Source organism: Kitasatospora sp. NPDC089509 (assembly GCF_044749365.1).
In the GTDB taxonomy this organism is placed as follows: domain Bacteria; phylum Actinomycetota; class Actinomycetes; order Streptomycetales; family Streptomycetaceae; genus Kitasatospora.
Genome location: NZ_JBIVHS010000039.1, coordinates 1 through 55248, shown reverse-complemented (window position 1 = coordinate 55248; position 55248 = coordinate 1). Strand labels below are relative to the sequence as shown.

52 protein-coding genes and 1 pseudogene (1 of these 53 only partly in view) are annotated in these 55248 nt (G+C 73.2%); 27 read left to right on the top strand and 26 right to left on the bottom strand.

Features of this window, described 5'->3' with window-relative positions; all coding sequences use genetic code 11:
• Positions 1 to 193, bottom strand: partial view of an ABC transporter permease gene (locus ACIP4P_RS42575; RefSeq protein ID WP_400929106.1) — the 5' end (the start) only. It extends 812 nt beyond the left edge of the window; the window shows 193 of its 1005 coding nt (coding positions 1–193); it begins with the start codon at positions 191 to 193; its stop codon lies off the left edge, out of view.
• Entirely contained in the window at positions 190 to 1758 is a 1569-nt protein-coding gene (locus ACIP4P_RS42570) for an ABC transporter substrate-binding protein (protein WP_400929104.1), read from the bottom strand. Before ACIP4P_RS42570 ends, ACIP4P_RS42575 begins: the two co-directional genes overlap by 4 nt.
• A 239-nt stretch (positions 1759 to 1997) precedes the next feature.
• Between ACIP4P_RS42570 and ACIP4P_RS42565 the strand changes: the two genes are divergently transcribed.
• The 3 genes from ACIP4P_RS42565 (at position 1998) to ACIP4P_RS42555 (ending at position 5300) form a co-directional block, all read left to right on the top strand.
• Positions 1998 to 2609, top strand: a complete 612-nt coding sequence (locus tag ACIP4P_RS42565; RefSeq protein ID WP_350518566.1) for a TetR family transcriptional regulator — start codon at positions 1998 to 2000, stop codon at positions 2607 to 2609.
• A gap of 157 nt (positions 2610 to 2766) precedes the next feature.
• Complete coding sequence (locus ACIP4P_RS42560) at positions 2767 to 3507, top strand: tyrosine-protein phosphatase (protein ID WP_400929100.1); 741 nt, start codon at positions 2767 to 2769, stop codon at positions 3505 to 3507.
• Positions 3504 to 5300 (top strand): glycoside hydrolase family 3 protein, encoded by a 1797-nt coding sequence (locus ACIP4P_RS42555; RefSeq protein ID WP_400929097.1) that lies wholly within the window; start codon positions 3504 to 3506, stop codon positions 5298 to 5300. The genes ACIP4P_RS42560 and ACIP4P_RS42555 overlap by 4 nt, the downstream gene beginning before the upstream one ends.
• A gap of 57 nt (positions 5301 to 5357) precedes the next feature.
• On the opposite strand, the gene ACIP4P_RS42550 is transcribed toward ACIP4P_RS42555, so the two are convergent.
• From ACIP4P_RS42550 to ACIP4P_RS42540, 3 genes are read right to left on the bottom strand one after another with little or no spacing between them, the layout of a single operon-like run.
• On the bottom strand, positions 5358 to 6176 hold the full coding sequence (locus tag ACIP4P_RS42550) for a heme ABC transporter ATP-binding protein (protein WP_400929094.1): 819 nt from the start codon (positions 6174 to 6176) through the stop codon (positions 5358 to 5360).
• Positions 6173 to 7246 carry a FecCD family ABC transporter permease gene (locus tag ACIP4P_RS42545; protein WP_400929091.1) on the bottom strand — a complete coding sequence of 358 codons (1074 nt, stop codon included), beginning with the start codon at positions 7244 to 7246 and terminating at the stop codon, positions 6173 to 6175. The genes ACIP4P_RS42550 and ACIP4P_RS42545 overlap by 4 nt, the downstream gene beginning before the upstream one ends.
• The gene (locus ACIP4P_RS42540; RefSeq protein WP_400929088.1) at positions 7243 to 8268 is read right to left on the bottom strand and encodes a hemin ABC transporter substrate-binding protein; all 1026 of its coding nucleotides are present in this window, start codon (positions 8266 to 8268) and stop codon (positions 7243 to 7245) included. Before ACIP4P_RS42540 ends, ACIP4P_RS42545 begins: the two co-directional genes overlap by 4 nt.
• A 171-nt stretch (positions 8269 to 8439) precedes the next feature.
• On the opposite strand from ACIP4P_RS42540, the gene ACIP4P_RS42535 reads away from it, so the two are divergent.
• Together ACIP4P_RS42535 and ACIP4P_RS42530 are read left to right on the top strand one after the other, a co-directional pair.
• Entirely contained in the window at positions 8440 to 9969 is a 1530-nt protein-coding gene (locus ACIP4P_RS42535) for an HtaA domain-containing protein (RefSeq protein WP_400929085.1), read from the top strand.
• Between the two features lie 75 nt (positions 9970 to 10044).
• Positions 10045 to 11637, top strand: coding sequence for an HtaA domain-containing protein (locus ACIP4P_RS42530; protein ID WP_400929082.1), 1593 nt, complete (start codon positions 10045 to 10047; stop codon positions 11635 to 11637).
• A gap of 93 nt (positions 11638 to 11730) precedes the next feature.
• On the opposite strand, the gene ACIP4P_RS42525 is transcribed toward ACIP4P_RS42530, so the two are convergent.
• The gene (locus ACIP4P_RS42525) at positions 11731 to 12693 is read right to left on the bottom strand and encodes a phosphatidylinositol-specific phospholipase C (protein ID WP_400929079.1); all 963 of its coding nucleotides are present in this window, start codon (positions 12691 to 12693) and stop codon (positions 11731 to 11733) included.
• Between the two features lie 251 nt (positions 12694 to 12944).
• Here ACIP4P_RS42525 and ACIP4P_RS42520 point away from each other — a divergent pair, with 251 nt between their 5' ends.
• On the top strand, positions 12945 to 13997 hold the full coding sequence (locus ACIP4P_RS42520; protein ID WP_400929077.1) for a hypothetical protein: 1053 nt from the start codon (positions 12945 to 12947) through the stop codon (positions 13995 to 13997).
• Positions 13998 to 14193: 196 nt separating this feature from the next.
• Complete coding sequence (locus tag ACIP4P_RS42515) at positions 14194 to 14601, top strand: hypothetical protein (RefSeq protein WP_400929074.1); 408 nt, start codon at positions 14194 to 14196, stop codon at positions 14599 to 14601.
• Positions 14602 to 14654: 53 nt separating this feature from the next.
• On the opposite strand, the gene ACIP4P_RS42510 is transcribed toward ACIP4P_RS42515, so the two are convergent.
• From ACIP4P_RS42510 to ACIP4P_RS42500, 3 genes are all read right to left on the bottom strand, one after another.
• Complete coding sequence (locus ACIP4P_RS42510; protein ID WP_400929071.1) at positions 14655 to 15104, bottom strand: SRPBCC family protein; 450 nt, start codon at positions 15102 to 15104, stop codon at positions 14655 to 14657.
• A 151-nt stretch (positions 15105 to 15255) separates the two neighbouring features.
• Entirely contained in the window at positions 15256 to 15924 is a 669-nt protein-coding gene (locus ACIP4P_RS42505; RefSeq protein ID WP_400929068.1) for a heme oxygenase (biliverdin-producing), read from the bottom strand.
• Between the two features lie 187 nt (positions 15925 to 16111).
• Positions 16112 to 16963 (bottom strand): alpha/beta fold hydrolase, encoded by an 852-nt coding sequence (locus tag ACIP4P_RS42500; RefSeq protein WP_400929065.1) that lies wholly within the window; start codon positions 16961 to 16963, stop codon positions 16112 to 16114.
• A 136-nt stretch (positions 16964 to 17099) separates the two neighbouring features.
• Here ACIP4P_RS42500 and ACIP4P_RS42495 point away from each other — a divergent pair, with 136 nt between their 5' ends.
• A complete protein-coding gene (locus ACIP4P_RS42495) occupies positions 17100 to 17726 on the top strand; it encodes a CGNR zinc finger domain-containing protein (RefSeq protein ID WP_400929062.1) in 627 nt (208 codons plus the stop codon).
• 94 nt (positions 17727 to 17820) lie between these two features.
• Here ACIP4P_RS42495 and ACIP4P_RS42490 read toward each other — a convergent pair whose 3' ends face one another.
• Positions 17821 to 18861 (bottom strand): Lrp/AsnC family transcriptional regulator, encoded by a 1041-nt coding sequence (locus ACIP4P_RS42490; RefSeq protein ID WP_400929059.1) that lies wholly within the window; start codon positions 18859 to 18861, stop codon positions 17821 to 17823.
• 170 nt (positions 18862 to 19031) lie between these two features.
• Here ACIP4P_RS42490 and ACIP4P_RS42485 point away from each other — a divergent pair, with 170 nt between their 5' ends.
• From ACIP4P_RS42485 to ACIP4P_RS42475, 3 genes are all read left to right on the top strand, one after another.
• Positions 19032 to 20522: an FAD-dependent monooxygenase gene (locus ACIP4P_RS42485; protein ID WP_400929056.1), complete on the top strand. Its 1491-nt coding sequence runs from the start codon at positions 19032 to 19034 to the stop codon at positions 20520 to 20522.
• 177 nt (positions 20523 to 20699) lie between these two features.
• Positions 20700 to 21344: a DedA family protein gene (locus ACIP4P_RS42480; protein ID WP_400929053.1), complete on the top strand. Its 645-nt coding sequence runs from the start codon at positions 20700 to 20702 to the stop codon at positions 21342 to 21344.
• Between the two features lie 76 nt (positions 21345 to 21420).
• On the top strand, positions 21421 to 22347 hold the full coding sequence (locus ACIP4P_RS42475; protein ID WP_400929051.1) for a LysR substrate-binding domain-containing protein: 927 nt from the start codon (positions 21421 to 21423) through the stop codon (positions 22345 to 22347).
• On the opposite strand, the gene ACIP4P_RS42470 is transcribed toward ACIP4P_RS42475, so the two are convergent.
• The gene (locus ACIP4P_RS42470) at positions 22322 to 23158 is read right to left on the bottom strand and encodes a M24 family metallopeptidase (protein WP_350514950.1); all 837 of its coding nucleotides are present in this window, start codon (positions 23156 to 23158) and stop codon (positions 22322 to 22324) included. The two genes, ACIP4P_RS42475 and ACIP4P_RS42470, sit on opposite strands and share 26 nt — an antisense overlap.
• Positions 23159 to 23423: 265 nt before the next feature.
• Between ACIP4P_RS42470 and ACIP4P_RS42465 the strand changes: the two genes are divergently transcribed.
• The 3 genes from ACIP4P_RS42465 to ACIP4P_RS42455 all read left to right on the top strand — a co-directional run bounded on the left by ACIP4P_RS42465 (position 23424) and on the right by ACIP4P_RS42455 (position 26492).
• Complete coding sequence (locus ACIP4P_RS42465; RefSeq protein ID WP_400929047.1) at positions 23424 to 24653, top strand: hypothetical protein; 1230 nt, start codon at positions 23424 to 23426, stop codon at positions 24651 to 24653.
• Positions 24637 to 25407, top strand: a complete 771-nt coding sequence (locus tag ACIP4P_RS42460; RefSeq protein WP_400929045.1) for a hypothetical protein — start codon at positions 24637 to 24639, stop codon at positions 25405 to 25407. Before ACIP4P_RS42465 ends, ACIP4P_RS42460 begins: the two co-directional genes overlap by 17 nt.
• Positions 25408 to 25505: 98 nt before the next feature.
• Complete coding sequence (locus ACIP4P_RS42455) at positions 25506 to 26492, top strand: alpha/beta hydrolase (protein ID WP_400929162.1); 987 nt, start codon at positions 25506 to 25508, stop codon at positions 26490 to 26492.
• Positions 26493 to 26532: 40 nt separating this feature from the next.
• On the opposite strand, the gene gndA is transcribed toward ACIP4P_RS42455, so the two are convergent.
• The 6 genes from gndA to ACIP4P_RS42425 form a co-directional block, all read right to left on the bottom strand.
• Complete coding sequence (gene gndA / locus ACIP4P_RS42450) at positions 26533 to 27984, bottom strand: NADP-dependent phosphogluconate dehydrogenase (RefSeq protein WP_400929042.1); 1452 nt, start codon at positions 27982 to 27984, stop codon at positions 26533 to 26535.
• Positions 27985 to 28205: 221 nt separating this feature from the next.
• Positions 28206 to 28979, bottom strand: coding sequence for a maleylpyruvate isomerase N-terminal domain-containing protein (locus ACIP4P_RS42445; protein ID WP_400929039.1), 774 nt, complete (start codon positions 28977 to 28979; stop codon positions 28206 to 28208).
• A 57-nt stretch (positions 28980 to 29036) separates the two neighbouring features.
• Entirely contained in the window at positions 29037 to 29714 is a 678-nt protein-coding gene (locus ACIP4P_RS42440) for an alpha-ketoglutarate-dependent dioxygenase AlkB family protein (RefSeq protein WP_400929036.1), read from the bottom strand.
• Entirely contained in the window at positions 29711 to 30256 is a 546-nt protein-coding gene (locus ACIP4P_RS42435) for a hypothetical protein (protein WP_400929033.1), read from the bottom strand. Before ACIP4P_RS42435 ends, ACIP4P_RS42440 begins: the two co-directional genes overlap by 4 nt.
• On the bottom strand, positions 30253 to 30537 hold the full coding sequence (locus ACIP4P_RS42430; RefSeq protein ID WP_400929030.1) for an Ada metal-binding domain-containing protein: 285 nt from the start codon (positions 30535 to 30537) through the stop codon (positions 30253 to 30255). Before ACIP4P_RS42430 ends, ACIP4P_RS42435 begins: the two co-directional genes overlap by 4 nt.
• A gap of 12 nt (positions 30538 to 30549) precedes the next feature.
• Positions 30550 to 31275 carry a 2OG-Fe(II) oxygenase gene (locus tag ACIP4P_RS42425; RefSeq protein WP_400929027.1) on the bottom strand — a complete coding sequence of 242 codons (726 nt, stop codon included), beginning with the start codon at positions 31273 to 31275 and terminating at the stop codon, positions 30550 to 30552.
• Positions 31276 to 31476: 201 nt separating this feature from the next.
• Here ACIP4P_RS42425 and ACIP4P_RS42420 point away from each other — a divergent pair, with 201 nt between their 5' ends.
• A complete protein-coding gene (locus ACIP4P_RS42420; RefSeq protein WP_400929024.1) occupies positions 31477 to 32226 on the top strand; it encodes a hypothetical protein in 750 nt (249 codons plus the stop codon).
• 64 nt (positions 32227 to 32290) lie between these two features.
• Here ACIP4P_RS42420 and ACIP4P_RS42415 read toward each other — a convergent pair whose 3' ends face one another.
• Positions 32291 to 34012, bottom strand: coding sequence for a putative Ig domain-containing protein (locus ACIP4P_RS42415; RefSeq protein ID WP_400929021.1), 1722 nt, complete (start codon positions 34010 to 34012; stop codon positions 32291 to 32293).
• A gap of 231 nt (positions 34013 to 34243) precedes the next feature.
• On the bottom strand, positions 34244 to 35413 hold the full coding sequence (locus ACIP4P_RS42410; protein WP_400929019.1) for a citrate/2-methylcitrate synthase: 1170 nt from the start codon (positions 35411 to 35413) through the stop codon (positions 34244 to 34246).
• Between the two features lie 153 nt (positions 35414 to 35566).
• Between ACIP4P_RS42410 and ACIP4P_RS42405 the strand changes: the two genes are divergently transcribed.
• Positions 35567 to 36805: a citrate synthase gene (locus ACIP4P_RS42405; RefSeq protein ID WP_400929016.1), complete on the top strand. Its 1239-nt coding sequence runs from the start codon at positions 35567 to 35569 to the stop codon at positions 36803 to 36805.
• 49 nt (positions 36806 to 36854) lie between these two features.
• Here the strand turns inward: ACIP4P_RS42405 and ACIP4P_RS42400 are convergent, their stop codons facing one another.
• Positions 36855 to 38099, bottom strand: a complete 1245-nt coding sequence (locus tag ACIP4P_RS42400) for a M20 family metallopeptidase (protein ID WP_400929013.1) — start codon at positions 38097 to 38099, stop codon at positions 36855 to 36857.
• A 235-nt stretch (positions 38100 to 38334) separates the two neighbouring features.
• Here ACIP4P_RS42400 and ACIP4P_RS42395 point away from each other — a divergent pair, with 235 nt between their 5' ends.
• The 4 genes from ACIP4P_RS42395 to ACIP4P_RS42380 all read left to right on the top strand — a co-directional run bounded on the left by ACIP4P_RS42395 (position 38335) and on the right by ACIP4P_RS42380 (position 41912).
• Positions 38335 to 38661: a PadR family transcriptional regulator gene (locus tag ACIP4P_RS42395; protein WP_400929010.1), complete on the top strand. Its 327-nt coding sequence runs from the start codon at positions 38335 to 38337 to the stop codon at positions 38659 to 38661.
• Entirely contained in the window at positions 38658 to 39563 is a 906-nt protein-coding gene (locus tag ACIP4P_RS42390; protein ID WP_400929007.1) for a hypothetical protein, read from the top strand. Before ACIP4P_RS42395 ends, ACIP4P_RS42390 begins: the two co-directional genes overlap by 4 nt.
• 141 nt (positions 39564 to 39704) lie before the next feature.
• A complete protein-coding gene (locus ACIP4P_RS42385) occupies positions 39705 to 40553 on the top strand; it encodes a DUF4184 family protein (protein ID WP_400929004.1) in 849 nt (282 codons plus the stop codon).
• A 180-nt stretch (positions 40554 to 40733) separates the two neighbouring features.
• Positions 40734 to 41912, top strand: a complete 1179-nt coding sequence (locus ACIP4P_RS42380) for an alpha-hydroxy-acid oxidizing protein (protein WP_400929001.1) — start codon at positions 40734 to 40736, stop codon at positions 41910 to 41912.
• A gap of 446 nt (positions 41913 to 42358) precedes the next feature.
• Here ACIP4P_RS42380 and ACIP4P_RS42375 read toward each other — a convergent pair whose 3' ends face one another.
• Positions 42359 to 43156 carry a phosphotransferase family protein gene (locus ACIP4P_RS42375; RefSeq protein WP_400928998.1) on the bottom strand — a complete coding sequence of 266 codons (798 nt, stop codon included), beginning with the start codon at positions 43154 to 43156 and terminating at the stop codon, positions 42359 to 42361.
• 138 nt (positions 43157 to 43294) lie between these two features.
• Positions 43295 to 44440, bottom strand: coding sequence for a tol-pal system YbgF family protein (locus ACIP4P_RS42370; protein WP_400928995.1), 1146 nt, complete (start codon positions 44438 to 44440; stop codon positions 43295 to 43297).
• Between the two features lie 509 nt (positions 44441 to 44949).
• Here ACIP4P_RS42370 and ACIP4P_RS42365 point away from each other — a divergent pair.
• Both ACIP4P_RS42365 and ACIP4P_RS42360 read left to right on the top strand, forming a co-directional pair.
• Positions 44950 to 45597, top strand: a complete 648-nt coding sequence (locus tag ACIP4P_RS42365; RefSeq protein WP_400928992.1) for an ATP-binding protein — start codon at positions 44950 to 44952, stop codon at positions 45595 to 45597.
• A gap of 94 nt (positions 45598 to 45691) precedes the next feature.
• Complete coding sequence (locus tag ACIP4P_RS42360; protein ID WP_400928989.1) at positions 45692 to 46222, top strand: helix-turn-helix transcriptional regulator; 531 nt, start codon at positions 45692 to 45694, stop codon at positions 46220 to 46222.
• A gap of 139 nt (positions 46223 to 46361) precedes the next feature.
• On the opposite strand, the gene ACIP4P_RS42355 is transcribed toward ACIP4P_RS42360, so the two are convergent.
• The 4 genes from ACIP4P_RS42355 to ACIP4P_RS42340 all read right to left on the bottom strand — a co-directional run bounded on the left by ACIP4P_RS42355 (position 46362) and on the right by ACIP4P_RS42340 (position 50831).
• Complete coding sequence (locus tag ACIP4P_RS42355; protein ID WP_400928986.1) at positions 46362 to 46904, bottom strand: NUDIX hydrolase; 543 nt, start codon at positions 46902 to 46904, stop codon at positions 46362 to 46364.
• Positions 46905 to 47002: 98 nt separating this feature from the next.
• Entirely contained in the window at positions 47003 to 48655 is a 1653-nt protein-coding gene (locus ACIP4P_RS42350) for a hypothetical protein (protein WP_400928983.1), read from the bottom strand.
• An 11-nt stretch (positions 48656 to 48666) separates the two neighbouring features.
• Positions 48667 to 50148, bottom strand: coding sequence for a hypothetical protein (locus tag ACIP4P_RS42345; protein ID WP_400928980.1), 1482 nt, complete (start codon positions 50146 to 50148; stop codon positions 48667 to 48669).
• On the bottom strand, positions 50145 to 50831 hold the full coding sequence (locus ACIP4P_RS42340; protein WP_400928977.1) for a hypothetical protein: 687 nt from the start codon (positions 50829 to 50831) through the stop codon (positions 50145 to 50147). Before ACIP4P_RS42340 ends, ACIP4P_RS42345 begins: the two co-directional genes overlap by 4 nt.
• Before the next feature lie 218 nt (positions 50832 to 51049).
• Here ACIP4P_RS42340 and ACIP4P_RS42335 point away from each other — a divergent pair, with 218 nt between their 5' ends.
• The 5 genes and pseudogenes from ACIP4P_RS42335 to ACIP4P_RS42315 form a co-directional block, all read left to right on the top strand.
• On the top strand, positions 51050 to 52570 hold the full coding sequence (locus ACIP4P_RS42335; RefSeq protein WP_400928974.1) for a tetratricopeptide repeat protein: 1521 nt from the start codon (positions 51050 to 51052) through the stop codon (positions 52568 to 52570).
• Positions 52571 to 52580: 10 nt separating this feature from the next.
• The gene (locus ACIP4P_RS42330; RefSeq protein WP_400928971.1) at positions 52581 to 52943 is read left to right on the top strand and encodes an ASCH domain-containing protein; all 363 of its coding nucleotides are present in this window, start codon (positions 52581 to 52583) and stop codon (positions 52941 to 52943) included.
• Between the two features lie 113 nt (positions 52944 to 53056).
• Positions 53057 to 53668, top strand: coding sequence for a DUF5753 domain-containing protein (locus ACIP4P_RS42325; protein ID WP_400928969.1), 612 nt, complete (start codon positions 53057 to 53059; stop codon positions 53666 to 53668).
• A gap of 121 nt (positions 53669 to 53789) precedes the next feature.
• The gene (locus ACIP4P_RS42320) at positions 53790 to 54590 is read left to right on the top strand and encodes a restriction endonuclease (protein ID WP_400928966.1); all 801 of its coding nucleotides are present in this window, start codon (positions 53790 to 53792) and stop codon (positions 54588 to 54590) included.
• A 221-nt stretch (positions 54591 to 54811) separates the two neighbouring features.
• Positions 54812 to 55248 (top strand): annotated as a pseudogene (locus tag ACIP4P_RS42315) (conjugal transfer protein); the annotation flags it as partial.

The window sequence follows — 55248 nt, the reverse complement described above, 5'->3', positions numbered from 1 at the left end:
GCTCGGGGGTCGCGGTGGGGCCGAGTGCCGCGGCGGCCGGGGAGCCGGGCAGCAGGTGCGGGAGCCAGACCGCGGCGGCGACGACCACCAGCAGGACGGCGGCGGCCCGGGCCAGGCGGCTGCCGGCGCGCAGCAGTCGCCGGGCCGGGTCGTGGCGGGGCGCCGACCGGCCCGTACGGCGCGGGGGCCTCACTTCTTGCTCCACAGGGTGGCGGGGGAGAGGCTGATCACGGTCCGGCGGGACAGGTCGGGCAGGCCGCCGACCCGGGCGGAGGCGAGGAAGCCGTTGGAGTTCTCGGTGAGGAAGAGCATCGGGGCGTCGGCGACGATCTGCCGGGCGGCGCCGTTGTAGGCGGCGGCGCGCGCGGCCGGGTCCAGGGCGGCCCGGCCCTCGGCGAGCGAGCGGTCCACGGCGGGGTTGTGGTAGCCGGTGAAGTTCAGTGGGGAGGCGGCCGGGAAGAGGGCGGTGAGCGCCGCGTCGGTGTCGCCGAACATGCTGGTGATGAAGTCCATGACCTGGAAGGAGTGCTGCATCAGCGCGGTGCCCGCGGCGGCGGCGTCCACCGGCTTGACGGTCATCCTGATGCCGGCCTCGCCGAGCATCTGCTGGATCACCGTGGCGCGCTGCTGGGACTCGGGGCGGCTGTCCACCAGGTAGTCGAAGGCGACCTGGGGGTTGCCCGCCTCGGCGAGCAACTGCCGGGCCCGGGCCGGGTCGTGGGCGGGGTAGCCGGAGGAGCCGCCGGCCGTGCGGTATGCCGAGTGCGAGCCGATCGGGCCGTCGGCGGTCTGTCCCTGGCCGAGGCCGACGACCTTCTCCACGGCCTCGCGGTCGATGGCGTACTGCATCGCCTGGCGGACCCGGGGGTCGTCGAAGGGGGCCGTCCTGGTGTTGATCAGGACGGTGGAGGTGGAGCCGGGACCGGCGGCCACCCGCAGCCCGTCGGCGGGCGCCTGCTTGAACTGCGCCGGGCTCTCGGCCCAGATCAGGTCGGTGTCGCCGGAGCGCAGCGACTGGTAGCGGCTGTCGGTGTCCGGGAGCACCCGGAAGGCGAGCTTGTCGGCGTGCCCCTTGGCGCCCCAGTAGGCGGGGTTGCGGGTGAGTTCGGCCGAGACGCCGCTCTGTGCGCTGCCGAGGACGTACGGGCCGGAGCCGATCGCGGTGCCGTCGGCGCCGGGGGCCTCGGAGACGTAGCCGAGCGAGCGGGTGAAGGCGTTGGGGAAGACGGAGTTGGGCGACTTGAGGGTGAAGACGACGGTGTCGGCGGTGGGGGCGGTCATCGAGCCGATGGCCGCGGCGTCGGCCGCGCACGAGCACTTGCTCTCGGGCTTGGACAGGCGGGTGACGTGGTCGATCACCGCCTGGGCGTCGAGCGGCTTGCCGTCGCTGAACCGGACCCCGTCGCGCAGCCGCAGGGTCCAGGTGGTGGCGTCGGCGTTCGGCGTGAACTCCTGGGCCAGGTAGGGCTGGACGGTGCCGTTGTCGCCGTTGGTCATCAGCGGGTCGTAGAGCGCGTTGGCGAGCACCAGCATCGGCTCGGAGACCAGGGTGCTGTCGGCGGGGTCGAGTCGGGTGAAGGCCCGGTCCAGGCCGATCCGCAGGGTTCCGCCGTCCACGGCGGGGCCGTCCTGGCCGGTGGCGGAGCCGGCCGCGGGGCCGCCGGTGAGCGCGTCGTCGGAGGCCGAGCAGGCTCCGGCGGTGAGCGTCAGGGCGGTCGCGCAGACCGCTGATGCCAGAACGTGGGTGTGCCGCTTCATGGTTCCTCGGTGTTCCTCGGAGCGGGGGGTGGGGGCGGACCGCCGGGGCGGCCGCCGCCGATACCTTCGCGGAAGTGGCACTACTGCCAATAGGCAGTTGTGCAAAGTTTGGATGACGAGCCGTCGAAGAGTTCCCGCACCGCTTGAGCGGGCCTTGCCCGGCGTGATTCGCTACCGGTCGTGACGGTGCACGAGCCGTCACCGGAGGACGCGGCGCGACAGGAAGTGGAACAACACCGATGCCGGACATCGACGAGGCGACCGAACCGGGCATGCGCGACCGCAAGAAGGCCCGCACCCGGGACAGCATCCGGACCGCCGCGTTCGACCTCTTCGAGGAACAGGGCTTCGAGAAGACCACCCTGCAGCAGATCTGCCGCCGGGCCGACGTCGCCCACCGCACCTTCTTCCGCTACTACCCGACCAAGGAGGCGCTGCTCTTCGGCTGGGACTTCGGCCAGTTGGTGCTGGACGCCTTCGCCGCGGCCCCGCCCGAGCTCGACCTCTGGGCCGCCCTCGACCACGCGCTGACCGCCACGGACGGCCAGTGGGAGGAACCGGTCGAACACACCGCCCGCCGCCGCAGGCTGCGCCGCGACTTCCTCGACGTGCAGTCCGTGCACAACTACGCCCTGGTGGTCATCGACCTGTTCGCCCAGCGCACCGCCGACCTGGCCGCCGCCCGCCTGGGCGTCGACCCGATCGCCGACCTGCGCCCGGCCGCCTTCGCCGCGCTGTTCACCGGACTCGTGCGCCGGCACGTCCTGGTCGCCCAGGACGGCAGCACGCTCACCGCCTGGGCGGACGCCTACCGGGACGTGCTCGGCGCGGCCCGGACGCTCACCCACTGATCCCCTTCGAACCCCTGACGGCCCAGGGCTGTCAGAGCTCCAGCCCTCCCTGCTCCGACCCCGACGGGCTCCCGGCCCACCGCCCCCCGCGCCGCGACAGCGCCGCGCGGGCGATGCGCCCTGCCCGGAACCACCGCACCTGCCCGAAAGGCCCCCCATGTCCCTGGTCAACTTCCGCGACCCCGCGGTGCTCGCCGACCCGGCGGCCCGACTCGTCCGCCACGGCCTCCTCTTCCGCTCCGCCCAGCCCTTCCCGGCCGCCGACGCCGACACCGTCGCGCTGCTCACCGCCCACGGCATCCGCACCGTGATCGACCTCCGGGGCGGTGCCGAGATCCGCGAAGAGGACTGGACCGCCGTCCAGGAAGCCGGTACCGACGTCGTCCGGGCCCCGATCGAGCCCGTCAACGAGGCGCTCGAACGCGCCATGCGGACCATGGAGACCGGGGCCGACCTCGGCGCCTTCTACCTGCTGATGGCCGAGTCCGCCCCCGCCGGGGTGGCCGCCGCCGTCGAGGCCGCCGCCCGGCCCGGCGCCGTCCTGCTGCACTGCGCCGCCGGGAAGGACCGGACCGGCCTGCTCACCGCCCTGCTGCTCGACCTGCTCGCCGTACCCGTCGAGGAGATCGTCGCCGACTACGCGCGCACCGCCGACGCCCTGCCGCAGATCTTCGCCGGCCTGGCCGAGCGCAACCCGGCCGCCCTCAACCAGGTGGAGAGCGGCGCCCTCAAGGTCCCCGCCCCGCTGCTGGCCGCCCCCGCCGAGGCGATGCGCGCCTTCCTCGACCTGGTGCACGCCGAGTACGGCACCGCCGAGGCGTTCCTGCTGCACTGCGGTGTCCCGGCCGCGACCCTGGACGCCGTCCGCATCAAGGCGGTTGCCGGGGGTGCGGCATGACGACCCTGCTGCGCCACACCGACGGGACGCCGTTCCGCGACCTCAACCACAACGGCACCATGGAGCCCTACGAGGACCCGCGGCTGCCGGTCGAGGAGCGCGTCGAGGACCTGCTCGCCCGGATGACCCTGGCCGAGAAGGCCGCGCTCATGCTGCACGGCCGGATGCTGCCCGGCGACCAGCGGATCCTCCCCGGCGAGCACGAACCCTTCCCCTCCGGCGCCCGGCTGATCCCCGACCGCGGACTCACCCACTTCGCCATGATGGCGGTGCCCGACGCCCGCACCATGGCGCAGTGGAACAACCACGTCCAGGACCTCGCCGCCGCCGGACGGCTCGGCATCCCGGTCACCCTCTCCTCCGATCCGCGGCACGGCTTCACCGCCAACCCCGCCACCGCGCACACCGGGGGAGGCTTCAGCAGCGGCCCGGAACCGATCGGCCTGGCCGCCACCGACGACCCGGACCTGGTGCGGGAGTACGCCGCGCTGATCGGCCGTGAGCTGTGCGCGGTCGGCATCCGGGTCGCCATCCACCCGATGGCCGACCTCGCCACCGAGCCCCGCTGGGCGCGGATCAGCGGCACCTTCGGCGAGGACCCGGAGCGTGCTTCCCGGATGATCGACGCCTACATCCGGGGCCTCCAGGGCGAGCGGATCGGGCCCGGCAGCGTCGCCTGCATGACCAAGCACTTCCCCGGCGGCGGCCCGCAGGAGCACGGCGAGGACTCGCACTTCGCCGTCGGGCGGCGCCTGGTCTACCCCGGCGGCGAGTTCGAGACCCACCTGCGCCCCTTCGAGGCAGCCTTCGCCGCCGGCACCGCGCAGATCATGCCCGCCTATGCGATCCCCTCCGGCAGCGGCCTGGCCGAGGTCGGCGCCAACTTCAACCATGACGTCATCACCGGCCTGCTGCGCGGGAAGTACGGGTTCGACGGGGTGGTCTGCACCGACTTCAACGCCATCACGGGCATGGAGGTCCCCGGGGTGGTGAGCCTGCCGCCCCGGCACTGGGGCGTCGAACACCTCTCGGTGGCCGAGCAGGTGGTGCTCACCCTGGACGCCGGTGCCGACCAGCTCGGCGGCGAGACCGACCCCGGGCTGATCCTCGCCGCCGTCGCCTCCGGCGCGGTGGACGAGCAGCGGATCGACGCGTCGGCCCGTCGCATCCTGCGCGACAAGTTCCGGCTCGGCCTCTTCGACGACCCCTACGTCGACCCCGACGAGGCCGAGCGGGTGGTCGGCACGGAGGCGGGCCGGGCCCTCGGCCGCGAGGTGCAGCGGCGCTCGCTGGTCCACCTCGCCGGGGAGCTGCCGGCCGGCGCCCGGCTCTACGTCGAGGGGGTGGACCCGGCGGTGGCGGCGCGCTTCGGAACCGTGGTCGACACGGTGGCGGAGGCCGACCTGGCCGTGGTCCGGCTGCGCGCACCGTACGAACAGCGCGAAGGACTGCTCGAACAGCACTTCCACAGCGGCTCGCTGGAGTTCCCGGCGCCCGAGGCCGAACGGCTGGCCACGCTGGCGGCCACGGTACCGACCGTGTTCGCCGTCCAGTTGGAGCGGCCCGCGGTGCTCACCCCGCTGGCGCCCCACGCGGCGCTGCTGCTGGGCGAGTTCGGGGCGGAGGACGAGGTGGTGCTGTCGGCCGCACTCGGGCGGACGCCGATGACCGGCAGCCTGCCGTTCGACCTGCCCCGCTCCGACCGGGCCGTCGCCGCCGCCCGGGAGGACGTGCCCTTCGACACCCGCGATCCGCTGTTCCGGTACGGGCACCGGGCGGCCGGGGCCGTCTGACGGCCGCCGCCGGTCGGCTGTAGGTGCGCACCCCCACGGGTGCGCACCTACAGCGGTTCAGCCGCGCTGCGGCAGCACCAGCGGCGCCCCCGTGCGCGGGTGGGCCAGCACCTCGACCGGGTGCCCGTACACCTCGCTGAGCAGCGGCGCGCGCAGCACCTCGGCCACCGGGCCGTCGGCGACCGTCGTCCCGCCGGTCAGCAGGACCACCCGGTCCGCGTAGGCCGCCGCCAGTGACAGGTCGTGCAGCACCACGACCACGCCGTCCCCGGCGGCGGCGCGCTCCCGGGCGACCCGCAGCACCAGCTCCTGGTGGCGCAGGTCGAGGGCCGCGGTTGGCTCGTCCAGCAGCAACAGCGGGGTGCGCTGGGCGAGCACCCGGGCGAGCGCGACCCGGGCCCGCTCGCCGCCGGACAGCGCGGTGAACGGGCGCCCGGCGAAGGCGGTGGACTCGGTGGCGGCCATCGCCTCGGCGACCACCGCCTCGTCCTCGGCGGCGGCCGCCGTGCCGGTCCAGGGCGCGCGGCCCATCCGGACCACCTCGTCGGCCGGGAACGGGAAGGACAGCGCGGCGGACTGCGGCAACAGCGCGCGGTGCAGGGCGAGTTCGGCCGCACGGTAGCCGGACAGCGGGCGGCCGCGCAGGGTGACCGCGCCGCTGTCCGGGGTGACGTCCCCGGCGAGCACGGACAACAGGGTGGACTTGCCGGCGCCGTTCGGCCCGAGCAGGGCGACCACCTCGCCGGCGGCGACCCGGACGGCGGCGCCGGCCAGCAGCGGGCGTCCGCCGACGGTCAGCCGGACCGCCTCGGCGGTGAGCAACTCGGCGCCGGGGAGCGGCCGTTCGGGAATCGTCCGGGGTCGGTGCAGTCTCATGCCCAGCCTCCCTGCTTGGTCCGGGTCCGGCGCAGCAGCCAGAAGAAGAACGGGCTGCCGATCAGCGCGGTGAGCACACCGAGCGGCAGTTCGGCCGGCGCGGCGAGGGTGCGGGCGGCCAGGTCGGCGGCCACCAGCACCAGCGCCCCGCCGAGCGCCGAGGCGGGTAGCAGGAAGCGGTGGCCCGGCCCGGCCAGCATCCGCAGCAGGTGCGGGACGACCAGTCCGACGAAGCCGATGACACCGCTGACCGCGACGGCCGCGGCGGTGAGCAGCGCGACCACGGTGATCAGGGTCAGCCGCATCCGCTCGACGTCCACCCCGAGGTGGCGGGCCGGTCGCTCGCCGAGCGCCAGCAGGTCCAGCTTGCGGGCGTACAGCGGGGCGACGGCGAGTCCGACGACGGCGAAGGGCAGCACGGCGAGCACCTTGCCCCAGCTCGCCTGGGAGAGCGAGCCCAGCTGCCAGAAGGTGACCTGGCTGATCGCGGCGGAGTCGGCGGTGAACAGGAGGAGGCCGATCAGCGCGCCGCAGAAGGCGTTCACGGCGACGCCGGTGAGGATCAGCGTGACCACCTCGGTGCGGCCGCCGGCCCGGGCCATCAGGTACACCGTGAAGACCGTCAACAGCCCGCTGCCGAAGGCGAACACGGTGACCGTCCAGCTGCCGAGGGCGTCCAGACCGAGCACGATGCAGGCCACCGCGCCGACCGCGCCGCCGGAGGAGACGCCGATGACGGCCGGTTCGGCGAGCGGGTTGCCGAACACGCCCTGCATCAGCGCCCCGGCACAGCCGAGCGAGCCGCCGACCAGCAGGGCCAGCGCGACCCGGGGCAGCCGGACGTTCCACAGCACCGACTCGGGCACCCGGTCCAGGGCGTGCCCGCCGACGCCGAGGCGGTGGGCGGCGGAGGCGAGGATGTCGCCGAGCGGGATGTGGTAGGCGCCGGTGCCGGCCGCGAGCAGGGCGCAGAGGACGAGGGCGGTGGTGAGGGTGGCGGTGATCAGGGTGGTCCGAGGTGGGCGGGGGAGGCTCTTGGTACGGCTCTTCTCCGTTACGGCGGTGGTCACTTGGCGCCCGCCGGGTGGAGCTGGGCGGTGATCTCCCGGAGCACCTGGGGGGTGCGCGGCCCGTAGCTGAGCAGCTGGCCGTCCTCGATCGAGACGACCCGGCGGTCCAGCCCGGCCGGGGTCTGGGCGACGCCGGGGAGCTTGAGCAGGCCGTCGACGCCGCCGACCGAGGCGAGTCCCTTGCTCATCACCAGGATCGCGTCGGGCGCGGCCTTCACCAGGGCCTCGCTGGTGAGCGGGGTGAAGTCGCCGGTGAGGCCGGCCGCGGTGCCGGCGTCCTCGCCGCCGACCGCCTCGATCAGCGAGCCGGCGCCGGAGGCGGGGCCGCCGAGGAGGTAGACGGAGGCGCTGCCGCGCAGGTAGAGGAAGGCCACCTTGGGGCGGTGGTCGGTGGCCGGGACGGCGGCCCGGGCGGCGGTGATTTGCTGCTCGGTGCGCTCCTTCAACTGGCCACCGGCGTCCGGGACCCCGAGGGCGGCGGCGACGGTGTCGATGCGCGGGCCGACGTCGGCGAGCTTCTTGGCGTCGTCCAGCACGAGCAGCGGGACGCCGGCCGCGCGGATCTGGTCGATCGCCTCGGCCGGGCCGGTGGAACGGTCGGCGAGCACGACGGTCGGGTGCAGCGACAGCACGCCCTCGGCGGAGACGTCGTGCGCCTGGGTGATCACCGGCAGCTCGGCCGCCTGCTGGAAGGTGGTGGAGACGTCCCGGGCGACCACCTTCGGGCCGAGGCCGAGGCTGAACACCAACTCGGCGAGGCTGCCGTTGAGCGGGATGATCCGCTCGGCGCTGGTGACGGTGACCTGGCGGCCGTCGGCGGACGGGGTGGTGGCCGGGAGCCGGGGGACGGGCTGGACGGGCAGCGGCTCGACGGCGTCGGGGGCGCGGGAGGCGGTGGCCGTCGCGGTCCCGGAGCCGGTGCCGGGGCCGCAGGCGGTGAGGGGGAGCAGGAGGGCTAGGAGGAGGAGCAGCAGGAGGGCGGGCCCGCGGGCCACCTGGGGGCGGATCGTACTGCTGCTCAACGTGCTTCCCTTCGCCGGGAGTTGTCGCCTCCGCCGGCCTGGTCGGGGGGAGGGGTGGTGGGACTGTTGACTCACATATTAGGTTAGCCTTACCTCAGTCTTGCAAGGGGGTCGGCGTTTGCCGGACCCTCCCCTTGCCGCGTTCCCGTGACCCTTCGAGGAGTGATCCGCGTGTCCCTGCCCAGTCGGCTCCGCCGCCTGGCCGCCTCCCTGGTGGCCGTTCTCGCCGCATTGTCGGCGGTGGTCCTGTCGACGGCCGTCCTGTCGCCGGGGCGGGCGGCGGCCACCGAGGGCAGGGTCTCCGGCGGGCGGCTGGACTGGGGGATCAAACAGTCCTTCCTGACCTACGTCACCGGCCCCATCGCCAAGGGCAGTTGGGCGCTCACCGGCGGCGCGGCGACGGTTGGCGGCAGCACCTTCCGGTTCCACTCGGCGAACGGCACGTACGACCCGGCGACCGGTGCACTGACCGCGGCCTTCTCCGGCGGGGTCCGCTTCACCGGGCACCAGGAGAACGGCGCCAACGCGCTGGACCTGAGCCTCGGCCGACTCACCTTCCGGGCCCTCCCCGGCGGCTCGGCCGGGCTGTACGCCGACGTCAGCAGCAAGTCCAAGGAGACCGGGCAGGTCAGCAGTGCGAGCCAGGCCAAGCTGGCCGACCTCTCGCTGGCCGGCGTCGACCTGCGCGGGGCGGCCGGCACCCTGAACCTCGGCAACGTCCCGGCCACCCTCACCGACGCCGGGGCGAAGGCCTTCGGCAACTTCTACCAGGCCGGGACGGCGCTGGATCCGCTCACGCTGTCGGTCAACCTGCCGGGGGCCCAGGCGAGTTCGGCGGCTCCCTCGGCTTCTTCGGCCCCCTCGGCTTCTTCGGCTCCTTCCGCCCAGGCGGTCCCTTCGGCCTCATCGCCGAGCACCACGACCGCTACCCAGGCGCCCGCGTCCGCGAAGACCGAGTTCGGCAACGGCGCCCTCGACTGGGGTGTACGCCGCACCTTCCGTGACTACGTCACCGGCACGATCGCCCAGGGCCGCTGGGAGCTCGGCGGCGGCGCGGCCGACGGCGGCGCCTTCTTCCGCTGGACCCCGGCCAAGGGCACGTACGACCCCGCGACCGGCGACCTCACCGCCGCCTTCACCGGTACCGTCCGCTTCACCGGCCTGCGCAGCGGCGAGAGTTACGGTCTGGACCTCACCCTGGCCAACCCCGGCGTCACCGTGGCAGACGGCCGGGGCCGACTGCTCGCCGACGTCTCCGGCCGGACCCCGGACGGCGCCACCCAGCAGCTGACCGGCGTCGAGCTGGCGACCTTCGACCCGGCCGGACTCAAGCCGGAGGGCGGTCTGCTGAAGGCCGTCGAACTGCCGCTCAAGCTCGCCGAGGGCGGCGCCAAGGCCTTCGGCGGCCTCTACCCGGCCGGCACCGAGATGGACCCGCTGAGCTTCGCCGTCGCCCTCGACCCGGCCGCCGCACTGCCCCCGCTGCCGGACCTCGGCAGCGCCCCGGCCACCCCGTTGGCCGCCCCGGTCGCCTCGCCCGTGGCTTCCCCGGCCGGCTCCTCCTCGGAGGGCTTCCCGGTAGCCGCCGTGGCCGCCGTGGCCGGCGGCGCGGTGCTGGTCGCCGCGCTCGGTACGACCGGCGGGCTGCTGGTCCGGCGCCGCCGCGCGGCCGCCGCCCCGGGCCCGGACCGGACGGCCTGACCCGCCCCCGTTCCCCGCATTCCTCCCGTCCCCCTTGTCCCCGCTGTCCCCCCATCCTCCGAACGGAGCACCAGCATGACCCGCAACCGCACCCGGCTCGCCGCCCTCGCGGCCGCCACCGCCGGCCTCGGCCTCACCGCCCTCGGCGCCCCCGCCCTGGCCTTCGCCGGCGGTGCGCCGGGCAGTGTCACGTACGACACCGGCGCGCTGGACTGGGGCGTGAAGGCCAGCTTCCGCAGCTACATCGAGGGCCCGGCCTCCCAGGGCGGCGCGGTCGAGCTCACCGGCGGCGCGACCCGCAACGCCGACGGCACCTTCCACTTCGGCCTGGCGAGCGCCAAGTACGACCTCGGCACCCACGCCCTCAGCTCCTCCTTCACCGGCGGCGTGCACTTCACCGCCCACCACGGCGCACTGGACGTCGCGCTCAGCGACCTGAAGATCACCACCTCCGGCACCACCGGCACGCTCACCGCCGACACCGCCTCCAAGGAGTCGATGGGCGCCACCGAGATCACCCGGCGGGACGACGTACCGCTGGTGACCTTCACGGTCGGCCGGGACACCACCGGCGGGACGCCGACCGCGACGAAGCTCACCGAGCAGGGGGCGCAGGCCTTCGCGGGCTTCTACCAGGCGGGGACGGACATGGACCCGCTGTCGCTGCTGCTCAAGCAGAGCCCGGCGACGCCCTCGCCCACCGGCACCCCGTCGGTGACCGCGACCCCGTCCGCCACCGCCTCGCCGACGGCGCAGCCGACCGCCTCGCCGTCAGCGACCGCCAGCCCCACCGCCACTGCGACCGCCACCGCCTCGCCCACCGCGACCGGGAGTGCCACCCCGACCGGCACCCCCAACACCCCCAGCACCGGCCCCGACCGCCTCCCCGTGCTGAACGGCACCCTGAACTGGACGGTCAAGGAGAGCTTCCGCAAGTACCTCGAATCCCCGATGGCCGCCGGCAAGGTCGAGTTCGGCGACGGTGCGGCCGACTACCGCTTCGGCGGCGGCACCGGCGCGTACAACACCGCCGACCACTCGCTGAGCGCCGGCTTCGCCGGCTCGGTCCGCTTCCTCGGCCACCCCGGCAAGGACGGCTGGGCGCTGGACACCACGCTCTCCAAGCTGGGGCTGGCGATCGACAAGGACGGCGCCTTCCTCACCGCGGACGTCAACGGCAAGTCCCCGGACGGCAAGTCGACCGCGCTGAGCGGCGCGCGGATCGCCAAGCTCGACGTCCCCGCCTCCGCCCTGAAGCCGGTCGACGGCGTGGTCACGCTCACCGGCGTGCCGGCCACGCTCACGGCCGAGGGCGTCCCGGTGTTCTCCAACTACCCGGCGGGCACGGCCCTGGACCCGGTCAGCGCCACCCTGGCCTTCACCAAGGACGCCAAGCTGCCGACCACCGGCACCTCCGGTACGGGCGGCGGAACCAACCAGGCCGCGGGCGGCCAGGGTTCGGGCAGCGGCACCGGGACCGGCACCGGATCGGCCGGCGGCCCCTCGCTGACCACCACCGGCCTGAGCGGTACGGACACCGGTTCGCTCGCCGCCACCGGTGCGGACACCCCGGTGGGCCCGCTGCTGGCGACCGCGGCCGGCCTGGTGCTGGTCGGCGGCAGCGCGACCGTTCTGGTCCGCAACCGTCGCGGTGCCGCCCAGGCCTGATCCTCGGCACGGCACACGAACCCGGCCCCGGCGGGCAGCAGTTGCCCGCCGGGGCCGGTCGACACCGTGGCGGTCGGGCCCGGCGGCCCGGGGTCAGCGCCCGATGAAGTTCTTGGCGACCAGTAGGTCCAGCACGTTGGTGTGGAAGTCGGGGAAGTCCATCGGAACGATCCCGAAGTGGCAGGCCTGGTTCGCGCGGGCGTTCAGGTAGTCGAAGACCGGCGGCATGATCGCGGCCGCGTTCAGCTTGGGCCACTTCCCGCCCGCGTAGCTCGTGAAGTTGATGTACATCTTCGACGAGTTCTGGTTGTAGAACGCCTGGTCGAACTGCTTGACGACGGCGCCGGCCTTGCCGTCGGTGCCGACGCCCTCGTACTGGTCCTGGGTGTCCATCAGCCCGGAGTTCCCCCAGTGCATCACGTCCCAGGTGGAGTCGGAGCTGGTGTCGAAGTCCGCGAGCAGCACGATCCTGCCGCGGGCCTCCCCGAGGCTGGGCCACCGGGGCGCCGTCCAGAACAGGTTGCGGTAGCCGAAACCGTCCAGGTGGTACTGCATGCGGCGCAGGAACTCCACCGAGTTGATCGGGTTGCTGCCCGCGTTCTCGTTCCTGATCCGCATGACCAGCGCCTCGCGCGGCGACTGCTTGAGGAAGGCCCGGCACTGGTCCAGCACCGTGGCCAGGGTGCTGCCCTGGTAGAAGCGGTCGTGGAAGACGCCGAGCCAGTTCTTGGTCTCGCGGTCGTTCAGCGGGAACCGCTGGCAGCGGATGTCCAGGAAGCGGATGCCGCGCTGGAGTTGCTCCGGGACGCCCCAGTTCTGGGTGTGCGACCACTCGGTCCCGTTCGACGGATCGGTGCAGCACGAGTCGTGGGTGCCCGGGATGGTCAACTGGGTCAGGGAGAGGCCGTTGGGCAGCCCCGACATCCAACTCGCGCTGTTCCACGAGGCCGCGGAGGCCGGCGTGGCGGCCGTGATGCCGAGCGCGGCGGTCAGTGCCCCGCCGCCGACGGCGGTGCTCCACCGCAGGACGTCGCGACGGTTCGGGTTGACGGTCATGGGCTGCTCCGTGGTCTCGGTCGGTCGGGCTCCCCGCATGGCTGTCAACGGTGAGTACCCGAACCCCGGTTCAACGTGCCCGGGCGGCGGGCCCGTACTGCGGTCGATGGGTTCCGCTCAGGGCGATCCACACCGCCTGGAGTCAGGGCGTCGGGCCGGCCGGAAAACCCGTTCAGGGATCCGTGTCCGAACCATTACGATCTCCACTGAACGCACACCTGTGCGACGAAGTTCCGTAGAGAAGCAGGTTCATGCACCACCCGCTCGTCATCATCTCCCTCGTCGTCCTCCTCGTCAGGCTGGGCCTCTGGCTGAACAAGCGTCGGAAGGCCACCGGGGGCGTCGACGCCCCCGCGGCCGGCCTGGTGCCGCGTGCCGAACTGGTCGAATTGGGCAGCGAACCCACCGACCCCGTGGCGCGGGCGGCGCTGGACGCGGCCAAGGCGGGGGACTGGCGGCCCGCCGCCGCGTACCTCTCGGGCGGCGAGGGTGACTGGAGCACCCGCTACGCCCGGATGAACCCGTTCAGCGAATTGGCGGCCTCCGACGACGGCTGGCTCCGGCAGTGGCGCGCGGAGCAGCCGTACAACCCGGTGGCCGCCCAGGTGCTCACCGACGCCCTGGTCCAGCGGGCCTGGGAGATCCGGACCGCGAAGTACGCCTCCCAGGTGACCCGCGAGCAGGCCATGGGCTTCCGCCAGGTGCTGGCGGAGGCGGCGGAGGCGTCGCAGACGGCGATCCAGCTCGCCCCGGCCGAGGACCCGAACGCCTGGGTGGTGCAGCAGGCGATCGCGATGGGCCAGGGCTGGTCGAACGAGCGCTACCGGGCGCTGTGGGCGGAGATCGTGGCCCGCGAGCCGCACCACTTCACCGCCCACACCGCCGCACTGCAGTACTGGTGCGAGAAGTGGCTCGGCAGCAACGAGTTGATGCACGGGTTCGCGGACAAGGCGATCGCCGGGGCGCCGGCGGGCAGCCTGATGACGGTGCTCAAGCTGCGGGCGTACTGGGAGCAGGTGCTGCGCGACAGGTCCTCGGCGTCCGCGCTCTACCGTTCCGCCGAGTACACGGCCGCCGTGGACGCGGCCCTGGCCGACCTGGCGGCCGCCGACCCGGCCCACCCCGGGCTCGTCGCGTCGCGCGGCTGGATCGCCCACGCCCTGATCGAGAACGGCCGCCCGGCGCAGGCCCTGGAGCTCTTCCGTGGGATGGGGCGGGAGATCGCCGGCCCGTGGACCTACTACGGGAACCCGGCCGCGGTCTTCGACTCCGCCCGCCGCAAGGCCGCCCGCGCGGCGGCCTGACCCGGCCGCGCAGGCTCCCGGCCGACGGCCCTCCCCCTTCCGGGCGGAGGGCCGTCGTCGTCTTCCGGGGTGCACGGGCGGCCTGGGTGCGGAACCGGCGGTCGGATGAACTGCACGTCGACGTTTGATCGTTGGGCCTGGCAGCCGTGCACGTTCATTCGTAGCATGACGGGTAACCGACAACGGAAGGGCCCTCATGAACGGCAGGATCGTGACCTGGCTGGGCGTCCCCGCACTGGCCATGGGACTGCTGCTGGCCGCAGCTCCGGCGCAGGCCGCCACCGGGGTACGGATCGACGGCGCGACCGTCTCCGGCGGCGCGTCGAGGACGGTGAACGTCACCGTCGAGTACTCCTGCGACGCCGGAGGCTTCGTCAGGTCCGCGACCGTGGTCGCCGAGGACCGGAGCTCCGGCGCCCTGGGTACCACCCGGTTCACCCCGAACTGCACGGGCACCACCGTGACGGCCGTCGTCCCGGTCGCGTCCCTGAATCAGAACGGCTACACCGCAGGCGACTTGGTCGGCGTCCACGCCTCGCTGCTCGACGGGGAGGACAACGAGGTGCTCGGGGCCGTCTCCCAACTCGCCATCGTCGGCGGGTAGGAGGCCGGGGTTCGGGGCTGTGACCAGTGACCGCCCAGCGCCGGGGAGGCCGGCTAACGTCGCCTGGTGGTGAGCGCGGTGTCGGCGGCGTCGAGGATCCTGCCGAAGGTGCGGCCGATGACGGGTTGGGCGAGGGCGCGGGTGAGGGCCGCGCCGAAGGGGAGGCGGACCTCGAAGCTGGTGGTCCAGACGACCTCGGTGCCGCCGTCGACCTCGGTGAAGGTCATCCGGCCGAGCTCGTGCCGGGCCGGCGGGAAGCTGCGGTCGACGGTGTAGTCGAAGTCGTACGGCGGGTGGTAGGCGGTGATCCGCTCACGGAACCAGCCGATCGCCCAGGTGTGCTCCCGGACGGCGCCCACTCCGTACGGTGCTTCCGCGCCCGGTCGGGCCAGCCGGGCCCGGAGGACGAGGGGGGAGCGGGTGTAGTTGGTGGTCGTGGCGCACCAGTCGAACACCTCTGCGATCGGTGCCGCGATGACGCGTCGAACGGTCAAGGTCTCCATGGTCGTCCCCTCTCCTGGCCGGTGGCGGCGCGGAACGCTGCGCGCTCCCGACAGGTGGACCGGACGGCGCCCGGGAACGTGACATCACGCCGCGGGCCGCCCGCTCCCGGAGGAGGCGGACGGCCCGCGGCGGTCGGGGGCGTTCAGGGGTTCAGGCGCTCAGCGGGTAGCGTCCGTCCAGGTCGTGGAACACGTTGCCGTTGAGCACGAAGGCCCGCTTGCACTCCTCGACCACCCGGCGCCGCTCGACCTCGTCCATCGCCTCGCCCGCCGCGTCCAGCTTGGCGCGGTAGTCGCGCTTGAAGGCGGCCGGGTTGGTGATCTCCTCGAAGACGTAGAACCGGACGCCGTCCCCCTTGCGCTCGAAGCCCCAGGCCTTCTCGGCCAGGCCCCGGATGATCTGACCGCCCGACAGGTCGCCCAGGTAGCGGGTGTAGTGGTGGGCGAGGTAGCCGGCGGGCCATTCCGTGGCCAGTTCCTCGATCCGGGCCACGTACGCGGCGGTGGCCGGCAGTGGCGCCAGGCCGTCCCGCCAGTCGGGCCCGCGCAGGTGCGCCAGGTCGCGTTCGATGGCGGCGGTGCGCAGCAGTGCCGGGTCGATGAACGGGCCCGCCAGCGGGTGCGCCGCGAGCTGCTCGGCCCGCTCCTCCAGTGCCCGGTAGACGTACCAGAGCTGGCCGGTGAGGTCGGCGTACGCCTCGATCCCGAGCTGCTCGCCGAGCAGACGGCTCATGAAGGACGAGTGCTCCGCGGCCTCGTGCTCCTCGCTGCTGGCGGTGCGGAGCAGGGTGGAGAAGGGGACGGGCTCGGGCGTGGGCATACGGCCTCCAGGGATCGGATGGGGCCAGGGTGTGAGGACCCCGATAGTTATGGTTAGCCTAACCTAAGTTGAGAACTTTCCCGACGCTCTGTCGGTAAAACTAGCGGAGCGGGCGCGGAAACGGCAGGGGCCGGGCTCCGCGGACGAATCCGCGGAGCCCGGCCACCGGCTTCCGGCGTCGGCCCCTTCAGGCCAGGAACTCCCGGATGGCCGTCGCGATCTCCTCGGCGTGGGTCTCCAGGGCGAAGTGGCCGGTGTCGAGGAGGCGGACGGTGGCGTGCGGTAGGTCGCGCTTGAAGGCCTCGGCGCCGGCGGGCAGGAAGAACGGGTCGTTGCGGCCCCACACGGCCAGCAGGGGCGGCTGGTGGCGGCGGAAGTAGTCCTGGAAGGCCGGGTAGCGGGCGACGTTGGTGCGGTAGTCGCCGAACAGGTCCAGCTGGATCTCGTCGGAGCCGGGCCGGGCCAGGTAGGCGTCGTCGAGGGTGCTGCCGTCCGGGGAGACCGCGGTCGGGTCCGGGGTGCCGTGGGTGTACTGCCAGCGGGTGGCGTCCGGGGTCAGGAGGCTGCGGAGGGCGTCGCGGTTGGCCGGCGACGAGTCCTCCCAGTAGGCGCGGATCGGGTTCCAGCCCTCGCTCAGGCCCTCCTCGTAGGCGTTGCCGTTCTGCGAGACGATCGCGGTGATCCGTTCGGGGTGCTCGGCCGCGATGCGGAAGCCGGTCGGTGCGCCGTAGTCGAAGACGTAGAGCGCGAAGCGCTTCAGACCGATCACCTCGGTGAACCGGTCGATGACGGCCGCGAGGTGCTCGAAGGTGTAGTCGAACTCCTCGCGCGGCGGCAGCTCGGTCTGCCCGAAGCCCGGCAGGTCGGGGGCCACCAGGTGGAACCGGTCGGCCAGGTGGGGGATGAGGTCGCGGAACATGTGGCCGGCACTGGGGAAGCCGTGCAGGAGCAGCAGCGTCGGGGCGTCGGCGGGGCCGGCTTCGCGGTAGAAGACGCTCAGGCCGTCGACGTCCACGGAGCGGTAGGCGATGGAGGTCATGATGGTCCTTCCCTGAATGCAAGTAACCGGCTTGGCTGCACTTTCGAGGTTAGGAACGGTCTTCGTAACTTGTCAAGGGATCCTGGAGTGGTTACTCTTGATGTCGAGGCTGACCCCGACCCGTGGAGCGTGTGCCGTGTCCGACCCCCGGCCCCCGGCCCTCTTCGTCGCCGACGCCCCCGGCCTGGACTTCCTGAACTCGGTCGCGACCCCGGCGAGCACTCCGGTCGACTGGATCGCCGACGGTGACGGCCTGCTGGCCTGGCTGGAACAGGCCGGACTGGTGCCGGTCGAGGAGTTGGAGCGGCTGCGGGCGCAGACCCTGCCCGGGGAACTGGACCACGTGGCCGCCCAGGCGAGGAGCCTGCGGGAGTGGTTCCGGGAGTTCGTGCGGCAGCGGATGGGGCGGCCGGTCCGGTCCGAGGACCTGCCCGACCTGGAGCCGCTCAATCAACTCCTGGCGCGCGACGAACAGTTCACGCGGATCGTGGCCGCCGACGAGGCGGGTCCGAGCGGCCTGGCACTCCGTACGGAGCGCCGGTGGCGGACCCCGGAATCGCTGCTGCTGCCGATCGGGCAGGCGCTGGCGGCGACCGTCGGCCGGGAGGACTTCACTCACGTCAAGGCGTGTCAGGGGCCGACCTGCACGCTGGTGTTCGCGGACCACACCCGGGGCCGGGCCCGTCGGTGGTGCAGCATGGCGGCCTGCGGCAACCGGGCCAAGCAGGCGGCCCACCGGAGCCGCGCCGCGGCACCGCGCTGAGGTGCCGGGCTGAGGCACCGGGCTGAGGTGCCGCTCTGCGCCATCGCGTTGAGGCCTGCCGCCGGTCCGGCCGCGCGCGTCGACCCGCCCGCCGCTACAGCCGGTTCGCGGCCTGCTTGACGGTCCGGATCACCGGCGCCGTCTCGACGTGGGTGACGGCCGGCAGCGCCGCCACCCGGGTGGTCAGGTAGCGGTACAGGGCGCGTTGGTCCGGGCAGACCACGGTCGCGTAGAGGTTCGTCGGCCCGGTGGTGGCGGCGGCGAAGGCGACCTCGGGGTGCCCGGCCAGGGCCCGGCCGGCCTCCTCCAGGTACGGCGGAGCGACCGAGAGCCACAGCAGGGTCCGGGTGCCGATGCCGAGCAGGCGTCCGTCGCAGTCGATGTCCAGGTAGAGCACCCCGTGCTCGCGCAGTTCCGTCATCCGGCGCCGAACGGTGGTCGGCGACCAGCCGGTCACCTTGGCGAGCTGCTCGGTCCCGGTGCGGCCGTCGGCGGCGAGCGCGGCGAGCAGTCGGCGGTCGCCGTCGTCCAGCCGTACCGGTCCCGGCCGGTGCGGCAGCGGGGGCGGGCTCAGGGCGGTGACCGTCTCGGCGTCCAGCAGGCCGAGCTTGGCGATCAGGTTGTCCGGACCGCCGTAGAAGGAGTGCAGCACGGAGTGCGCGCTCACCCCCTCCACCCGTGGGGTGCGGGGGAGTCGGGCCAGCAGCAGGGCCTCGCTGTCGGCATCGCTCTCGGTGCGGACCGTGCAGGTGATCTCGGTGCCGCCGGAGGTGAGGCTCACCCAGGAGGTGTCCGGGCGGCGGGCCAGCGCCTCGGCCACCGAGACCGACGCGGACGGTGCGCAGCGCACCCGCACCAGCCAGAGCACCGCGCCCCCCAGTGCGGTCGGGTCGATCCCGCCGAGCACCCGCAGCGCGCCGGTCGAGCGCAACCGGGTGTACCGGCGGGCGATCGTGCGGTCCGAGACACCGAGGGCGGCGGCGATGGTGCTGAACGGGGCCCGGCCGTCGATCTGCAGGGCGTGGACCAGGCGGCGGTCCAACTCGTCGTAGCCGGAAGGGCCGGAAGAGCCGGACGGGCGGGAAGGGCCGGAGGCGCCGGCGGAGCCGTGCCGGTCGGTGCTGTCGGATTCCACCGCACCGAGCCTAGCCGGTGTCGGATCCCCGCACCATCGCGTCGGTCAGTGGTCCAACGGGCCCTGGCGGTCGGAGTGTTGTGCCCGTACCCGGAGAACCGCGAACCACCGCGTGACCACGCCACCGGGTGCGGACGCGCCCACGTGGCCACGTGACCGAGGAGAAGACCATGGACACCGACGTACTCGTCGTCGGCGCCGGCCCGACCGGCATGACCGTCGCCAACGAACTGCTGCTGGCCGGGGTGCGGACCGTACTGGCCGACCGGCTGCCGGAGCGCAGCGCGCTGTCCCGGGCCGGCGGCGTGCAGTCCCGCACGCTGGAGACGCTCGACCAGCGCGGCCTGCTGGACCCGCTGCTGGCCGCCGGGGACTACCCGGTCGGCACCAGCCACTTCGCCGGCCTGCCGCTGCCGCTGCCGACCGCGCCCCACGCCGACCCGGATCCCGACACCGCCGCCTTCCGCCCCCGCCAGCCGTGGCGCTCCGTTCCGCAGGTGGACCTGGAGGCCTACCTCGAAGAGCACCTCGCCGCCCAGGGCCTGCGGATCCGGCGCGACCACGAGCTGGTCGCCCTCCGCCAGGACGAGGACGGGGTGACCGCCGACTTCGCCGACGGCCGGACGCTCCGCGCCCGCTACCTGGTCGGCGCCGACGGCGGCCACAGCGCGGTGCGCTCGCTGCTGAAGGACGAATTCCCGGGCCGCCCAGGCACGTTGACCACGGTCGCCGCCGACGTTCGGCTGAGCGGCGTCGAGGGACTGGCGACCCACCACCGGTCCCCGGACGGCCACTGGGCCGGGATCTTCCCGCTCGGCACCGACGGCCAGGGCCGGCCGCTGCGGCGGCTCGCCATGGGCGGGCCGGGCCGCTCGCTGCCCAGGGACGTCCCGGTCACCGAGGCGGAGCTCCGCGGCGGCCTGCGCGCCGTGTTCGGCGAGCGGGTGCAGCTGCTCGAACTGTGCCACGCCCGTCGCATCACCAACGTGGCCCGGCAGGTCGCCTCCTACCGGCACGGGCGGGTGTTCCTCGCGGGCGACGCGGCCCACGTCCACCTCCCGCTCGGCGCCCAGGGCATGAACGGCGGGATCCAGGACGCCTTCAACCTCGGCTGGAAGCTCGGCGCCGCCGTCCGCGGCTGGGCCCCCGACGGCCTGCTCGACAGCTACCACACCGAACGGCACCGGGCCGGGACCCTCGTGCTGCGCAACATCCAGGCGCAGGGCCTGCTGATGGACTGGGCGGGCGCCGGCGACCCGGACGTGACGGCCACCCGGGAGGTCTTCGCCGAACTGGCCGAACTCCCGGACGTCCGGCGCCACCTCGGCGGTCTGATGTCCGGCACCGCCATCCGCTACCCGATGCCGGACACGGCCGCCCACCCGTTCCTCGGCCTCTCCGTGCCGGACCTCGACCTCGGCCCGGCCCGGCTGTACGAACTCCTACGCTCCGGCCGAGGCGTGCTGCTCGACCCGCAGGACGCCCTCGCCGAGGCCGCCGCCCCCTGGGCGGACCGGGTGGACCGTACGGGCCGGGGCGCCGCCACGGCACCGCTTCTGATCCGTCCGGACGGTTACGTCTGCTGGGCCGGTGCGGCGGACTCCCCGGAGACCCTGCGCTCCGCCCTCACCCACTGGTTCGGTGCCCCGACCGGCCGCTGACCACGGCCTCGCCCGCTCCGGATGCCCGGCGGTACCGCCGCCGGGCACCCCTGTACCGCCCTGGAGGGCGCGACTCGGGCGCCGCACCGGCCCGGGGGCAGGCGTTACATTGGGGCGGATGAGGGGCCCGAGCAACAGTGGGGCGGACCAGGCCCGATCGCCGACGAGGTGTGGCCGATGCACACGATCACCGACTGGCTGCGCGGCCTGTCCGGCCCGGTCGTGTACGCGGCCGTCGGCGGCATGGTGTGTGCCGAGGACGCCCTGTTCTTCAGCTTCTTCATCCCCGGCGAGACGGCGGCCGCGCTCGGCGGGTTCATCGCCCACCAGGGCAGCGTCTCGCTCGGCTGGATGATCCTGGTGGTGGTCTGCGCAGCGGTCCTCGGGGACACCGTCGGCTACGAGATCGGCCGCCACCTCGGCCCGGCGATCCTGCGCACCCGCCCGCTGCGGCGCCATGCGCAGCGGGTCGCGACGGCACAGGACCTGATCCGCCGACGCGGGCCGGCCGCCGTCTTCGTCGGGCGGTTCATCGCCTTCTTCCGCCCGCTGGTGCCCTCACTGGCCGGGATGTCCCGGATGCCGTACCGCCGCTTTCTCTTCTACAACGCCCTCGGCGGGCTCGCCTGGGGCGTCGGCTTCACCCTTCTGGGCTACTTCGCCGGAGCCGCCTACACCAGGGTGGAGGGCACCGTCGGCCGGGTCACCGCGATCGCGATCGCCGTGGTCGTCGCCGTGGCCCTGCTGGTCTGGTACCTCAGGCGGCACCGCTCCCGGGGGCGCGAGCCCTCCGACGACAGCGGCGGCGGACAGGAGCCCTGAGCCCGGCGGCACCTCCCGTAGATTGGACCGTCCGGGCGGGCCGAGCGGCCCGCCGACCAAGAAGAGGAGCGAGGCAGTGGAGACGTCATCGCTGCCCGGCCTCGCCGCCCTGCGCTGCGTCGAAGCCGCCGCCCGGCTGCGCAGCTACACCCTGGCCGCCCGCGAACTCCATGTCACCCACAGCGCGGTGAGCCACCAGATCCGCGGACTCGAAGCCCGGCTCGGGGCGGCCCTCTTCACCCGCTCCGGACCGGACATGCTGCCCACCCCGGCCTGCGAACGGCTCGCCGTCCGGCTGCGCCGCACCCTCGCCGAGCTCACCGAGGCGCTGGACGAGGCCGCCGGCGCGGGCGACCGGGCGCCCGCACCGCTGGAGTTGAGCGTGATGGCGGACTTCGCCAACCTCTGGCTCATCCCCCGGCTCGACGACCTCGCCCGCGAGCACCCGGAGCTCGAACTGTCGCTGCGCCTGCACACCGGCACCGCCCCGCCCGACCCGCGCTCGGCCGACGTCGGCATCTGGCACCGCCGGATCGAGGAGCGCGGCTACCGTTCCGAACGCCTGCTGGCGGACCGGGTCGTCGCGGTGGCCGCCCCCGTCCTGCTGGCCCGTCACCCCGGCCTGACCACGGCCACCCTGCCGCAGGCACCGCTGCTGCGCTTCGCCGGCCGCTCCTGGCAGGAGTTCTTCGCCGCGGCCGGGCTCGACGCCGACGAGCCCGGCCAGGGGGTGATCTACTCCGACGCGGAGGCGCTGCTGCGCGCGGCGCTCGTCGGCCAGGGCGTCGCCATGGTGCGCCGGCAGCTCGCCGAGGCGTACCTGCGCGGCGGGGAGCTGGTGCGGATCGGGGAGGTCGAGATCCCCGCCCAGCTCGACTACTACCTCAGCCGGCGGGAGGACCACCCCCGGGCCGCCGCGATCGAGACCCTGCACGGCTGGCTGCGCGCCCGGCTGGGCGACGAGCGGTGGCCGCCCGTCAGCGGCGGTGGTCGTAGAAGGTGACGTCCTCGCCCTCGCGCAGGTCGAGCACCTCGCAGCCGTCCCGGGTGACGGCCACCACGTGCTCCCAGTAGACGGCGGGCGAGCCGTCGGCGGTCACCGCCGAGCGGGTCGGGTTGGTCAGGCGCCGCCCTTCGCCGCTGCCCGCGCAGATGAACGGCTCGACGGTGAGGACCATGCCCTCCGCCAGCACCCGGCCCTCATGGCTGGGGTCCTCGTAGTACGGGATCAGCCAGCCGTCGGCGTGCACCCGGCCGATCGAGTGGCCGGTGCCGCTGGGCACCCGGAGCATCGAGAAGCCGAACGACTCGACGTAGGCCTGCACCTCGCGGGCGATGTCCTGCAGCCGCGCCCCCGGCCGGACCAGGCTGATGCCCAGGCACATCGCCTGGTAGCCGACGGCGTCCAGCAGCCGGGCCCGGGCGGTGGTCTCGTCCCCGACGATCCACATCCGCTGGGTGTCGCCGCACCAGCCGTTCTTCCTGATGCTGACGTCGACGCCGAAGAGGTCGCCCTTCTTCAGCGGGATTCCGTTCGGTTCGCCGCTGAACGCGACGTCGTTGTGGGCGATGGATATGCAGGCGAATTCGCTGGAGTCGTAGCCGGCCAGGTCCTCGCGGTCGATCTCCGCGCCGTGGGTGTACACGATGAGGTCGTGGGCGATGTCGTTGATCTGCCGCGAGGTGACACCGGGCACGATGTGCGGCGTCAGGTCGTCCAGCACCCGGGCCGCGATGCCGCCGGCGATCCGCAGCAGGGCGATCTCCTCGGGCGTCTTGACGGAGATGGTGTCGTAGTCGACGTCATGGCTCATGAAAGGCCTCCGGGGTGCTCGGAATTCGTGGGGCGTACGGGCTTTCCGCCGCCGGTTCCGAGTATTCCGGGAGGCTTTCGTAAAAGGCCAACGAAAGTAATTCGACGGCCGGTTGAGCGGAATTCCACGACCTTTTCCCGACCCGGCCCCGCCCGACGAGGCCCCGACCGCCGACCGGGGAGCGGAACCCCGTTGCCCGCCGTCGAACCCCCGTGGGAGCATCGGGGCCGATCCATCACGAGCTGCGAACGGCGGGCACGGTTCGATGCACACAACGGGGCTGAGCGAAGCCCGCATCGAGGATGCGGGCACCATCCTGGTGGCGCCTTCGGCGCTGCACGACCACGAAGCGGTCCGGGAGTTCCTCGGGTCGACGATCACACCGGAGGAACTCGCCTCCGGTGTGATCGACCTCGCGGGGAGGACCGTCTACCTGTGCGGCGACGTGTCCGCGCTCAGTGTCGGTCAACTGCGGGAAGCGGAGCGGGTGTTCGCCATCCGGGAGCTGTCGCACGGCCACCGCGGGGACGGCGACCACCCCTGGACGCCGATCGGCCTCGGCCGGGTCCCGGCCCGGGTGCACGGCGTCGGTGTGTACTACCGCCGCTTCTTCGAGGTCGACGCCGACCATTTCGGCCGGATCAGCACGGAGCACGAGTTCCAGTCGCTGACGGAGTCCACCAAACCGGGAACGGCCCATCGCAGCGGCATCTATCTGACGCCCGTCACGCAGGACGGCGACGAACTGCACTTCCGTCTGCTGCGCTGCTCCACGAACCTCTCGGGCCCGACCGAGACCTTCCGCCCGACCGACACGGACATCGTCGAGGCCCTGAACCGCGAGGCCGCCACGGTCTTCCGCGGCCAGGCGCCGCTGAACCACGTGCTCGCCCAGATCTACCACAACACCCTTGCCACGGCGGAGCGCAAGCAGTCCAAGGCCAAGATCTCGGCCCACGCCGACAAGACCAAGGACATGCCCGGCAACGGCATCATGGCCTTCTGCACCTTCTACGACGGGCTCGACGGGCTGCAGCCGCTGGCCGAGGACCCCTTCGACCACGGGGTGAAGGGCGTCAGCGGGCTGACCAGGCTGCGCTTCCGCCTCAAGGACCCGTCCGCGGCCCGCGACGGGGGCGCCCTCCCCGCGCAGTTCACCGTGACCCTCCACCCCGGCTCGGTGCTCCTGATGCCGCTGTCCACCAACCGCCTCTACACCCACGAGATCCGGCCCTCGGCGCTGGACGCAGACCTGCTCCCGACCCGGCTGGGCTACGTGGTGCGCTGTTCGAGCGCCGAAGCCGTGCACAAGGACGGCCGGACGTTCCTCAAGGCGGCCGACGGCCTGGTCGAGCTGGGGCCGCCCACGCCGGACGGCATGGACGAACTGCGCAGGCTGTACGCGGAGGAGAACCGGAGCTCGTCCTTCGTCGACTACGGCGACGAACTGCTCTTCAGCATGAACGCGGGAGACTACCGTGCCCCCCGCGTCTAGCCTCCCGGACGGGATCCGCTGGTACGCCCTGCCGGTCGAGGGGGATCCGTTCGCGGAGCTGTCCGCGTCGGTCGACTGGGAGGACGTCGGAAAGGGCCGGCGGGGCGCCGTCCTGACCAGGGTCGACGGGACGGGCGCGGTGCCGCTGGTGCGGACCACCACGCGGTACGGCAGCCCGGCGCAGCGCTTCCGGGCGGTGCACGAGCGGCTGGCGCGACGGGTCCAGGACGGTGCGGCGCTTCCGGTCGGCTTCAACAACGCCCTGATCGAGCGCTACACCAACGCCTACACCACCATGGGCGGCCACTCCGACCAGGCCCTCGACCTGGCCGACGACTCGTCCATCGCCGTCTTCTCCTGCTACCGGCACCCCCAGGCGGGCCCACCGCGGAAGCTGGTCTTCGAGTCGAAGGAGCCCGAGGGCGGGAGGTTCGAGATCCCCCTGCTCCACAACGGCGTCGTCGCGTTCTCCGTCGACGTGAACCGGCGGCTGCGGCACCGGATCGTCCTGGACGCGCCCGCCGAGGCGGCGGACAACGAGTGGCTGGGCGTGACCTTCCGCAGGTCGAGGACGCTGCTCCGGTTCCGCGACGGCGAGCCGCAACTCCCGGGCGGCGCACGCCTCCTGATGGCCGACGAGGAGCAGGGCCGGGAGTTCTACGGACTGCGGCGCCGGGAGAACAGGGAGACGGACTTCGGCTACCCGCCGCTGACGTACACCGTCAGCGGGAGCGACCTGCTGCCGCCGGTCTGACCTCGCCGCCCCGCCCGGCTGTTCGACGGCACCGGCGGGGCTGGCAAGCTGGGCCGGTCGGGCGTCGTCGGGGAGGGGTACGCGTGGTGGACGGATCGATGGTGACCGGGGTGCCGCCGCTGGACCCGGAGGTGCGGGCGGCGGTGGCGGCCGCCGGACCGGCGGCGCGGGAGGTGCTCACGCCGGAGCGGCTGGCGGCGTGGCAGCAGCGGGACGCCGCCGCCCGGCCGCGGCCGACGCTCGACCGGTTGCGGGACGGCGGCCGGTTCGAGGTCGCGGAGCTGCGGGTGCCGCGGCACGGCGAGGCGGGTGACGTCACGCTGGTCAGCGCGCGGCCAGCCGGGGTCCGGGAGCCGCTGCCGGTGCTCTACTACCTGCACGGCGGCGGGATGGTGACCGGCAACGCGTGGTCCGTGCTGCCGCGAGTGCTGCGGTCCTGGGCGCTGCCGCTGGGCCTCGCGGTGGTGTCCGTCGAGTACCGGCTGGCGCCGGGCACCCGCTTCCCCGGGGCCGTCGAGGACTGCTACGCCGGGCTCGACTGGGTGGCCGGGCACGCCGCTGAACTCGGTGTGGACGCCCGGCGCCTGGTGATCGGCGGCAAGAGCGCCGGCGGTGGACTGGCCGCGGCCCTGGCCCTGCTGGCCCGGGACCGGGGCGGTCCGGCGGCGCTCGGCCAGCTGTTGCTGAGCCCGATGCTCGACGACCGCGGCGACACCTTCTCCAGCCGCCAACTGGCCGGCCACGACACCTGGGACCGCACCTCCAACGCGACCGCCTGGCAGGCCGTGCTCGGCGAGCGGTACGGCGCCGCCGAGCTCTCCCCGTACGCTGCTCCGGCCCGCGCCACCGACCTGTCCCGGCTGCCCGCGGCCTACCTCGACGTGGGCTCCGCCGAGACCTTCCGGGACGAGGTCGTCGGCTACGCCGACGCGATCTGGCGGGCGGGCGGCACGGCCGAACTGCACGTCTGGCCCGGCGCCTGCCACGGCTTCGACACCCTCGCCCCGGACGCCGCCGTCAGCCGGGACGCCCAGGAGGCCCGCACCCGCTGGCTGCGGCGCGTCCTCCGGGCGTCGGGTTCCTGACCGGCTCCGCCCGCCTGGCCGGTTGAGCCCTGGCTGCCGCCTACGCCCCGGTGTCCGTCCGCTCCTCGGGGCGGCCGGGCTCGGCCCAGCGGGTGTGGTAGCTGCCCGGCCGGTCGGTGCGGTGGTAGGTGTGGGCGCCGAAGAAGTCGCGCTGCCCCTGGATCAGTGCGGCGGGCAGGCGCTCGCTGCGCAGGGTGTCGTAGTAGGCCAGCGCGGCGGAGAAGGCCGGCACCGGGATGCCGTGCTGGGCCGCCCCGGCGACCACCGTGCGCCAGGCCGCCTGGGCGTCGGAGACCTCGGTGGCGAACTGCTTCTCGGCCAGCAGGCTCACCAGGTCCGGGTTGTCGGCGTGGGCGGCGCGGATCCGGTCCAGGAAGGCGGCCCGGATGATGCAGCCTCCGCGCCAGATCTTCGCCACCGCGCCGAGGTCGATGTCCCAACCGTACTCGGCCGCCGCGTCGCGGATCATGGTCCAGCCCTGGTCGTAGGCGATGACCTTCGACGCGTACAGCGCCTGCTCGACGTCCCGGGTGAAGCGTTCGGCCTCGTGCGGGCGCAGCTCGTGCTCGGTGCCGCCGGGCAACGGCCGGTAGGCGGCGCGCAGTTCGGCCCGGCTGGAGGCGACCCGGGCGAAGGTGGCCTGGGCGATCGCGGTGACCGGGGAGCCGAGGTCGAGCGCGGTCTGCACGGTCCAGCGTCCGGTGCCCTTCTGCTCGGCGGCGTCCCGGACGATGTCGACGAAGGGCCTGCCGGTTCCGGCGTCCGTGTGGGCGAGGACCTCGGCGGTGATCTCGATGAGGTACGAGTCCAGCCGACCCTGGTTCCAGTGCCGGAAGATCCCGGCGATCTCGGCGGGGGAGTACCCGCCGATGTCCCGCAGCAGGTGGTAGGCCTCGGCGATGAGCTGCATGTCGGCGTACTCGATGCCGTTGTGCACCATCTTCACGAAGTGCCCGGCGCCGTCGGTGCCGATGTGGGTGCAGCAGGGCTCGCCGTCCACCTTGGCGCTGATCCGCTCCAGCATCGGGCCGAGCACGGTGTAGGACTCGGCGGAGCCGCCGGGCATGATCGAGGGGCCGTGCAGGGCGCCCTCCTCGCCGCCGGAGACACCGCTGCCGACGAAGTGGATGCCGCGCTCGCGCAGCGCCCTCTCGCGCCGGCGGGTGTCCGCGAAGTGGGCGTTGCCGCCGTCGATGATCATGTCGCCCGGTTCCAGCAGCGGGGCGAACTCCTCGATCACCTCGTCGGTCGGCCCGCCGGCCTTCACCATGATCAGCAGTCGGCGCGGCCGTTCCAGCGCGGCCACGAAGTCCTCCGCCGACTCCGCCGGGACGAACGTTCCCTCCTGGCCGAACTCCTCGACCAGGGCCCGGGTCCGGGCGGGGGTGCGGTTGTGCACCGCGACCGTGTAGCCGTTGCGGGCGAAGTTCCGGGCCAGGTTGCGGCCCATGACCGCCAGCCCCGTCACGCCGATCTGTGCGGATGCGTCCATGACCTGCTGCTTCCTTCCTCAGGGCGTCCGGGGAGCCCGCCGGCTCGCACCGGGTGTCGCGTACGGCGGGGGGTTTCGGGGCCCGCCACCGCGCGGCGGAGGACCGCCCGGGGCGGCCGGACTTCAGGATCGCCGCCGGACGGTGCGCCGCGCCCGGGAGGCTAGCCCGTTCAGGGCCGGGTGCAAAGGCCACGGGCGGCGGGTCGTCGGCGTCGCCGGGCTCAGTAGCCGCCGAGGAGGTTCCGGAACCTCACCAGGGCCTCCGGCCCGGCGCTGCTGTGCCAGCGGGTCGGGTCCGCGGGGCGGCGTCCCCAGAGCAGGAGCACCCGGGTGGCCGCGTCGCTCTCGATGGTGGCCGGGCCGTCCGCGGCGGCGAATCCGATGCTGACGCCCTCGGCGTCGGCGGTCACCAGCACGTCGTCGGTGCCCGGGACGCGCAGCCGGCCCTCGACCGGACTTCCACCGGGACCGATGCCGAGCCCGGCCGCGCCCTTGACCAGCAGCGGCCGGCCGACGGACAGCACGGTGTGCCGGGTCATCCAGGGCTCGTCGAGCGCCGCCGTCGCGGTCCGGTCGTCCCCGGTGAGGTCCCAGCGGTGCATGACCAGTTCCTCGCGCAGGTGTTCCAGGAAGAACGGCACGGTCACCGTCCGGCCGGTCCAGCCGATCTCGGTCTCGGGGGCCAGGTCGCTCGCCGCTGCCGAGGCGACCTCGGTCAGTTCCGCGCAGCGGCTGGTGAACGCCGTCCAGAGCTCGGCGTCGGACATCCGCCGGTACGGGGCCTCGCGGGTGAAGCCGCGGGTCTCCACCGGGGCGCCCACCAGGACGGCCCGCAGCACCCGGGCGAGCTCCTCGGCGTTGCCGGCCTGGTGGGCCAGCACGTCGCGGACCGTCCAGCCCTCGCACCAGGTGCCGTCGTCGGGGCGCCGTTGCTGGACGGCACGGAGGAAGGGGACCAGCTCGGGCAGCGCGTCGGCGACTTCGGTGGGAACCATGCGGCATGGGTATCCCGGCCGTACGGTCCGCCAAACGCGGCTGGTCCTCCCGTGCGCTCACCCGGACAGGCCGGTGACGCGCAGGGTCAGGTTGAGGCGGCCGCGGGCCAGACCGGTGGCCGGGTCACCGGTGCCCGGGTGGATCCGGGGCACGCCGTGGTAGGCGAAGCGGGACGGGCCGCCGAAGACCAGCAGGTCGCCGGAGGCGAGTTCGACCTCGGTCCAGGGGCGGTTGCGGGACTCGCTGTTGCCGAGGCGGAAGACACAGCGGTCGCCGATGCTCAGCGACAGCACCGGCGCGTCGGACTTCTCGTCCTTGTCCTGGTGCATGCCGAGCCGGGCCGCGTGGTCGTAGAAGTTGATCAGCGCGGTGTCGGGGCGGTACCCGGCCGCGGCGGCCGGATCCCGGTAGGCGTCGGCGAGGGCTCGGCGGCCCAGCTCGGCCAGCCAGTCCGGGAAGTCGGCCACCCGCTCGCCGTTCACGTCGCCCGCCGTCCGGCTGTACCGGTAGGGCTGCCAGTGCCAGCCGAGGCAGACGGTTTGCACCGACATCACGCCGCCGCCCGGCACCCGGGTGTGCCGGATCGGCACCGGGCCGCGCGCCCAGCCCCGGCAGGCGGTGACGAGCGCGCGCTGCTCCTCGATCGTCAGCCAGCCGGGCACGTGCACCGCGCCGGGGGCGAGTTCGGTGCGGGGGACGGGCGGCAGCGGGAAGAGCGGCGGGGTCGCGTTCACCCACCGCGCCTCTCCGACGGCGGTAGCGGGGTGACCTGCCAGCCGTGCAGGACCTCCCAGGTGCCGCCGTCCGCCGAGGCGCCGCGCAGGCCGTCCACGGTGTCCGGGCCCGCGAGGGCGACGGCACGCGGATCGGCCAGGGCGGCGAAGCCGAAGGTCCGGCCGGGGGACCACCCGGTGCTGTGGCGCAGCCGCCGGGCCAACTGGGCCCAGCCGAGCGGTGCGGCAGCGACCACCCAGGCGTCCGGGGCCGGGGCGGTCAGCCGCTGCGCCGGGTGCAGCCAGGAGGCGGCCTGCTCGGGCCACTCGACGACGGCGAGGACGGCTCCGCCGCGCGCCCGCCAGGCCTCGGTGAAGGCCTCGGCGGCCGCCCGGGAGGCGTCGTCCCGGCTGTGGCCGACGGCGACGGTGTGGACGCGGGGCCGTACGGTGCTCAACAGGCAGAGCAGGGAGGTGAGTTCGGCGTCGGTGTGCCCGGCGGGGGCGGGCAGCGGTCCGTAGGCCGCGAGTTCGGTGGGGCGGAGCAGTGGCGAGGGGGTCATGGGCGCTGTTCCCCCTGTCGGGCTTTCCAGCGGAGGTACTTGGTGGGCAGGCAGACGCCGCAGGGCCGGTAGCCGGCCGCGAGGGCGGTCGGCTCGTCGGCGAAGAAGACCCGGTGGCGGACGTAGCCCCCGGCGGCGAGGGCGCGCCGGGCCGACGGGCAGTCGAGCCGCCCGTAGATGCGGTCGGGGCGGTAGCCGCCGAGGGTGCCCGGCAGGGTGCTGGTACGGGTGCGGCCGTCGGGGCCGAGCAGCCGGTAGGTGCGGGGGCGGGGAGTGGTCACGGCGCCGCCGCCTCAGGCGTTGTGGAAGACGAGGCCGAGCGCGTGCCGGCGGCCCGAGCGGACGGTGCTGACGCCGTGCCGGACCGGGCTCGCGGAGAAGCCCCGGGCCGAACGGACCGGCCGGTCACGGGTGGTGAAGACCAGGCCGTGGCCCTGCCGGAGCACGGTGCTGGTGCCGCGGGACTGGGCGCGGGGGCGCTGCTCGACGAGCAGGAACTCGCCGCCGGTGTAGTCGGTGCCCTGCTCGTCGAGGCCGATGACCACCTGGAGCGGGAAGACCAGGTCGCCGAAGAGGTCCCGGTGCAGCGCGTTCCAGTCGCCGGGCCCGTAACGGAGCAGGATCTGCGAGGACTTGACCTGCCCGGCGGCGTGGCAGCGCTCCAGCCACTCGTCCAGGTCGTCGGGCCAGGGTGCGGGGCGGCCCAACTTCGCCGCCCAGCCGCGGGCGACGGTCAGCAGGTGGGGGTAGAGGGCCCGGCGCAGCGCCTGGACGGGCTCGGGCAGGTCGTGGGTGAAGTACCGGTACTGGCCGGAGCCGAACCGATGGCGGGCCATGTCGACGGTGCTGCGGAACAGTTCGTGCCGCTCGTAGAGCGCGGCCAGCTCACGGCACTCCTGGCGGGTGAGCAACTGCGGGGTGAGCGCGCAGCCGTGGGCGTCGAGCTCTTCGCCGAGGGCCGGCCAGTCGGCCGAGTCGACGCGCTGCCGGAGGACGGCGGTCGCGGTGCGGGTGGTCACGGGGGTTCCTCGCTGGTAGACGGTACGGCGCGGGCGGGCCGGCCGTTCGTCGGGGCCGCCGCGCTGGAACCAGTCTGTGACGGGTGGGCGACGGGCGCTGGCGGGTTTCGGACCGGACGTTCCGGGAGGGGCGGAGCGTTGTCAGTGCCGTCTGTGATGATCGCCCTGAGCTTGGGGGAGGGCCGGAGGAGGAGACACAGGGTGGACGGGCGTACGGACGGCCGGCGGGCGGAGACCGGCCGGTTCCGACGGGGTGACGTGCTGATGGTGGAGTGCCCGTTCGTCGAGGCGGCGGTCACCGGGGTCAGGCGCGACCACGTCTCGCTGCGCTGGCCGTGGTGGGAGGTCGACCCGGAGGCGGAGGGCGTCAGCTGGAACGGGGACGTGGCGCTGCCGACGCCCGAGGACCGCGACTGGGAGCGCTCGTTCTTCCGGACGGAACCACCGCCGGGCGCGCTGGAGGCTGGTGGCACCTGCCTGGTGGGGATACCGCCGACAGTGGTGCACGTGGTGGCGGTGCATCGCTTCGAACCGCCGCTGGTGACCGGATGGTTGCCCCGGCCCGCCTGCTACCTCGACGTCCTGCGGCAGGGCGAGACCCACGATCCCGAGCGCGAGTACCAGGCGTACGAGCTCGACCCGGCGGGCGGTGAGCCGATCCGGCTCAGGCTGCTCTTCCGGCCCTTCGCCTTCCTCGAACCGGGTGACGAGGTCGCCGACCGGGCCGGTCGGGCCTGGCGGTTCGACGCCGCCTGGGACTGGCACGCCTTCGACGGCGAACGGTCCGCCGTACCGGCCTGGCCGTTGGCGCTGCTCACCCGCGGTGCGGGGGCGCCGAGGGTGGAGGAGGCCGCGGCCGTCGCGCGTGCGACGGCGGTCGGTGGTCACGCGGAGGAGGTGGAGCGGTGGTCCGGACTCGCCCTCGCGGAGCCCGTCGCCCTGGGGCCGTAGACCCGGCCGGTCGGCCGGATCGCCGGTTGGCCTCCCGGTTCCGGGGAGGCCGACCGGCGCTGGCTCACGCCACGTTGACGGCGGTGTCGTCCAGGACGAAGGAGGTCTGCTTGGTGTAGTCCTCGGCGCCGGTGAACTTGAGGGTCACGGTCTGCCCGGCGTAGCCGGACAGGTCGAGGCTGTGCTGCTGGTAGCCGGTGGCCGCGTTGACGTTGGAGTAGGTCGCCAGGGTGGTGCCGTTCGCGGTGACGGTCAGCTTGTCGTACGCGCTGGTGGTGGGTTCGGCGGTGTCGATGTGCAGCCAGAAGCTGAAGGTGTAGCTGCTGCAGCCGGTCGGCAGGGTCACCGTCTGGGCCAGGGTGTCGGTGTTGGTGCTGCCGTAGCCGTCCAGCCAGACGTCGTAGCTGCCGGAGTGCGGGGGCTCGTTGGAGCCGCTGTTGATGGTGCTGGTGCCGCTGGTGTTGGTCTCGGTCCAGCCGGTCGTCGAACCGGCCTCGAAGCCGGGGTTGGTGAGCAGTTGCGCCGGGGTGCAGCTGCCGCCGCCGGTAGACCGCACGGTCCAGGTGAAGGTGACGGAGGAGGACGGGCCGGTGGAGTCGGTGGCGGTGGCCGTCACGGAGTAGTTGCCGGCGGCGGTCGGGGTGCCGCTGATCAGGCCGGTGGTGGCGTTGATGCCGAGGCCCGCGGGCAGGCCGGAGGCGGTGTAGCCGAGGGTACCGCCGGCCGTGTCGGTGGCGGAGAGCTGGAGGCTGGTGGCGGTTCCGACGGTGGCGGTGCGGGTGCCGGGGTTGCCGAGGGTGACGCTGCCGGTGGTGCCGCCGCCGCTGCCCGCGGCGAGCCAGGCGGTGGCGTTGAGGCCGAGTGCGGCGTCGGTGCCGGCCGGGTCGTTCCAGCCGTTGTAGAGGGTCTTGCCGGATTCGCCGGTGCCGTCGTCGATGGCCGAGCTGTCACCCCACAGCGCGACCCGACCCTTGCCGAAGCTACTGGTGGCGAAGAAGGCGCCGGTGGTGCCGGAGTAGCCGGTGCGGTAGACGATGCCCTTGACGGCGGGGTTGTCGGCGGGTTTGAGGGTGAAGGTGGTGCCGTTGCGGATGATGCTGCCGGTGACGGTGCCGAAGGGGCCGTGCAGCACCGGGTCGGTGGCGTCGTTGATCGCGGTCGGGTTGTCGGTCTGGATGTTGAGCAGATCGACGGAGAGCCCGAACGGGTCCTTGCTGTTGACCGAGTTGGTGGTCATCAGGTCGTTGATGATGGCGGGGGAGTCCCAGCCGTCGTTGTTGCGGTCGCTGCCGGTGTGGTCGGAGATCAGGAACAGCCCGCCGCCGTTCTGGACGAAGGTCATCACGGCGGTCTTCTCGGCGTCGCTGAGCCGGATGTTCGGCTCGGGCAGGACGAACTCGTCGAAGTTGGCGAGGTCCAGCGCGCCACCGGTGCCATAGGTGATGGTGGAGCCGCTCGGCAGGGTCTTGAGGCTGTACTGGCCGGTCTTCTGGAGAGCGACGCCCCAGCTGGAGATGGCGCCGGTCCAGTCGGTCTCGGACTGCGGGTCGGCGTTCTCGGCGAGCGGGTCGGGCTGGCTGGTGCTGATGATCCAGTCGGCGTTGCCGGCGGTCTCCGCCTTGCTGGCGTCGAACAGGACGCGGTGCTTGGTGGCCGTGGCGGTGGGTGCCGTGGCGGTCGCGGGCGCGGCCGCGGCGCGGTGGGGCGCGGCGCCGGTACCGGCGAGGACGGTCAGGACGACGGCGCCCAGGGCGAGCGGGCGGATGGCATCGAGGCGTCTGAGCATCGGTCAAGTCCCTTGTCTGGTGGGGGTACAGGGGAGTGCTACGCGCGTAGGCGCGGCTGACACCGTGCCATGATGGGGTGAGCGGGGCTTGAACGGAACACGACGATTCGGCGCAGAGGGCCCCGTCGGTTCGACGACGGGGCCCGGCGGTCAGACGGGTCGGGTGGGTCGGGTGGGTTTGGTGGTTCGGACGGGCCGGGTGGCTCGGGAAGGTCAGGCGGGTCAGGCGGGTCAGACCGTCGGCAGCGGCTGCGGGGCGGTCGGGCCGGTGTAGCGGGCGGCCGGGCGGATGATCTTGGGGTCGGCGGCCTGCTCCAGGATGTTGGCGCTCCAGCCGATCACCCGGCCCGCGGCGAAGGTGGGCGTGAACATGCCCCTGGGCAGGCCGCACAGGTGCATCACCACACCGGCGTAGAACTCCACGTTGGTGTGGAGCTCGCGGCCCGGCTTCAGCTCGGCGAGGATCGCCTCCACCCGGGACTCCACCTGGACGGCGAGGTCGACCAGCTCCCCGCCGAAGGACCGGGCGATCCCGCGCAGCATCCGGGAGCGCGGGTCCTCGGTGCGGTAGACGGGGTGGCCGAAGCCCATGATCCGGTCGCCGGCCAGCACGTGCTCCCGGATCCAGTCGTCGATCCGGTCCGGGGTACCGATCGCGTCCAGGGTGTCCAGTGCCCGGCTGGGCGCGCCGCCGTGCAGCGGCCCGGAGAGCGCGCCCAGCCCGCCGACCAGGCAGGCGACCAGGTCGGCCCCGGTGGAGGCGATCACCCGGGAGGTGAAGGTGGAGGCGTTGAAGCCGTGGTCCACCGTGGAGATCAGGTACTGCTCGATCGCCCGGGCCTTGGCCGGCTCGGGCTCCTGGCCGGTCAGCATGTAGAGGTAGTTGGCCGCGTGGCCGAGGTCGTCGCGCGGTTCCACCGGCTCCTCGCCGTGCTGCAGCCGGTACAGCGCGGCGAGGACGGTCGGTACCAGTGCGGTGGCGAACAGCGCGTCCTCGACCCGCCGGTCGGGGGCGGTGTCGTAGAGCGGGCGGATGCCGCGGTCGGCGGCGGCGATCGAGAGCGCGGCGCCCAGGGCGCTGAGCGGGCCGCCGTGCACGGTGGCCGCCGCGAGCGCGGGCAGCAGCGGGCGGAGCGCGTCGGGGAGCCGGCGCAGCGGCGCGGTGCGGGCCAGGAAGGCGCTGCGCCCGGCCGGGTCGGGCAGCTCGCCGAACAGCATCAGCTGCCAGACGTCCTCCAGGGTGCGCTGTTCGGCGAGCTCGATCGCCGAGTACTGGCGGTAGTGGTAGAAGCCCTCCAGCCCGCGGACGTCGCTGAGTGCGGTCTCGGTGACCACGACGCCCTTCAGACCGCGCGGGACCTCTATCAGGGTGGTGCTCGACATCTGGGTGGTGTTCGACATGGTGGTGGCCCTCCTCGGGCGGTTGTTCCGGGTGACGATCCGTACTCTCCGAGCATTGATCCACGTTGTCAATGTTGATTACGATCAATATGGAATACTCCAGATCATCATCGAGATGCGGTGATCCAGGTGCGCGGGGAGACGAGGGGAACCATGGGCGAACGCCTGACCACCCGGCAGGTCGCCGAACGGCTCGGCGTCAAGGTGGAGACGGTGTACGCCTACGCCAGTCGGGGGCAGCTCAGCAGTGAGCGGGCGCCGGACGGCAAGGGCAGCACCTTCGACGCCGACGAGGTGGCGGAGCTCGCCGCCCGTGGGCGCCGCACGCCGGTGCGTCCGGTGGTCGGCGAACCGGTCACGGTGCGGACCGGGCTGACCCTGATCGAGCACGGCCGGCTCTACTACCGCGGCCGGGACGCCGTCGAACTCGCCACCCGGTACGGCTTCGAGGCCGCGGTCGGCTGGCTCTGGGGCCGGGGCACCGACGCCCCGGTGGACCTGCGGGTGTCGCCCGCCACCGCCGAGGCGCTGTCCCGGGCCGCCGCCGCGCTGCCGGACGGGATCCGGCTGCCGGACCGGCTGCGGATCTCCGCCACCGTCGCGGCCGCCCTCGACCCGCTCCGCTTCGACCTGCGCGAGCAGACCGTGCTGGCGGCCGGGGCGGCGCTGATCGCCGGGATGGTGGAGGCCCTGCCGCGCACCGCGCCCGACCCCGGGCCGGACGCCTCACTGGCGGCCCGGCTGTGGAGCCGGCTCGCCACCGCCGCACCGACGCCCGAGGCGCTGGCCTGCCTGGACCGCGCCCTGGTGCTGCTGATCGACCACGAGCTGGCGGTGTCCACGGTGGCGGCCCGGGTGGCGGCCTCGGCGCGGGCCCATCCGTACGCCGTGGTCTCGGCCGGGCTCGGCGCCACCGACGGCCCGCTGCACGGCGCGGCCAGCCCGCTGGCGCACCGGATGCTCGCCGAGGTGCTGGTCGCCGGCGCCGTACCGGTGGTCTCCGACTACCTGCGCACCGGCCGCCCGATCCCCGGCCTCGGCCACCGGCTCTACCCCGAGGGCGACCCCCGGGCGGTGGCGCTGCTGGACGCGGTGGCGCTGCTGGACGGCGGTGCGGCCGTGGTGGCGGCCGTCGCCGCGGTGGAGGCGGCGGCCGCCCCGGCCGGCGGGCCGGGGCCCAGGGCCAACATCGACCTCGCGCTGTCCGCCCTGGCCCTGGCCGCCGGACTGCCGGCCGAGGCCGGTGAGGTGGTCTTCGCGGTGGCCCGCACCCCGGGCTGGCTGGCCCACGCGGTGGAGGAGTACCAGGAGGAGCCGCTGCGGATGCGGGCCCGGGCGAGCTACACCGGGCCGCGCCCGGAGGCGCGGCCGCTCGGCCCCGACGGGAGGTGACGGGCCGGCCGCCCCGAGCCGCCCTTCGAGCCGGGCCTACCCCCCGGGTCTACCCCCGGGCCAGCCTCCCCAGGGCCAGCCCGGCCAGCAGCGCGGCGCCGTCGGCGAGCACGCTGTCGTCGAACTCGGCGTCGGGGGAGTGGTTGTAGGGCGCGGTGAAGGGGTCGCGGCCGTCCGTCGGGACGGCGCCGAGCATCACGAAGGCCGACGGGACCAGCGCGGCCAGCACGCCGAAGTCCTCGGAGCCGGCGATCGGTTGGGGCATCTCGGCGTAGCGCTCCGGCCCGAGCAGCCGGGTCGCCAGGCCGGCCGCGAAGGCCGCCTCCACCGGGTCGTTGACGGTCACCGGGTAGCCGGGCTCCACCTCGGCCACCGCCTCCAGCCCGTGGGCGGCCGCGACCCCGCGGACCACCCGGAGCGCCTCGGTGTGCGCCAGGTCCCGCGAGCGCTCGGAGAAGGAGCGGAGGGTCGCCGAGAAGCGCGCCTCGTCGGGGATCACATTGGCCGCCGTACCGGCGTTCAGCGTGCCGACGGTCAGCACCACCGGGTCGAAGGCGTCCAGCCGCCGGGTCACCATCGTCTGGAGGGCCAGCACCGCCTCGCACAGCGCCGGGACCGGGTCCAGCGCCGAATGCGGGCTGGAGCCGTGCCCGCCGCGCCCGCGCAGGGTGACCCACAGGGTGTCCGAGGCGGCCAGCATCGGCCCGGGGCGGGCGGCGACCACCCCGTTCGGCAGCAGCGCGGAGGCCACGTGCAGGGCGTACGCGGCCACCACCCGCCGACCGGCCGCCTCCAGCACGCCCGCGTCCACCATCAGCTGGGCGCCGCCCGCCCCCTCCTCGCCGGGCTGGAACATCAGCACCACGTCGCCGGGCAGCTCCGCCTGCCGCTCGGCCAGCAGTCGGGTGGCGCCGACGAGTGCGGCCATGTGCAGGTCGTGCCCGCAGGCGTGCATCTGGCCCGGGATCCGGGAGGCGTACGGCACCCGGACGTTCTCCTGGACGGGCAGCGCGTCCATGTCGGCGCGCAGCAGCACCGCCGGGCCGGGGCGTCCACCGTGCAGCACCGCCGTGATCGAGCTCAGCTCCTTGCCCAGGGTGAGCTCCAGCGGCAGGCCGTCGAGCGCCCCGAGCAGCAGCTCCCGGGTTCGCGGCAGGTCCAGCGCGATCTCCGGCACCTGATGCAACTTGCGCCTCAGGGTGGTGAGTTCGGGCTGGATCCGGGCGGCCGAGCGGGCGAGTTCGGGCAGTGCCAGCCGGTCGAGCAGGTCGGCGGACGCGGATGGGTCGGGCACGGTGCCTCCAGGATCGAACGGAGTCGGCGACGTCGAACGGAATCACGGATGGGGCGGGCTCCAGGATCGACCGTCGCCCGGCCCGGGGTGGCCGGGTTCACGGAATCCGCCACGAGTTCGGCGGGTCCGGTGCGGTTTCGGCGGGCCTGGGTGCAGTGTCCGCCCCCGTCGAGGCGGTCGCTTCGTTGAGATAGTCCGACGGAGTGACTATCGTCATGGGGTGAGTGAGCGAGTGATGCAAGAACCCACCGTGATGGTCCTGACCGCCCTCGCGGACGCCCCCCGGCACGGATACGCCATCGCCCAGGAGATCAAGGCCATGACCGACGGCCGGGTCTCGCTGCGCACCGGCGCCCTCTACGGGGCACTGGACCGCCTGCTGGCCGACGGCCTGATCGTGGTCGAGCGCGAGGAGATCGTGGACGGCCGGGCCCGCCGGATCTTCGATCTGTCCCCTACCGGGCGCGAACGACTGGCCGCCGAGGCCGAACGCCTGGCGGCGACGGCGCGGGAGGCCGCCCGACGCCTGTCCGTGGTCCGCCCGGCGGCGACCGGCCCGTGATCGAACACGTGCTGCGGCTCTACCCCGCCGCCTACCGCCGCGCCCACGGCGAGGAGATCGCCGCGACCTTCCACGAGCTGACGGCGGGCGAACCGCTGGGCGTGCGCCTGCGGGACGGCGCCGACCTGGCGGGGCAGGCGCTGCGAATGCGGGTGGGGTTGGGACCCGCCGCCGCCCTCCCCAAGGTCCTCGGCCTGGCCCAGCCCCTGGTACTGGCCGCCTCGGCCACCGCCGCCGGCCTGCACCTGCTGCGCTGGTACGCCGCCGTGGTCGCCTCGCCCACGCCCCTGGGGCTGCAACTCCGGGTCGACCTGTCCGGGACCTGGGGCGTGCTGCTGCTCTCCGCCCTGCTGGTGTTCGTGGGGGCGGCGACCGCGCTGGCCGGCCGGTGGCGGGTGGGCGTGCCCTGCACGGTGCTCGGGCTGCTCGCCTTCGCGGCGGCCGCGATGGTCAGCGGGCCCGCCTTCGGATCCCCGGTCGCCGTCCCGGCCGCGGCCGTGCTGGCGGCGGCCGCGCTGCTGGGCTGCCCGCCGGACCGGCGTTCGGAGGGCATGGCGGCCGGTCGCGCGGGTGCGGCCGGCGCCATGGTCGCGCTCGTGCTGGTGCCACGGGCGGCCGTCGACGCGCACGTGCTGCCCGGGGTCTCCACCGACTACGGCTGCTGGCCGCTGCTCGTCCTCGGCGCGACGGGCGTCGCGCTGGCCTGGCGGCAGGGCTCCCGCAGCGGCTCGAACGGCGGCCGCGAACTGGCCGCCACGGCCCTGGCGGCCCCGCCGCTGTTGGCCGAGGCCTGCACCACCGCCTGGGGCGACGCGACCGCCGTCGCCTGCCTGGCGACCGTCCTGACGGCCGTCGCGGCGGGCGGTCTGCTCGCCGCCCGGCTGGGGCGAACCTCCCCCTGAGAGCTCCCGAACCCCGCCGAACGGCCCCTCCCGGCCCCTCGGCGGGGTTCGTCGTGCTCGGCAGGGTCCGTCGCGCAGGCATTAGTCCGTTTGACGTAGCATTCCGTTCAACGGACTATTGGTCCGCGTGAGAGGAAAGCCATGCCGTTCACCCTGTCCCACCCCGCCGCCGTCCTGCCGCTGCTGCGCAGCCCGTTCAGCCGCGCCGCGCTGGTCGCCGGTGCCGTCGCCCCGGACCTGCCCTATTTCGTCTCCACGATCGGCCTGCCGGTCAGCGCCCAGTCCTGGTACGAGCCCTTCGTCAACGCCACCACCACCCACTCGGTGTCCGGCGTCCCCGCCGTCACGCTGCCGTACACCCTGCTGCTCTGGGGCCTGCTCCTGGCCGCCCACCGGCCGGTGGCCGCCCTGCTGCGGCTGCCCGTCACCGCCCAGCCGCCCTCCCGCACGGTCGGCGCGCTGCTCCGGCGGGCGGGGTGGGTGCTGCTCTCCGCCCTGATCGGCATCGCCACCCACCTGGTCTGGGACTCCTTCACCCACGTCGACGGCTTCGTGGTCACCCACGTCCACTGGCTGAACTCCACCCTGGTCGGCAGCTTCAGCTGGGCGCGGGCGCTGCAGCACCTGAGCACGATCGGCGGCCTAGCCGTCCTCGCGGTGTACGGGTGGCGCCGCCGGGATCGCCTCCACGCCGGGACGGTCCTCACCGGGCCCGTCGCCGCGACCCGTCGCCGGGTCCTGCTCGCCCTGGCCCTGGGCGCCCTGGCCGGGGCCGTCGCCCACGCCTGGTGGCGGCTCACCGCCCCGGAGGCGAGGGACGGGGTTCCGCTGGACGCCCTGGTCGAAGGGGTGCTGTCCGACGCGGCCAAGGGCGCGGGCGCCGGCCTGATCGCCGCCCTGGCCGTCTACGTCACCGCCTGGTGGATCCGCCGGGCCACCGGGGGAGCCCGCCGCCACCGGGACGCCGTACCGGCCGACACTGCGGCCTGACTCGCAGTTCCCGACGGCGATCCCCGACCGCGGGCCCGTCCGCTCTGTCCGTGGCGACAAAACCCGGGCGGCGTCCACTGGTGCCGGGGACATGGTCCCCGGGCCGGTTTGTCGGCACGGTGGGAGCTGCCGCCACCGGGAGGGCCCCGGACGGGCGGTGTCGGAAGGACGGCGAGCACGGTGGACGTGAAGTCGAAGGGCCAGTACGGGGACTTCCAGAACGAGATCTACTTCGAGGGGCTGTTCGGGGTCCAGCCGACCATGCCGATGGACTTCGCCGGGCTGGAGGCCCGGGCGCAGGCCGCACTGCCGCCCTCGGTGCTGTCGTACGTGGCGGGCGGCGCCGGTGACGAGTTCACCCAGCGGGCCAATGTGACGGCCTTCGAGCGCTACGGCCTGGTGCCGCGGATGATGGTCGGCGCCGCCCGGCGCGACCTGGGCGTCGACCTGTTCGGACTGCGGCTGCCGGCACCGTTGTTCATGGCGCCGGTCGGGGTGATCGGGCTGTGCGCCCAGGACGGGCACGGCGACCTCGCCACCGCCCGCGCCGCCGCCAGGACCGGGGTGCCGATGGTCGCCTCGACCCTGACGGTGGATCCGCTGGAGCAGGTCGCCGCCGAGTTCGGCGACACCCCCGGCTTCTTCCAGCTCTACACCCCCACCGACCGGGTGCTAGCCGAGAGCCTGGTGCACCGGGCGGAGGCCGCCGGCTTCAAGGGCATCGTGATCACCCTGGACACCTGGATCACCGGCTGGCGCCCGCGCGACCTGGCCGTGAGCAACTTCCCCCAACTGCGCGGCCACGCCCTCGCCAACTACACCTCCGACCCGGTCTTCCGGGCCCGCCTCGCCAAGACGCCCGAGGAGGACCCGCAGGCCGCCGTCCGCGAGTGGGTGCAGATCTTCGGCAACCCCCTGACCTGGGACGACCTGCCCTGGCTGCGCTCCCTCACCGACCTGCCGATCATCCTCAAAGGCATCTGCCACCCCGAGGACGCCCGCCGGGCCAGGGACGGCGGCGTGGACGCGATCTACTGCTCCAACCACGGCGGCCGCCAGGCCAACGGCGGCCTCCCCGCCCTGGCGGCCCTGCCCGGCGTGGTCGAGGCGGCGGACAGCCTGCCGGTGCTGTTCGACTCCGGCATCCGCTCCGGGGCCGACGTGATCAAGGCCCTCGCCCTCGGCGCCACCGCCGTCGGCATCGGCCGCCCGTACGCCTACGGCCTCGCGGTCGGCGGCACCGACGGCATCGTCCACGTGCTGCGCTCACTGCTCGCCGAGGCCGACCTGATCATGGCCGTCGACGGCTACCCGACCCTCGCCGCCCTACGCGCCGAGGGTGCCCTGCGCACGCTCTGACCCACCACTGTCGGAGGTTCGTGCGGCGGGCCCCGTGACTGTCCGGGCTCCGCCGCACGCTCTGGCCTCGGTTCCCGGTCCGCGGACCGGGAACCGAGGCCAGGAGGTCCAGGCTCGGCCGGCGCTAGGTCCGTGGGACGGTCCGGGTACCGCAGCCGCAGACGGGGATGGTCGGCTCGACAATGTAACAACGACTACTAACTCGCTCGTCCCAGCTACTACCTTCCCCCAGCGCATCGGCAAGGCGAGATCGGTGTAGTCGACGAGGGGTGGGCGGAGTGGACACCCCTCTCTCGAATCGAGGAGGAAAGCGACACCCGACGTCATAGCTCTGCCGAGGAACATGTACCCCGGTGGACAAGCCGATGCAGGCCGACCGTGTCGGCATCTTGAGAGCGCCGGAATACGACTCCTGCTCTCCCGACCAGGTCTGCCGTGCAACGTGGCTAGATGATGTTCCAGCTGAGCTCGTCACGGCCGGAGCGCAGGCCCTGGACGCGGCGATGAACCTCTTCGAGTGTCGGGCTGCCGGCAGAAGCTCGTTTGGCGTTCGTCGTGATCATCCTCAGTTCCCGCAGCCCGGACAACACCGGGAAGCCTTCCCACGAGGTCACGTCGAAGCCGTACCGGTCGGCGAACTCCCGGTAGTGGGCCGAACCGTAGCCGAAGCGACGGCAGTGGATCTCGACGGTGACGAGGTCGAGCTCCGGCTGCCCGAAACAGGCGGCGTCCCAGTCGCACAACACCGCGGCCCCCTGGTGGTGCAGGGCGTTCCGGTGCTGCGGATCGCCTTGCAACACCCCAGGGGTCAGGGCGTAGCGCACCTGGCGCAGTGCGGCCTCCAGTTCGGCCAAGTGCTCTTCGAGGAGGGCGAGGTCGTCCTGGGGGAGCGCGGTCGTCTCGGCGATCGAGCGCCTGATCGCTCCGACGGTGTCGACGGGGCGCACTTCGAACGGAGGAGGCGGAAGCTCGTGAAGCGTACGGAGCGGCCCGGCGAGGTACGCCGCGGGTACGGGATGGTCGGGTTGAGGAAGGTGGCGCCAGAACGTCACGGCGTTCCCGTCGACGATGACCGGCTGCTCCAGCGGCAGCAACTCGACGGTCGGGAAGCCGTGAGTGGTGAGCCACTGCACCAGCTGCACGGTGCGACGGACACCGGTCAGGGACGTGCCGGCCCGGGCGATCTTGGCGACCACGCCGGCGGCCGGCAGGAGGTAGACGGCGTTGGTGTGGCCGCGCAGCATGACGGCGTCCGCCGAGTCGAGCCCGACAAGCGTGCAGGCGGCTTCGAGAACGGTGACAACCTCGGACTCGGCGAACCCGCCGATCCGGACGACCGGAGTACTCATGTTTGTCAGGCTGCCGGTCGGCGGGCCGATCTGTCACGTCGCGCAGCCCGGCAGCGCCAGGAGTTCGCTGAGCTCCCGGGCGGCGCGCGGCCGTACGTTCTCCGGCGTCAGCTTGATGACGTCGGCCGCGCGGGTGCCGAGGATCTGCGTGCGGTGGTCCTCGGGAACCATCAGGTACGTCTCGTGGGCCAGCTGGCACGCTTCGGACACACTGTGCTGTTTGACCAGGCACATCGCCTGCTCCAGCCGCAGCAGCGCCGGGTCGATGCCGGTGTGGTCGGGGTAGAGGCGCAGCGCCTCGTCCTGGGCCCGTCCGGCCTGTGCCGTGTCCCCGAGCGCTGTGTAGGTGCCCGACAGATACAGCTGGAGGCGCCGGTAGGGGAACGCCCAGGCGTCGTCCTCGTGGCCCTGGGTTGGTGGCCGGCTGCGTTCGAAGAGGGCACGGGCTTGCGCGATTGCCGTGTGGGCTCCCTCCTGGTCACCCTGATGTGCCCTGACCCGGGCGTCGGCGACGGAGGCGAAGGCTCCGCTGACGGTCGGGCGTCCGCGGTTGAGGAGCACGGCCTCACGGGTGAGGGCGGCCGCTTCCTCCAGGGGGCCGTAGTAGAACGGGAGCATCGCTGCCTGCACGCGTACCCGTGTGCGCAGTTCGCGGTTGCCGCTGTCGTCGGCCGCCGACCTTGCGGTGCCGAACCAGTCCCGAGCCTGCTCCTTGCGCCTGAGCTTCATCAGGGCGTCAGCGGTGAGGGTGGACAGTACCGCGAGCATTTCGGACAGCCGAACCTGGACGAGTGCGGGCTGCCGTTCCTCGGAGTACTGGCGGACCTCCTCCAAGGTGGTCAGCAGCCTGGCCAGGATCACCATCGGAGGAGCGCTGACGTACTCCCTCCGCAGGGCGAGCAACTTTCCTTCCAGTGACTCCAGTTCACCACTGGTGAGTGTCGTCGCCGCCAGCGTGCGCTCGATGGCGCGACGGTGGGACCGGGACAGCGCGTCCAAGGCGTCGCCGGCACCGAGGAGGGAGAGGGCTGTTGGAGAGCGGGCAGCTGCAACGCGCGGGTGGGCAGGCGCAGGGAACGCGGCCCCGGTGAACGGGATCTCCGTTCGGTAGCCGCCGGTGAGGCCGAGCCCCTGCGCATCGGTCTCGTACAGGCGGCACAGCAGGTCGATGGTCTGCATCCGGGGCGTCCGGACGCCCCGTTCCCACACTCCCAGCTGCTCGGCGTCAAGACGCGGCCGATGGAGCCCGGAGGCCGTACACAGGGCGATCAGTTCGGCGACCGCGCACTCGCGCGTCCATCCCCGGGCCAGCCGGTGAGCACGAAGCGGACTGACATCGCAGCACCCGACGATCTCGGACACCGTGATGTCGATCGTCCAACTCTTCGCTGAGGCAGCAGCCCTGATGCGCGCTGCACAGGACGGCCCATGAGCCATGGCCCACCTCCCTGTCACCGGCTGAAATCCTAGCCCCCAAATGTACTGATGACATGTCAGAACCAGTAACTCATTACTGGTTTATCAAAAATCGAGACCGGAGCCAGTGAGTTCGAGCAGGAACAGGAACTTCTTCCGTTTGCCGGGCGGTGGTTGTGCGGCGAATCTCAGTGGGCGGGGTGAGCGCCCGCTCGCAGGTTTCCCGGCGGCCCGGGATCACCCGCCCCACGTACAGCCCGGAGGAACAGCCCATGTACCGCGTCTTCGAACACAGGACCCCGCTGAGAACCGCCTCCGTGGTCGACATCCGTAACCAGCTCCGCGACCACGTGAATCGCCTGAGAGCCGTCGCCCTCGACGACGACCGGTCGTACGCCCTGCGCGTGTGCAGCTCGGAGTTCGTCACCAATGCGATCAAGTACGGCGGCCGACACGCCGACGAGAAAGCCGACTTGCTCGTCGTGGGTGAGATCGACACCCGGCGAAGCCGGCTCCGGATCACCGTCACCGACCCCCGCAGCACGGTGCCCGACATGGGTAGTCGCGCCGAGGACCTGAACGCGACCGGCGGTCGGGGGATCAGCGTCGTCGAGGGTTACGCGGACGACACGGGGTGGTACCAACGGCGCGACAACGCGGGTCGGGCCAGCGGCTGGTCCGTGTGGTTCGAGCTCGACGTGCAGTTGATGGAGTCCTTCGGCCAGGCCACCGCTGTCGAGGCGGAAGCGCAGCCGAACGTCGTCCTGCGCCGGGTGGGGGTGGTGCAGGAGGCGAACGCCGCCGCGCTCGCTCGCCGTGCCTGGCCGGGGTGCGTCGGATGGCCCAGCGGCGGAGGGGACACGCAGTCGTCCCTGCGTAGGTCGAAAGCGTCCTCGGTGAGGTCGACCCGGTGCTCGTAAAGCACTGGGGCCGCAACGCGGACAATGTGGTGACCGGCGAAAGGGGGGCGTGCCTGCGTGGTGCGCACCCGCGTCCGTGCAACTGGGAGATGTGATGACGGTGCTTCACCGGCCGGAGCCGCCGCTGCCGGAGGTCGAGGAGCCCACGATGCGGAGGTGCGGCCACTACATCGAACTCACCGAGGGCGAGGCCGTGGTGCTCGCGATGCTGGCCGGGGACCTGAACTCCGTGCGGATCGCGGACCGTACCGGCTGGTCGTACAACGTGGCGCGGGGTCGCCTGCTCAGGTTGAAGTGCAAGACCGGGGCCGAGTCGGCGCCGCAGGTCGTTGACGTCGCCTGCCGTACGGGCCTGCTGGTACCGCCCCTGGCCGGGCTGAGGACGCCTCTGCCGCCCCTGGCCGTGCTTTCCTTCCGGGCGGTGGCCCACGGGCGCACCAATCGACAGGTCGCGCTGCTCCGGGGCGTTTCCGAGAGCACGGTCGGCGCGGACCTGGCGGCGATCAGACATCGGATGCGCACCGAAGGGAATCCGGCGGCGGTCTATCGCCTCCACGGAGTGCCAGGCGTCATGGACACCACCGTGCCGCCATGCCCGGCCTGCCCGCGGGGCGCAGCCCGTTGACTACCGTGATCTCGCGATCGGTTCTGTGCCGCGCGCGCCTTCGCCCTGAACGTGTCGGCGCTGCGCCCGCCCCGGTGGTGTCGAGGCAAACCGGTGGGCCCGGGACCCAGCTCCAGGGTCCCGGGCCCACCGGTCGTGGTCAGATCCAGGTGTAGTTCTGGTCGGTGACCGGTTCCAGCTCGAACGTCGCCAGCTGTGCCTGCGGTGTGGGGAGTTGGGCGAGGACCTTGCCGATCGGCGGGAAGAGCGGCAGGTCGGCGGTCTTTCGGTAGTCGATCCACTCGATGGTGCCGACCTCGTGGCTGCCGTCGGGCAGCTCGTCGAACTCCTGGGTGGCCAGGGTCGCGCGGACCTCGGGGGTGACGTGGGTGCGGTAGATCAGGTGGATCTTGCGGGGCGCGGCGGTCGGCCCGGGCCGGGTGACCCGGGCGTCCGCCATCCCGATCAGCTCCAGGTCGTCGGCCTGGTCGGGGGCGAGGCCGAGCTCCTCCTGCAGTTCGCGGGCGGCGGCGGCGCGGAAGTCCTCGCCGGCGGCGACGTTGCCGCCGATGGTGGTGTAGTGCGTCGAGTCGGCGCGGTCCCGGCGCAGCAGCGCGACCTCGGTGCCGCAGAAGACCAGCCCGGTGACCCGGACCTTGATCCTGCTGAACGGCTGCTCGGTCGTCGCTTCGGTGGTGCTCATGGGTGTGGGTCTCCTCGGTGGACGTGTCCGGGCGGGGTGGGCCCGATGATGCCTCCCGGCTCAACGGCCGGGAGGGGTTTGGGGTTTGGCGTCGCTTTCTAGACTGCCCCGGGAAAGCCGTGGAGGGTTCGGGCTTCGCTCTGCGGGACGTGCTCCATATCGACGCCCGTGAGGGGGATGCGTCGCAGGCGGCAGCCGGTGGCGCGGATGACGGGGGACAGATGGCAGGGGTCCATCTCCTCGACCATCAGCGTCGGGCGCGCGGTCCGGATGTTCTTGCCTCCGGTGAGGGCCGACGGCAGGTGCCCGCCGCCGAAGGGCATCGGGGTGATGCGCCAGATCGGCCCGCGGTCGCTGGAGACGCTGGCCTGTCCGAAGCCGCGCTCCTCGCGCAGGGTCATCGGCTCGCCGTTGGTGCCGGCCAGTCCCCGGAAGAGTGCTTGGGCGCGGCCCTGGTTGACGATCTGTCCGGTGTCGATCGTGAATGCGTGGTCGAAGAACGTGCTCGCGGGGTAGCCGGCTTTGAGTAGGGCGCGGGCGTAGACGCTCACCTGCGGGAGGATCTGCTCGCGCAAGTGGGCTGCGGCCAGGCGGTCGACGGGGTCCAGGGCCATGGCCTGCTGGCGCAGGGCGGTGAGGACGCCGTCGATGTCGGCGGGGGTCGCGGCGGGGAAGGCCTGACGCCGGCCGATCCGGCGGGTGGTCTTGTAGGCCAGCAGGGTGTTGAGGAAGTGCCGGGTGGTGTCGGTGTATCCGGCGTTCTTGCGCCGTTCGGTGGCCGGGTAGAGGTTGAGGGCGGTGAAGCGGCCGTCGGGGTGGAAGTCCGGGTCGGCCGCGAAGTAGTCGCCGTCCGCGTTGCGCAGCCGGTGCAGTCGGACGGGGACGGCGCGGTGTTGGACGGGCAGGACGCCGTCCAGGGCGTCGCGGACCGTCTGGGTGGTGAGTTCGGCGGCGTCGGCCGTCACGTGGAGGTAGAGGCGGCCCTTCTCGGACAGCACCGGCTGGGCCCGCTCGTCCAGGCGAACGATCTCGGTGTACGGCAGTTCGCCCGTGCCGGGCTGGGCGGCGATGAGCAGGTGGGGGCCGCAGGCGAGGACGTGGTGGCCGTCGACGCGGGTGTCGGTGAGCTCGCCGAGGCCGATCAGCGGGGCGAAGCGCAGCTCGACGGCGGCGGTGGCCGCGCCGTGGCCGAGGTGCTCGAACAACGGCCGGTAGGTTCGCAGGACGTGGGCGAGGTCGTCGGTGTAGCGGTCGCGGCTGGTGCCGGGCGACGTGCCGGCATAGCCGGTGGCGTACGGGGTGAGCGAGATGCGGATGCCGTCGAAGACTTCCTTGAAGTCCTCGGCCAGGCGGCGGTGCATCCGGGCCAGGTGGCCGGCGCTCTGGGACCAGCCGACGGTGGAGACCCGGATCTTCACGCCGAGGACGTCTCGGGCGAGGCGGGCGTAGGTGTCCAGGTAGGGGTAGGAGGCGATGTCGTTGTCCAGGTAGGGGAACAGCACCTGCGGGCGGTGGCTGCGTCCGCCGCCGATGCGCACGCCCCGCTCGGCGGCTTCCTCGGCGAGGGCGTGGAAGAGGTCGCCGAGGCCGTGCTCGGTGAGCTGCCAGATGTCGCTGCCCGCGGCCTGGCTGCACATCGCACACCGGTTGACGCAGCCGACGGCGGGCGGCAGGTACTGCAGGTGGAGGAGGGCCTCGGTGGGCAGGGTGCGCAGCTGGTCGCGCAGCCGGGGCGTGCTCTGGGTGGTCATGGTCGCGCTCCTCAGCGGGTGGTGGGCAGGTCGGCGGGAGTCAGGTGCCGGTCGAGGGCGTTCAGCAGCGCGCGCCCGACGGGGGAGAGCCGGTGGGGTCCGGCGAACGGTCCGCCGCCGCACGGGGTGACGGCTTCGGCGGTGCCGAGTTCCGCGCCCGGCAGGCACACCACGCCCGGCTCGGGCAGGTTGGCCAGCAGCACTTCCCCGACTCCGGCCTCGGCGGGGTGGGCACCGGGACCGGTCCAGCGCAGCCGCCCGCCGTGGATGCGGTAGCGGCCGGCGCGGGCCAGGCCCTCGTCCAGGACGACGGGCCGATCGCCCCGGTGGCGCAGCTTCAGGTAGTACGGGCCCGGCGCCGTCGAGGCGGCGGTGCGCACTGTGGCGGCGTTGAACTCGTCCGGGTCGGGCAGCCACTCCACCCGGCCGCCGAGCAGCGTGGTCAGGTGCGCGACGACGAACGGCGGCAGGCTGCGCAGCTGCTGATTGACCGCAGATACCTCGGTGGTGCCCTGGTTGCGGCAGTTGATCTCGTTGAGGAACACCCGGCCGTCGTCGGTGAGGATCGAGTCCAGGCCGAACAGCCCGGACATGCCGTGCCGGGACCACGCCCAGCGGGCGACCCGTTCGGCCGCGTCCACCACCGCGGCGGCGGCCGGCTCGGGCCAGGGGACGGACCAGCAGTTCCCGGCGCTCTTGCCCGGGCCGATCCCCGCCTCCGGCACACCGACCGCCTTGTGGGAAGGCCGGTCGACGTACACCCGGAGCCCGCCCCGGTGGTCCGGCACCGACAGCACGGTGACGTTCGAGGACCACCCCGGGGTGAACGCGGTGACCCGGTACGGGCCCGGCATCCCGGCCGCCCGAACCAGGTCGGCCTCCTCGTTCACGAAGACCGTGCCCCGGCCGCCGGAGTCCGCGCCGCACTGCACCACCAGCCGCACGGCCCCCACCCGGCGGCGCAGCCGTGCCAGGTGCGGCAGCGGGCCGTCGACCCGGACCCCGGGCAGATGGAGGGCCGCCGGGACGCGGGCGTCCAGCAGCAACTCGCCGAAATACGCCTTGTCCTCGATCCGGGCGCGCAGGCCGTGGTCGATCGCCGCGACCACGCCACTGGGCCCGGCCCAGGAGCGCAGCAGGTCGGTGCCGTACCAGGCGGAGACGACCACCGGGCGGTCCAGGGCGGCGATCGCCGAACGGGCCTGGCGGTCGAGCCCCGCCATCCAGTCGCGGCGCTGGGCCACACCGCGCACCTGGGTGGTGCTCTCGGCGGCGAGCGCGCGCAGCGCCGCGGCCGGCGGCCAGGGCCGGTAGCAGCCGATCGCCAGGGCGGGACGGGCCGCCTCCAGGGCGAGCGGACCGGTGTAGGTCGTTCGGCCCGCAGTGGTGAACCGCTCGACGCTCACGAGGACGCTGCGGCCCAGCGCCGTGGTGAGGCCGCGGGCGGCCTCATCCCACACTCCGGCGTCCACGACGGTGGGTGAGGTGGTCACGCGATCCTCCCGGCCGTCGTCGCGGAGCACTCCCGGGCCGGGGCCGTGCGGGGCGCCGGGACGGTGAACGCGAGCCCCGCCTTCGCGAGGACGCGCTCGGCGATCTCCTCGGGCCGGTGCTCGGCGGTGTCGAAGACCAGCAGCCGTGACCCGTGGCGTCGGCCCACGCCGTGCAGCAGCGCCGCGTTGAACCGAGTCGCGAAGGCCTCGTCCTCGACGCTGCGCCGGTCCGCGAAGTCCACCTTGTCGCGGGACTCCATCCGGGCGCGGCGGACCTCGGGGCGGGCGTGCAGATAGACGGCGACGTCGAACCGGGCGAACCACCGGGCGGCCCACAGGCCCAGCGCGGCAGTCAGGTAGGGGCCGCCGGCCATGCCGAAGGCGAGGGTGCGGTCGACGTAGCCGTCCTGGATGAGCACGGCGTCGCCGGTGCGGGGCGGGTCGAGCCGTACCAGGGCGGCGTCCAGGGCGTACCCGCCGGCCAGGAAGGCGGCGGTGATGGCGCTGGACTCGGCCTGGCGCACGAGCGGGAGCCGCTTGAGGAGCGGCTCGACCGGGTGGTGCTGAGCGAGCATGCCGCGGTGGCGCACCGCCGGAATGCCGCAGTCGTCGAGCAGGGAGATGAGGGTCTGGACCGTGGTGGTCTTGCCGGACATGTCGAGCCCGTCCACGAGGATGCGCACGACTGCCTCCTTCACCGTCGTGAGGACGGCGCCTGAGTTGGCGTCACCCGCTAGCCTGGCGTGACGAACCGGTCGCTTGTAGTGAGAGATCGCCGCCCGGTCCGGGCGACGCCGCCGCCCTTGCGCGCGGCGGTTCGGACAAGCGGCGGCGAGGCATACCGGGGTAGCCGGAGCGCCGCACGCCGGGAGCGGGCAGTGCTGACCAGGGGAGGTCACCGATGGCCGTCACCAGCACCACGACGCCGGATGGCGCGCACACCGCCGCCTGCGGGCACCGGATCCGGGAACGGATGCTGGGGCAGGCCGGGAGCCCGGTGCCGGTGCCGTACGACCTGGTCGAGCTGATGGCCAAGGAGATCGAGACACACTGCGGCCACCGCCCGCTCAAGGCCTACCGGATGGCCATGGGCTGGACGGTCACCGAGGCGGTCCGGGCGGCACACGACCTGGTCGAACGGGACAAGCTGCGCAAGGTCGGATTGACGGAGCGCTCCTGGAAGGACTGGGAAGCAGGAAAGGCGCCGAGCCCGGAGTACCAGGACCTGCTGTGCCGCCTCCTGCGCACCGGCCCGGTACGGCTCGGCCTCGCGGCGGACTACACGCCCCGGCCGGTCTGTGCGGCCGGGGCGGACGGTGAGACACTTCCGCCAGGAACCACGCCCGCCGACGCGCAAGCCGGGCTGGAGGAGGTGGCGGCCACGAACCGGCGGACCGCGCTCATGCTCACCGGGCTCGCCCTCGCCGCGCCCGCCACCGCCGCCCAGGTCCTCGACCAGGCCGCCGCCGAGGCACTGGAGTTCACCCGCCAGGCCGAGGCCAGTTCACTGGGCGCCGGCACGCTCGACCACCTCGACCTCGCCGTCACCGACTTCAACGACGCCTACTCCGTCAAGCCCCCGCGCGAGGTCTTCACCGAGGCGTTGGACTACCGCCGCAAGGTGGACGCGCTACTGAAGGCCCGGCACACCCACGAGCAGGGCCGCGAACTGCTCGCCTACGCCGGCTGGCTCTCCGAACTCCTCGCCTGGCTCGCCCACGACCTCGGCAGCCCCCACGCCGGTCTCGCCTTCGCCAACGACGCCTTCGTGCACGGCCGGCAGGCCGGACACGGCGAGCTGTGCGCCTGGGCCATGGACGCCGCCGCCTCCATCAACCTGTACGAGCACCGCGCCGACCGAGCACTCGCCGCAGCCCGCCGCGGCCTCACCCAGGCGCCGGCCACCCATCCGCTGACCGTCCGCCTCCACGCCCAGGCCGCCCGCGCCGCGGCGGCGGACGGCGACGCCGAGGGCTTCACCGCCTCCCTGCGCTCCGCCGAGGACGCCCACCGCTTCCTGCCCGTCCGGATGGCCCGCCGCTTCGGCCTGGACCCACTGCCGCTGGCCGACTACGCCCTCACCTCCTACCCGGCCACCGCCTGCATCTGGCTCGGCCGGGCCGAGGACGCCCGCCGTCACGCCGAGCACGCCCTACAGGTCTACGAGGCCGCCCCTGCCGCGTCCCGCTCACCCAGCCGCGAGGCCATCGCCCGCATCGACCTGGCCCTCGCCCACGCCCAACTCGGCGCACCCCAGGACGCCGTCGCCCTCGGTACCGAAGCGCTCGGCTCCGAGCGCGTGGTCGACTCCGTGCGCAACCGCGCCACCGACCTCACCAGCTACCTGGCCCGCCGCTACCCCGGCCACAACGCGGCCGCCGAACTCCGCGAGCGCCTGAACGCCCTGTCCGTCCCGGCCTAGAGAGACCCGCATGCCCGAGCAGCCCCGCGTCATCCAGATCCGCCGCCCCTACCTCGACCTCATCGCGACCGGCACCAAGACGATCGAGGTCCGCGTCGGCTACCCGAGCATGCGCAGGATCCAGCCCGGCCAGACACTCCTCTTCGAGTCCGGCGACGCCCGCTGCCGCACGCGGGTCCTCAAGGTCGAGGAGTACCCGACCTTCGAAGCGATGCTCGACACCGAGGACAACGAGGCGATCGGCAGCGAAGGCATGAACCGCACTGAACTGCTTGCCGCCTGCCGCGAGATCTACCCACCTCAGAAGGAAGCCCTCGGAGTCCTGGCCATCCACCTGCGGCTCACCCCGACCTGTGAAGACGAGCAGAAGTGACCAAGGCTCGCGCTACCTGCGGCTGGCCAGATCCTGCACGCTCCATGAAGGGTCAGCAGCGAGAGGGCCCAACTCCCGGACAGCCAGCCCCGTTCGCTGGGACAATGTCACTCATGGCGACAGCACCGGGCGCGGCCGAGAGCAACTGGGACGGCCTTCTGCAGCAAGGAACCGGCCCCGTACAGCGGTCCTTCCTGGACCTTGTCGGATCGACCCAGCACTACGTGGGCTACTCGCCGGACGTCGTCTGGGGCAACCTCCAGACGCCCCAGTACGCAGAAGCCATGCTGCGCCTGGTCGTCGACTTCCATGGCATCCCCGATGACGTCCAGGCAGGCGTTGCGGCCCGGACCGCTCGCGCCCAGTTCCTCGGGCAGGAGGGCCGCACCTACCATGTCCTGCTCGGGTACCAGGCCCTGCTGACCAACATCGGTGGCGCCGAGGTGATGCGTGCTCAGTTGCGCAGACTGGCAGAGGCGCTCTCGCTGCCGGGCCTGACCCTCGGGATCATTCCGGCCAGGGCCCGGCTGCAGATCTACCCGGGCGACGGGTTCTCCATCTTCGACGACCGCCGAGTGGAAGTGGAAGGCTTCCGGGGAGGCGAGACCATCACCGACCCCGACCGCCTCGCGCTCTTCCGCAAGGCCTTCGACCGCCTCCAGCCGTCCGCGCTCTACGGCGATGCCGCACACGAGCTCATCGAGATCGCGCTCAGCGGAACCTGACAGCCACCGCACAGGAGAAGCCGAGGAAGCCGAAGCCCCGCCCGCTGCAACGACGGTGAGCGTACGCGGCCGCGGCTCCGGAACGTACTCGGAACGCAGTGCTCAGCAACCGGAGAGCGGAATGACACCACAGGGCGACAGCACCACGGAGGCGGAGAGCAACCGGATCGGAGTCGCCCTGTTCGTCGCCGTACTCGCCGTGGCCGTAGCCGTGTGGCAGGGAGTGATCTGGGCCTGGGCGAACCCGCTCGCCGCTGCAGGTGCGTTAGCGTGCGCTGGTGTCCTGATTGTCGCCTTGCGCTGGGTGCTTGTCCGCACGGGTCTCGACCGCCCTCTGCGGCGGTTCCTCTCCCCGCTGTGGGCATTGGTGTGGGCTGGCATCACCACTCGCATCGTGCTTGCCCGCACCACTGTCACCGACGCGATCACCGACCGGCTCACCCACTGGGCGAGCCGGCCGGTGCGCCCTGTGCCGCAGCCCGATCCGGCCGCGTCGTACGAGTTCCGGCCGGTCGGTTACACCCTTGAGGTGTTCGACGGTTCGTCACCTGAGCGGTTCGAGGAGTTGTGCCGCGAGCTCCTCGACCGGGACGGCTTTACCGACGCGGTGTGCGTTGGCGGTGCCGGTGACCTCGGGGCGGACGTGCTGGCTCGCGACACGGTCGGGCGGCGGGTCGTGGTGCAGTGCAAGAGGTACGCGAAGCCGATCGGCTCCCAAGCGATGCAGGCCTTCAACGGCACCGCCCGACCGGAGCACAGGGCCGCCGTCCCTGTCATGGTCGGCTTGAATGGCTTCACCGCACCGGCCGTCGCCTTCGCGGAGAAGCACCGGCTCCACCTGATCGACCGCGAGCGCCTTGCCCGTTGGGGTGCCGGGTACCACCTGTACGACGTCCTGGAAGTCGAGCGCACCACGAGCTGAACGCCTCGAACGCCCATCGCTCCTTTTCGTTCCAGGTCGGTTGTCCACCGAGCTGTGCAGCCCTCGACCGAAGGAGCGCTGCGGTTTGCCACCATGGCCCTAAGATGCGTCGGTGCCGCAGTTAGTTCTCGAATCGCAGGCAGGTGATGGGCAGCCACAGGCTGCTTAGCCGTCGCACTTACCCTCATCCAGGTTCGGGAAAGCCGGGGGTGGTCGCGTTGATGACCATCCACAAGCTCACCGCCGGCAACGGCTACACCTACCTGACGCGCCAGGTCACCGCCCTGTCCGCCCGCGCCCGCGACGACCGTGTGGCCGCCGGCCAGGTCGAGGAAGACGGCGTCCTGCTACGCGACGGCAATCGCGCGGGACGCGGCGACTGGATCGTCACCCGCAAGAACGACCGCAAGCTCACCACCAACCGGGGCCGCGACTTCCTCAAGAACGGCGACGCCTGGGAGATCCTCAAGCGCCACGAGGACGGCTCCCTCAACGTCCGCCACATGGAGCACCGCGGACGCCTCACCCTGCCCGCCGAGTACGTCGCCGCCAACGTCCAGCTGCTCTACGCCTCCACCATCACCCGCTCCCAGGGCGGCACCGTCGACACCGCCCACCCCCTGGTCACCGACGACACCACCCGCGAGGAGCTGTACGT

Excerpts from the sequence above, each read along its gene's own strand:
- ACIP4P_RS42565 (WP_350518566.1), top strand. The coding sequence starts at position 1,998 with ATGCCGGACATCGACGAGGCGACCGAACCGGGCATGCGCGACCGCAAG.
- ACIP4P_RS42330 (WP_400928971.1), top strand. The coding sequence starts at position 52,581 with ATGCCCGAGCAGCCCCGCGTCATCCAGATCCGCCGCCCCTACCTCGAC.
- ACIP4P_RS42470 (WP_350514950.1), bottom strand. The coding sequence starts at position 23,158 with ATGAGCCATGACGTCGACTACGACACCATCTCCGTCAAGACGCCCGAG.
- gndA (WP_400929042.1), bottom strand. The coding sequence starts at position 27,984 with ATGGACGCATCCGCACAGATCGGCGTGACGGGGCTGGCGGTCATGGGC.
- ACIP4P_RS42355 (WP_400928986.1), bottom strand. The coding sequence starts at position 46,904 with ATGAGCACCACCGAAGCGACGACCGAGCAGCCGTTCAGCAGGATCAAG.
- ACIP4P_RS42485 (WP_400929056.1), top strand. The coding sequence starts at position 19,032 with ATGGACACCGACGTACTCGTCGTCGGCGCCGGCCCGACCGGCATGACC.
- ACIP4P_RS42555 (WP_400929097.1), top strand. The coding sequence starts at position 3,504 with ATGACGACCCTGCTGCGCCACACCGACGGGACGCCGTTCCGCGACCTC.
- ACIP4P_RS42455 (WP_400929162.1), top strand. The coding sequence starts at position 25,506 with ATGGTGACCGGGGTGCCGCCGCTGGACCCGGAGGTGCGGGCGGCGGTG.
- ACIP4P_RS42325 (WP_400928969.1), top strand. The coding sequence starts at position 53,057 with ATGGCGACAGCACCGGGCGCGGCCGAGAGCAACTGGGACGGCCTTCTG.
- ACIP4P_RS42335 (WP_400928974.1), top strand. The coding sequence starts at position 51,050 with ATGGCCGTCACCAGCACCACGACGCCGGATGGCGCGCACACCGCCGCC.
- ACIP4P_RS42445 (WP_400929039.1), bottom strand. The coding sequence starts at position 28,979 with ATGGTTCCCACCGAAGTCGCCGACGCGCTGCCCGAGCTGGTCCCCTTC.
- ACIP4P_RS42405 (WP_400929016.1), top strand. The coding sequence starts at position 35,567 with ATGGGCGAACGCCTGACCACCCGGCAGGTCGCCGAACGGCTCGGCGTC.
- ACIP4P_RS42465 (WP_400929047.1), top strand. The coding sequence starts at position 23,424 with ATGCACACAACGGGGCTGAGCGAAGCCCGCATCGAGGATGCGGGCACC.
- ACIP4P_RS42350 (WP_400928983.1), bottom strand. The coding sequence starts at position 48,655 with ATGACCACCCAGAGCACGCCCCGGCTGCGCGACCAGCTGCGCACCCTG.
- ACIP4P_RS42480 (WP_400929053.1), top strand. The coding sequence starts at position 20,700 with ATGCACACGATCACCGACTGGCTGCGCGGCCTGTCCGGCCCGGTCGTG.
- ACIP4P_RS42320 (WP_400928966.1), top strand. The coding sequence starts at position 53,790 with ATGACACCACAGGGCGACAGCACCACGGAGGCGGAGAGCAACCGGATC.
- ACIP4P_RS42365 (WP_400928992.1), top strand. The coding sequence starts at position 44,950 with ATGTACCGCGTCTTCGAACACAGGACCCCGCTGAGAACCGCCTCCGTG.
- ACIP4P_RS42410 (WP_400929019.1), bottom strand. The coding sequence starts at position 35,413 with ATGTCGAACACCACCCAGATGTCGAGCACCACCCTGATAGAGGTCCCG.
- ACIP4P_RS42515 (WP_400929074.1), top strand. The coding sequence starts at position 14,194 with ATGAACGGCAGGATCGTGACCTGGCTGGGCGTCCCCGCACTGGCCATG.
- ACIP4P_RS42570 (WP_400929104.1), bottom strand. The coding sequence starts at position 1,758 with ATGAAGCGGCACACCCACGTTCTGGCATCAGCGGTCTGCGCGACCGCC.
- ACIP4P_RS42560 (WP_400929100.1), top strand. The coding sequence starts at position 2,767 with ATGTCCCTGGTCAACTTCCGCGACCCCGCGGTGCTCGCCGACCCGGCG.
- ACIP4P_RS42435 (WP_400929033.1), bottom strand. The coding sequence starts at position 30,256 with ATGACCCCCTCGCCACTGCTCCGCCCCACCGAACTCGCGGCCTACGGA.
- ACIP4P_RS42550 (WP_400929094.1), bottom strand. The coding sequence starts at position 6,176 with ATGAGACTGCACCGACCCCGGACGATTCCCGAACGGCCGCTCCCCGGC.
- ACIP4P_RS42375 (WP_400928998.1), bottom strand. The coding sequence starts at position 43,156 with ATGCTGCGCGGCCACACCAACGCCGTCTACCTCCTGCCGGCCGCCGGC.
- ACIP4P_RS42395 (WP_400929010.1), top strand. The coding sequence starts at position 38,335 with ATGCAAGAACCCACCGTGATGGTCCTGACCGCCCTCGCGGACGCCCCC.
- ACIP4P_RS42360 (WP_400928989.1), top strand. The coding sequence starts at position 45,692 with ATGACGGTGCTTCACCGGCCGGAGCCGCCGCTGCCGGAGGTCGAGGAG.
- ACIP4P_RS42505 (WP_400929068.1), bottom strand. The coding sequence starts at position 15,924 with ATGCCCACGCCCGAGCCCGTCCCCTTCTCCACCCTGCTCCGCACCGCC.
- ACIP4P_RS42500 (WP_400929065.1), bottom strand. The coding sequence starts at position 16,963 with ATGACCTCCATCGCCTACCGCTCCGTGGACGTCGACGGCCTGAGCGTC.
- ACIP4P_RS42520 (WP_400929077.1), top strand. The coding sequence starts at position 12,945 with ATGCACCACCCGCTCGTCATCATCTCCCTCGTCGTCCTCCTCGTCAGG.
- ACIP4P_RS42525 (WP_400929079.1), bottom strand. The coding sequence starts at position 12,693 with ATGACCGTCAACCCGAACCGTCGCGACGTCCTGCGGTGGAGCACCGCC.
- ACIP4P_RS42370 (WP_400928995.1), bottom strand. The coding sequence starts at position 44,440 with ATGCAGACCATCGACCTGCTGTGCCGCCTGTACGAGACCGATGCGCAG.
- ACIP4P_RS42415 (WP_400929021.1), bottom strand. The coding sequence starts at position 34,012 with ATGCTCAGACGCCTCGATGCCATCCGCCCGCTCGCCCTGGGCGCCGTC.
- ACIP4P_RS42530 (WP_400929082.1), top strand. The coding sequence starts at position 10,045 with ATGACCCGCAACCGCACCCGGCTCGCCGCCCTCGCGGCCGCCACCGCC.
- ACIP4P_RS42385 (WP_400929004.1), top strand. The coding sequence starts at position 39,705 with ATGCCGTTCACCCTGTCCCACCCCGCCGCCGTCCTGCCGCTGCTGCGC.
- ACIP4P_RS42510 (WP_400929071.1), bottom strand. The coding sequence starts at position 15,104 with ATGGAGACCTTGACCGTTCGACGCGTCATCGCGGCACCGATCGCAGAG.